The organism is Janthinobacterium sp. (genome assembly GCF_031995485.1).
Classification (GTDB): domain Bacteria; phylum Pseudomonadota; class Gammaproteobacteria; order Burkholderiales; family Burkholderiaceae_D; genus Janthinobacterium.
Map to the genome: position 1 here is coordinate 1 of NZ_DAMAGB010000038.1, position 57,201 is coordinate 57,201.

General features: G+C 62.7%; 50 protein-coding genes and 2 riboswitches. Of the genes, 17 read left to right on the plus strand and 33 right to left on the minus strand.

The features are described from left to right. Positions 1-40: 40 nt before the first annotated feature. Entirely contained in the window at positions 41-2,488 is a 2,448-nt protein-coding gene (ppsA, locus tag RTQ46_RS19185; protein ID WP_312439106.1) for a phosphoenolpyruvate synthase, read from the minus strand. Between the two features lie 148 nt (positions 2,489-2,636). Here ppsA and RTQ46_RS19190 point away from each other — a divergent pair, with 148 nt between their 5' ends. Continuing rightward, positions 2,637-3,485 (plus strand): pyruvate, water dikinase regulatory protein, encoded by an 849-nt coding sequence (locus RTQ46_RS19190; RefSeq protein ID WP_312439108.1) that lies wholly within the window; start codon positions 2,637-2,639, stop codon positions 3,483-3,485. Between the two features lie 10 nt (positions 3,486-3,495). On the opposite strand, the gene RTQ46_RS19195 is transcribed toward RTQ46_RS19190, so the two are convergent. From RTQ46_RS19195 to rpsB, 17 genes are all read right to left on the minus strand, one after another. After that, positions 3,496-4,701 carry an aminotransferase class V-fold PLP-dependent enzyme gene (locus RTQ46_RS19195; protein WP_312439109.1) on the minus strand — a complete coding sequence of 402 codons (1,206 nt, stop codon included), beginning with the start codon at positions 4,699-4,701 and terminating at the stop codon, positions 3,496-3,498. Positions 4,702-4,712: 11 nt separating this feature from the next. Then, complete coding sequence (locus tag RTQ46_RS19200) at positions 4,713-5,498, minus strand: RNA methyltransferase (protein WP_312439112.1); 786 nt, start codon at positions 5,496-5,498, stop codon at positions 4,713-4,715. Beyond that, positions 5,495-6,133: a ribonuclease HII gene (gene rnhB, locus RTQ46_RS19205; RefSeq protein ID WP_312439113.1), complete on the minus strand. Its 639-nt coding sequence runs from the start codon at positions 6,131-6,133 to the stop codon at positions 5,495-5,497. Before rnhB ends, RTQ46_RS19200 begins: the two co-directional genes overlap by 4 nt. A gap of 18 nt (positions 6,134-6,151) precedes the next feature. After that, a complete protein-coding gene (lpxB, locus tag RTQ46_RS19210; protein ID WP_312439115.1) occupies positions 6,152-7,315 on the minus strand; it encodes a lipid-A-disaccharide synthase in 1,164 nt (387 codons plus the stop codon). Next, positions 7,299-8,090 (minus strand): acyl-ACP--UDP-N-acetylglucosamine O-acyltransferase, encoded by a 792-nt coding sequence (lpxA, locus tag RTQ46_RS19215; protein WP_312439117.1) that lies wholly within the window; start codon positions 8,088-8,090, stop codon positions 7,299-7,301. Before lpxA ends, lpxB begins: the two co-directional genes overlap by 17 nt. A gap of 1 nt (position 8,091) precedes the next feature. Beyond that, a complete protein-coding gene (fabZ, locus tag RTQ46_RS19220) occupies positions 8,092-8,601 on the minus strand; it encodes a 3-hydroxyacyl-ACP dehydratase FabZ (protein WP_312439119.1) in 510 nt (169 codons plus the stop codon). Further along, positions 8,598-9,653: a UDP-3-O-(3-hydroxymyristoyl)glucosamine N-acyltransferase gene (gene lpxD / locus RTQ46_RS19225; RefSeq protein ID WP_312439121.1), complete on the minus strand. Its 1,056-nt coding sequence runs from the start codon at positions 9,651-9,653 to the stop codon at positions 8,598-8,600. Before lpxD ends, fabZ begins: the two co-directional genes overlap by 4 nt. A 73-nt stretch (positions 9,654-9,726) precedes the next feature. Beyond that, the gene (locus RTQ46_RS19230) at positions 9,727-10,245 is read right to left on the minus strand and encodes an OmpH family outer membrane protein (RefSeq protein ID WP_312439123.1); all 519 of its coding nucleotides are present in this window, start codon (positions 10,243-10,245) and stop codon (positions 9,727-9,729) included. Between the two features lie 49 nt (positions 10,246-10,294). Beyond that, positions 10,295-12,631 (minus strand): outer membrane protein assembly factor BamA, encoded by a 2,337-nt coding sequence (gene bamA, locus RTQ46_RS19235; protein WP_312439124.1) that lies wholly within the window; start codon positions 12,629-12,631, stop codon positions 10,295-10,297. A gap of 81 nt (positions 12,632-12,712) precedes the next feature. Then, on the minus strand, positions 12,713-14,095 hold the full coding sequence (rseP, locus tag RTQ46_RS19240; RefSeq protein WP_312439126.1) for an RIP metalloprotease RseP: 1,383 nt from the start codon (positions 14,093-14,095) through the stop codon (positions 12,713-12,715). Next, positions 14,092-15,276, minus strand: a complete 1,185-nt coding sequence (gene ispC / locus RTQ46_RS19245; protein WP_312439128.1) for a 1-deoxy-D-xylulose-5-phosphate reductoisomerase — start codon at positions 15,274-15,276, stop codon at positions 14,092-14,094. Before ispC ends, rseP begins: the two co-directional genes overlap by 4 nt. A gap of 13 nt (positions 15,277-15,289) precedes the next feature. Next, entirely contained in the window at positions 15,290-16,123 is an 834-nt protein-coding gene (locus RTQ46_RS19250) for a phosphatidate cytidylyltransferase (protein WP_312439130.1), read from the minus strand. Further along, on the minus strand, positions 16,123-16,890 hold the full coding sequence (gene uppS, locus RTQ46_RS19255; RefSeq protein ID WP_312439131.1) for a polyprenyl diphosphate synthase: 768 nt from the start codon (positions 16,888-16,890) through the stop codon (positions 16,123-16,125). The genes RTQ46_RS19250 and uppS overlap by 1 nt, the downstream gene beginning before the upstream one ends. Positions 16,891-16,989: 99 nt before the next feature. Then, positions 16,990-17,550, minus strand: coding sequence for a ribosome recycling factor (frr, locus tag RTQ46_RS19260; protein WP_312439132.1), 561 nt, complete (start codon positions 17,548-17,550; stop codon positions 16,990-16,992). A 180-nt stretch (positions 17,551-17,730) separates the two neighbouring features. Next, positions 17,731-18,447 (minus strand): UMP kinase, encoded by a 717-nt coding sequence (gene pyrH, locus RTQ46_RS19265; RefSeq protein WP_035818156.1) that lies wholly within the window; start codon positions 18,445-18,447, stop codon positions 17,731-17,733. Between the two features lie 146 nt (positions 18,448-18,593). Continuing rightward, positions 18,594-19,505, minus strand: a complete 912-nt coding sequence (tsf, locus tag RTQ46_RS19270) for a translation elongation factor Ts (RefSeq protein WP_312439138.1) — start codon at positions 19,503-19,505, stop codon at positions 18,594-18,596. Positions 19,506-19,660: 155 nt separating this feature from the next. Beyond that, a complete protein-coding gene (gene rpsB, locus RTQ46_RS19275) occupies positions 19,661-20,413 on the minus strand; it encodes a 30S ribosomal protein S2 (protein ID WP_065305960.1) in 753 nt (250 codons plus the stop codon). Positions 20,414-20,811: 398 nt separating this feature from the next. Here rpsB and map point away from each other — a divergent pair, with 398 nt between their 5' ends. From map to RTQ46_RS19295, 4 genes are all read left to right on the plus strand, one after another. Beyond that, positions 20,812-21,624, plus strand: a complete 813-nt coding sequence (gene map / locus RTQ46_RS19280; protein ID WP_312439144.1) for a type I methionyl aminopeptidase — start codon at positions 20,812-20,814, stop codon at positions 21,622-21,624. A 39-nt stretch (positions 21,625-21,663) separates the two neighbouring features. Further along, positions 21,664-24,231, plus strand: coding sequence for a [protein-PII] uridylyltransferase (locus RTQ46_RS19285; protein WP_312439145.1), 2,568 nt, complete (start codon positions 21,664-21,666; stop codon positions 24,229-24,231). A gap of 39 nt (positions 24,232-24,270) precedes the next feature. Continuing rightward, positions 24,271-25,020 (plus strand): pseudouridine synthase, encoded by a 750-nt coding sequence (locus tag RTQ46_RS19290; RefSeq protein ID WP_312439147.1) that lies wholly within the window; start codon positions 24,271-24,273, stop codon positions 25,018-25,020. 107 nt (positions 25,021-25,127) lie between these two features. Further along, on the plus strand, positions 25,128-25,892 hold the full coding sequence (locus RTQ46_RS19295) for a PilZ domain-containing protein (protein ID WP_312439148.1): 765 nt from the start codon (positions 25,128-25,130) through the stop codon (positions 25,890-25,892). A 99-nt stretch (positions 25,893-25,991) separates the two neighbouring features. Here RTQ46_RS19295 and def read toward each other — a convergent pair whose 3' ends face one another. From def to RTQ46_RS19325, 6 genes are all read right to left on the minus strand, one after another. Further along, complete coding sequence (gene def / locus RTQ46_RS19300) at positions 25,992-26,528, minus strand: peptide deformylase (RefSeq protein WP_312439150.1); 537 nt, start codon at positions 26,526-26,528, stop codon at positions 25,992-25,994. Continuing rightward, positions 26,525-27,433, minus strand: a complete 909-nt coding sequence (gene galU, locus RTQ46_RS19305) for a UTP--glucose-1-phosphate uridylyltransferase GalU (RefSeq protein WP_312439152.1) — start codon at positions 27,431-27,433, stop codon at positions 26,525-26,527. The genes def and galU overlap by 4 nt, the downstream gene beginning before the upstream one ends. 53 nt (positions 27,434-27,486) lie before the next feature. Further along, positions 27,487-29,829 (minus strand): NAD-dependent DNA ligase LigA, encoded by a 2,343-nt coding sequence (gene ligA, locus RTQ46_RS19310; protein ID WP_312439154.1) that lies wholly within the window; start codon positions 29,827-29,829, stop codon positions 27,487-27,489. Between the two features lie 13 nt (positions 29,830-29,842). After that, a complete protein-coding gene (locus RTQ46_RS19315) occupies positions 29,843-31,009 on the minus strand; it encodes a cell division protein ZipA C-terminal FtsZ-binding domain-containing protein (RefSeq protein WP_312439155.1) in 1,167 nt (388 codons plus the stop codon). Further along, a complete protein-coding gene (gene smc / locus RTQ46_RS19320) occupies positions 31,006-34,533 on the minus strand; it encodes a chromosome segregation protein SMC (RefSeq protein ID WP_312439157.1) in 3,528 nt (1,175 codons plus the stop codon). The genes RTQ46_RS19315 and smc overlap by 4 nt, the downstream gene beginning before the upstream one ends. A gap of 114 nt (positions 34,534-34,647) precedes the next feature. Then, complete coding sequence (locus RTQ46_RS19325) at positions 34,648-35,286, minus strand: phosphatase PAP2 family protein (RefSeq protein ID WP_312439159.1); 639 nt, start codon at positions 35,284-35,286, stop codon at positions 34,648-34,650. A 305-nt stretch (positions 35,287-35,591) separates the two neighbouring features. Between RTQ46_RS19325 and RTQ46_RS19330 the strand changes: the two genes are divergently transcribed. Beyond that, entirely contained in the window at positions 35,592-35,816 is a 225-nt protein-coding gene (locus RTQ46_RS19330; protein WP_312439161.1) for a hypothetical protein, read from the plus strand. A gap of 109 nt (positions 35,817-35,925) precedes the next feature. On the opposite strand, the gene RTQ46_RS19335 is transcribed toward RTQ46_RS19330, so the two are convergent. Continuing rightward, on the minus strand, positions 35,926-36,486 hold the full coding sequence (locus RTQ46_RS19335; protein ID WP_312439162.1) for an ATP-dependent Clp protease proteolytic subunit: 561 nt from the start codon (positions 36,484-36,486) through the stop codon (positions 35,926-35,928). 217 nt (positions 36,487-36,703) lie between these two features. Then, positions 36,704-36,790, plus strand: a riboswitch (glycine riboswitch). Between the two features lie 26 nt (positions 36,791-36,816). Beyond that, positions 36,817-36,924: riboswitch (glycine riboswitch) on the plus strand. 101 nt (positions 36,925-37,025) lie between these two features. Between RTQ46_RS19335 and gcvT the strand changes: the two genes are divergently transcribed. The 3 genes from gcvT (at position 37,026) to gcvP (ending at position 41,579) form a co-directional block, all read left to right on the plus strand. Next, positions 37,026-38,147, plus strand: coding sequence for a glycine cleavage system aminomethyltransferase GcvT (gene gcvT / locus RTQ46_RS19340; RefSeq protein WP_312439164.1), 1,122 nt, complete (start codon positions 37,026-37,028; stop codon positions 38,145-38,147). 70 nt (positions 38,148-38,217) lie between these two features. Further along, positions 38,218-38,598: a glycine cleavage system protein GcvH gene (gcvH, locus tag RTQ46_RS19345; protein WP_312439166.1), complete on the plus strand. Its 381-nt coding sequence runs from the start codon at positions 38,218-38,220 to the stop codon at positions 38,596-38,598. An 80-nt stretch (positions 38,599-38,678) separates the two neighbouring features. Beyond that, positions 38,679-41,579, plus strand: coding sequence for an aminomethyl-transferring glycine dehydrogenase (gene gcvP, locus RTQ46_RS19350; protein WP_312439168.1), 2,901 nt, complete (start codon positions 38,679-38,681; stop codon positions 41,577-41,579). A 78-nt stretch (positions 41,580-41,657) separates the two neighbouring features. Here gcvP and RTQ46_RS19355 read toward each other — a convergent pair whose 3' ends face one another. From RTQ46_RS19355 to RTQ46_RS19365, 3 genes are all read right to left on the minus strand, one after another. Continuing rightward, entirely contained in the window at positions 41,658-41,954 is a 297-nt protein-coding gene (locus RTQ46_RS19355; protein ID WP_312439169.1) for a hypothetical protein, read from the minus strand. A 157-nt stretch (positions 41,955-42,111) separates the two neighbouring features. Next, entirely contained in the window at positions 42,112-42,537 is a 426-nt protein-coding gene (locus RTQ46_RS19360) for a DoxX family protein (protein WP_312439171.1), read from the minus strand. Positions 42,538-42,571: 34 nt separating this feature from the next. Continuing rightward, complete coding sequence (locus RTQ46_RS19365; protein ID WP_312439173.1) at positions 42,572-42,847, minus strand: hypothetical protein; 276 nt, start codon at positions 42,845-42,847, stop codon at positions 42,572-42,574. A 107-nt stretch (positions 42,848-42,954) separates the two neighbouring features. Here RTQ46_RS19365 and RTQ46_RS19370 point away from each other — a divergent pair, with 107 nt between their 5' ends. Then, the gene (locus RTQ46_RS19370; protein ID WP_312439175.1) at positions 42,955-43,851 is read left to right on the plus strand and encodes a LysR family transcriptional regulator; all 897 of its coding nucleotides are present in this window, start codon (positions 42,955-42,957) and stop codon (positions 43,849-43,851) included. Here RTQ46_RS19370 and RTQ46_RS19375 read toward each other — a convergent pair. Both RTQ46_RS19375 and RTQ46_RS19380 read right to left on the minus strand, forming a co-directional pair. Beyond that, on the minus strand, positions 43,848-45,728 hold the full coding sequence (locus RTQ46_RS19375; RefSeq protein WP_312439177.1) for an AI-2E family transporter: 1,881 nt from the start codon (positions 45,726-45,728) through the stop codon (positions 43,848-43,850). The two genes, RTQ46_RS19370 and RTQ46_RS19375, sit on opposite strands and share 4 nt — an antisense overlap. A gap of 275 nt (positions 45,729-46,003) precedes the next feature. Next, a complete protein-coding gene (locus tag RTQ46_RS19380) occupies positions 46,004-46,162 on the minus strand; it encodes a hypothetical protein (protein WP_312439179.1) in 159 nt (52 codons plus the stop codon). A 157-nt stretch (positions 46,163-46,319) separates the two neighbouring features. On the opposite strand from RTQ46_RS19380, the gene RTQ46_RS19385 reads away from it, so the two are divergent. The 3 genes from RTQ46_RS19385 to RTQ46_RS19395 are packed head-to-tail and all read left to right on the plus strand — an operon-like array spanning position 46,320 to position 48,049. After that, positions 46,320-46,919, plus strand: coding sequence for a TetR family transcriptional regulator (locus tag RTQ46_RS19385; RefSeq protein ID WP_312439181.1), 600 nt, complete (start codon positions 46,320-46,322; stop codon positions 46,917-46,919). 8 nt (positions 46,920-46,927) lie between these two features. Beyond that, positions 46,928-47,434, plus strand: a complete 507-nt coding sequence (locus RTQ46_RS19390) for a hypothetical protein (RefSeq protein WP_312439182.1) — start codon at positions 46,928-46,930, stop codon at positions 47,432-47,434. Between the two features lie 27 nt (positions 47,435-47,461). Beyond that, complete coding sequence (locus RTQ46_RS19395) at positions 47,462-48,049, plus strand: hypothetical protein (RefSeq protein WP_312439183.1); 588 nt, start codon at positions 47,462-47,464, stop codon at positions 48,047-48,049. A 160-nt stretch (positions 48,050-48,209) separates the two neighbouring features. Here the strand turns inward: RTQ46_RS19395 and RTQ46_RS19400 are convergent, their stop codons facing one another. Then, positions 48,210-48,917 carry a hypothetical protein gene (locus RTQ46_RS19400; RefSeq protein ID WP_312439184.1) on the minus strand — a complete coding sequence of 236 codons (708 nt, stop codon included), beginning with the start codon at positions 48,915-48,917 and terminating at the stop codon, positions 48,210-48,212. 460 nt (positions 48,918-49,377) lie between these two features. On the opposite strand from RTQ46_RS19400, the gene RTQ46_RS19405 reads away from it, so the two are divergent. Genes RTQ46_RS19405 through RTQ46_RS19420 form a run of 4 tightly spaced genes read left to right on the plus strand, consistent with a single transcriptional unit; the run spans position 49,378 to position 53,672 of the window. Further along, on the plus strand, positions 49,378-50,079 hold the full coding sequence (locus RTQ46_RS19405) for a hypothetical protein (protein WP_312439185.1): 702 nt from the start codon (positions 49,378-49,380) through the stop codon (positions 50,077-50,079). A gap of 42 nt (positions 50,080-50,121) precedes the next feature. Continuing rightward, the gene (mgtA, locus tag RTQ46_RS19410) at positions 50,122-52,812 is read left to right on the plus strand and encodes a magnesium-translocating P-type ATPase (RefSeq protein WP_312439186.1); all 2,691 of its coding nucleotides are present in this window, start codon (positions 50,122-50,124) and stop codon (positions 52,810-52,812) included. A gap of 36 nt (positions 52,813-52,848) precedes the next feature. After that, a complete protein-coding gene (locus tag RTQ46_RS19415; protein WP_312439187.1) occupies positions 52,849-53,187 on the plus strand; it encodes a hypothetical protein in 339 nt (112 codons plus the stop codon). Continuing rightward, on the plus strand, positions 53,187-53,672 hold the full coding sequence (locus tag RTQ46_RS19420; RefSeq protein ID WP_312439189.1) for a ribonuclease HI family protein: 486 nt from the start codon (positions 53,187-53,189) through the stop codon (positions 53,670-53,672). Before RTQ46_RS19415 ends, RTQ46_RS19420 begins: the two co-directional genes overlap by 1 nt. Positions 53,673-53,699: 27 nt before the next feature. Here RTQ46_RS19420 and RTQ46_RS19425 read toward each other — a convergent pair whose 3' ends face one another. Both RTQ46_RS19425 and RTQ46_RS19430 read right to left on the minus strand, forming a co-directional pair. Continuing rightward, a complete protein-coding gene (locus RTQ46_RS19425) occupies positions 53,700-55,316 on the minus strand; it encodes a methyl-accepting chemotaxis protein (protein WP_312439191.1) in 1,617 nt (538 codons plus the stop codon). Between the two features lie 166 nt (positions 55,317-55,482). After that, a complete protein-coding gene (locus RTQ46_RS19430; RefSeq protein WP_312439193.1) occupies positions 55,483-57,081 on the minus strand; it encodes a methyl-accepting chemotaxis protein in 1,599 nt (532 codons plus the stop codon). Positions 57,082-57,201 lie beyond the last annotated feature (120 nt).

Below are 57,201 nucleotides of genomic sequence, written 5' to 3' on the forward strand. Positions count from 1 at the left end.
CATTGCCGGCAGCGGGTTTTTTATCGGGACAGTGAAAGGCTTACGCTTTCAGTGCCGCCAGTTTTTGCCAGGTGTCGATCACCGAGTCGGGATTGAGCGACATCGATTCGATGCCCTGCTCCATCAGCCAGACGGCGAAGTCAGGGTGATCCGAAGGACCCTGGCCGCAGATGCCGATGTACTTGCCGCGCGCCAGGCAGGCCTTGATGGCCAGCGACAGCAGCGCCTTGACGGCAGGGTCGCGCTCGTCGAAGTCGGCGGCCAGCAGTTCCATGCCGGAATCGCGGTCCAGGCCCAGGGTCAGCTGGGTCAGGTCGTTCGAGCCGATCGAGAAACCATCGAAATGGTCGAGGAACTGGTCGGCCAGGATGGCGTTCGACGGCACTTCGCACATCATGATGACGCGCAGTTCGTTCTCGCCGCGCTTCAGGCCGTTTTTCGCCAGCAGGTCGATCACTTTCTCGGCCTGGCCCAGCGTCCGCACGAACGGCACCATGATTTCCACGTTGGTCAGGCCCATGTCGTTGCGCACGCGCTTCATCGCTTCGCATTCCATGTTGAACGCTTCGGAGAAGTCGGCCGACAGGTAGCGCGCCGCACCGCGGAAGCCCAGCATCGGGTTTTCTTCGTCCGGCTCGTAGCGCGAACCGCCGATCAGCTTCTTGTACTCGTTCGACTTGAAGTCGGACAGGCGCACGATGACTTTTTTCGGCCAGAACGCGGCGGCGATGGTGGCAATGCCTTCGGCCAGCTTGTCGATGTAAAACGCTTTTGGCGATGCATGGCCGCGGGCCACCGATTCCACCGCTTTTTTCAGGTCGGCGTCGATATTCGGGTATTCCAGGATTGCGCGCGGATGCACACCAATATTGTTATTGATGATGAATTCCAGGCGGGCCAGGCCCACGCCGGCATTCGGCACCGACTGGAAGTCGAACGCCAGCTGCGGATTGCCCACGTTGAGCATGATCTTGGTGTCGAGCTTCGGCAGTTCGCCGCGCGACACTTCCGACACTTCCGTCTCCAGCAGGCCGTCGTAGATCTTGCCTTCGTCGCCTTCGGAGCACACCACGGTGACGAACGTGCCGTCTTTCAGCACGTCGGTGGCGTCGCCGCAACCGACCACGGCCGGCACGCCCAGCTCACGCGCGATGATCGCCGCGTGGCAGGTACGCCCGCCCCTGTTGGTGACGATCGCCGAGGCGCGCTTCATGACCGGTTCCCAGTTCGGGTCGGTCATGTCGGCTACCAGCACGTCGCCGGGCTGCACGCGTTCCATGTCGGCCGGGTCATGGATCACGCGCACGGGACCGGCGCCGATCTTCTGGCCGATTGCACGGCCCGAGGTCAATACAGTGCCGGTGCTTTTCAGCTTGAAGCGTTCCTGCACGTCGGTCGCCTTCTGCTGCGATTTCACGGTTTCAGGACGCGCCTGCAGGATATACAGTTTGCCGTCGCGGCCATCCTTGCCCCATTCGATGTCCATCGGACGGCCGTAATGGTTTTCGATGATGACGGCGTATTTCGCCAGTTCCACCACTTCGCTGTCGTTCAACGAATAACGGTTGCGCATTTCGACCGGCACGTCGACGGTTTTCACGGAACGGCCCGCTTTCGCTTCGTTCGTGAATTCCATCTTCAGCAGCTTGGAGCCGATATTGCGGCGGATCACAGGCGACTTGCCTTTTTCCAGCATCGGCTTGTGGACATAGAATTCGTCCGGATTGACGGCGCCCTGCACCACGGTCTCGCCCAGGCCATAGCTGGAGGTGACGAACACCACGTCCTTGAAGCCCGATTCGGTGTCGATGGTAAACATCACGCCGGCTGCGCCCAGGTCCGAGCGCACCATGCGCTGCACGCCGGCCGACAAGGCCACTTCAGCGTGCGTAAAACCCTTGTGCACGCGGTACGAGATGGCGCGGTCGTTGTACAGCGAGGCGAACACCTGTTTCATGGCGTCCAGTACGTTGTCGATGCCGACCACGTTCAAAAACGTTTCCTGCTGGCCCGCGAACGAGGCGTCCGGCAAGTCTTCCGCGGTAGCGGACGAGCGCACCGCAAACGACATTTCGGTATCGGAATCGGCCACCAGCCTGGCGTAGAAGGCATCGATCTCGGCGGCCAGGCGCGGCTGGAATGGCGTTTCGACGATCCATTGACGGATTTCGGCGCCGGCTTGCGCCAAGGAACGCACGTCGTCGATGTCCAGGCCTTCCAGGCGGTCGGCGATGCGCTGCGCCAGTGGCAGGCCACCGTTGGCGCTGTAGGCGAGGAAGTCGCGGAAGGCTTGCGCCGTGGTGGCGAAACCGCCAGGCACACGCACGCCGGCTTCGGCCAGCTGGCTGATCATCTCGCCCAGCGAAGCGTTCTTGCCGCCGACGGACTCGACATCGGTCATGCGCAAATGTTCGAACGAGGCGACGTAGACCGCGTTCTGGTCTGCTCCCTCAACTTGTTGCTGCTCCTGCAATGCTGCGTTGGTCATAATGACACCCTTACTGATTAGAAATCTTTAGGCGCGGCGCACAGACAGTCTTCTTGTTATTCTTGGCGTCGTGCAGCACAATCAATACCGTTCCAGCCATTTTACATTGTGCAGCGCAAATTGACGACGCACAACTTGACCGAAGATTATGACAATCGAACCACGCCAACCCCTGCCCTCCGCGGCCCGTACCGTTTTCTTCGTCTCCGACGGCACCGGCATTACCGCCGAAACGTTCGGCCATTCCGTGCTGTCGCAATTCGAACTGCGCTTTCGCCAGGTGCGCCTGCCGTTCATCGACACCATGGACAAGGCGTATGAGGCGGCGCGCAAGATCAACGAAGCGTTTATCGCCGATGGCCAGCGCCCGATTATCTTTTCGACGCTGGTGAAAACCGACCTGTCGGCCGTGATCCGCAAGTCCAGCGGCATGCACATGGACCTGATCCAGACCTTCGTCGCGCCGCTGGAGCAGGAACTGGGCGTGATGTCGACCCATACCATCGGCCGTTCGCACAATATCGTCGACAGCGAAGAATACAAAAACCGCATTGAGGCGATCAATTATTCGCTGGCGCACGACGATGGCCAGTCGCACAAGAACCTGTCGTCGGCAGACGTGATCCTGGTCGGCGTATCGCGCTCGGGCAAGACCCCGACCAGCCTGTATCTGGCCATGCAATACGGCATCAAGGCGGCCAACTATCCGCTGATTCCGGACGATTTCGAGCGCGACAAGCTGCCGTCGGCCTTGTACGAATTCAAGAATAAAATTTTTGGATTAAGCATTACGCCCGAACGTTTGTCGGAAATACGCAACGAAAGGCGCGCCGGCAGCAAGTATGCGGCAATTGAAAACTGCCGTTACGAAGTCAACGAGGCGGAAAAAATGATGAAACGCGAGGGCATCCGCTGGCTGTCGTCGACCACCAAGTCGATCGAAGAAATCTCGACGACGATCCTGCAGGAAATCAAGCCGAACCGCCGCGAATATTGAGTGTTCCGCATCAGCCTGCGGCAGCCTCGCTACCCAGGATGGCCAGCGCCGCCACCAGACGGTCCAGTTCCTCGGTGGTGGTGGTAATGGCCACTGTGGCGCGCACGACGTCGATGTCGCCGATATTGCGCTGCACGGTAAAGACGCCAAAGCGATTCAGCAAGGCCTGCTGCAGGGCGCGCGCTTCCATGCCGTCGACCGCAAACGCCACCAGCGCCGTGCCCCTTGCCGCGTCCAGTGGCGACAGCAGGCGTACGCCGGGCAGTTGCGCGGCGCGGCTGACCCAGTCATTGCGCAGCCAGGCCAGGCGCTCGCGCTTGGCAGCAGTGCCGCCCAGGCTTTCATGAAAATCTATCGCGGCCGGCGCCGCCAGGATGGCGGCTATCGGCGGCATGCCCATGTGCAGGCGGCTGCGAATATCGTCCAGCGGATAATCGTCGTCGCCAAAATGGGGCTCGATCTTGTGCAGCTGCGTGGCGCGGATATACACGACACCGAGTCCCGCTGGCGCGCCTATCCATTTGTGCAGATTGAAACCGGCGAAATCGACCTCCATCGCCTGCACGTCCACTTCGAGCTGGCCCAGCGCATGGGCGCTGTCGAGCAGCACGTCGATGCCGTGTGCGCGCGCCAGCGCCATGATTTCCTTGATCGGCAGCTGCTGGCCGTTGGCCGGCGTCACCTGCGACAGCAGCAGCAGCTTGGGGCTGACGGCGTCGCGCATGGCTTGCGCGTAGCGGGCGATGATCTCGTCGTCGCTGGCGGGCAGGCGCAATGTCACTTGCGTGCCGGTGACGCCACGGCGCTGCGCCAGCCAGCGCATGGCGGTGCGCATGGCAGGGTAATCGAGATTGCTCCACAACACGGTGTCGCCGGGCGCCAGGCCGTGGTATTGCGTGATCAGCACCTGCATCGATTCGGTGCCGCTGCGCGTCAGCAAAATCTCGTGCGGCTCGGCGTGGATCAGCGCGGCGATGCGGGCGCGCAGGATGTCGACGTGTTGATGCGTAAACGCGCCGCGCACGAAGGGACTGAGCTGCTCGTTGGTGTAACGCACAGCCTGCTCGAAGGCGGCCTGCACCGGTGACGCCATGGCGCCGAAATACCCGTGTTCGAGATTGACGATGTCGCCCGGCGGCGCGGGATACAGCGCGGCCACCTGGCGCCACCAGGCGTCGTCACGCACGGCACCATCAGCGAGCAAAGGGAAAGACATGACTGGCCCGTTCAGGATTGAGTTTGGCGCACCTGTTCGAAGAAGCAGACGGCGGCGCAGGCGGCCACGTTGAGCGACTCGATCTGGCCCAAGTGCGGGATCACCACCTGGTGCGTGGCCATCGACAGCAGATCGTCGGCCACGCCCTGCCCTTCATGGCCGAACAGCCAGGCCACCGGCTGGCGCAGGTCGAGGTCGTACAGGCGCTGCGTCGCATAACCGCTGGTGGCCAGCGTGGCGACCCGGGCGTTCGACACCAGCGCGGCCAGGTCGACGTTTTCAAAAATATCGAGCACGAAGTGCGCGCCCATCGCCGCGCGCAGCACTTTGGGCGACCAGCAGAACGCCGTGCCGGCGCTGCAGTAAACCTGGGTGATGCCGGCGGCCGCCGCGCTGCGCAGGACCGAGCCGACATTGCCCGGGTCCTGCAGGTTGTCGAGCAGCACCGCCGACACCGTCACCGGCGCCGTCACGGCGCGCTCGGGCGTCTCGATCAGGAACATCACGCCCACGCCATGTTCGACCTGGCTGACCGCGTTGTACAGCGCGTCCGGCAGGCCCAGCACATGGGCACGCCGGCTTTCCAGCTGGCCGACGATGTCCATCACTTCCGGATTGCGCAAGGCGCTTTCGCTGACGATGCACTGCTCGGGCAGGCCGCGCAGCTGCAGGTAAGACTGGCACAGATGCACGCCGTCGAGCAGGGTGCGGCCCGACTTGCGGCGCGCCTGCGAGCTGCCGGCCAGTTTCAGCAAATCCTTGTATTGCGCGTTGTCGCGCGAGGTAATCGTCTTCATGCGGCCAGCTCCTGGCCGCCAAACAGTTCGATCACATTGCGCACCGGTGCGAACGAACGGCGATGCACGGGCGAGGCGCCATGCAGGTGCAGGCGCTCGATATGCAGCTTGGTGCCGTAGCCCTTGTGCTGGTCGAAGCAGTATTCGGGATACTGCGCATGCAGCTGCACCAGCGCCGCGTCGCGCGCCGTTTTGGCCAGGATCGAGGCGGCCGAGATCGAATCGACCTTGTCGTCGCCGCCGATAATGGCCATGCCGCGGACCGGCATGACGGGGCAGCGGTTGCCGTCGATCAGGGCCAGGGTTGGAATGGTGGCCAGCGCTTCGACGGCGCGGCGCATGGCCAGCATCGACGCTTGCAGGATATTCAGGCGGTCGATTTCTTCTTCGGACGCTTCGGCGATCGCCCACGCCAGCGCCTTGGCGCGGATCTGCGGCGCCAGCAGGTCGCGCCTGGCCTCGGAGAGTTTTTTCGAGTCGCGCAGGCCGTCGATCGGCTGGTTCGGGTCGAGGATCACGGCGGCGGCGAACACGGGGCCGGCCAGCGGACCGCGCCCTGCCTCGTCGACGCCGCAGATGATTTCATCGAGCGAGAATGGCAAGTCGTCAAACAGGCCGGGATAAATATTTTTCACGTTGAATCTTCAGTTTGTTTATTTCTTGTTGGCGGCGATGACCTGCATCACCGCATTGGCGCTGTTGTGCGCGCTGTCGCGCAGCAGGCTGTGGTGCATGTCGGTAAAGCGCTGCACCAGGCGCAGGCGGCCCGGTATGTCGCTCAGCTGCTGCCACACGGCGTCGGCCAGCGCTTCAGGGCTGGCCGCGTTTTGCAGCAGCTCCGGCACCAGGTAGTCGCGCGCGAGGATATTGGGCAGGCCGATCCACGGCTGGTAGCCCATGTGGCGCATGATTTCCCACGAGGCCCGCATCATCTTGTAGGCGATCACCATCGGCTTTTTGTACAGCGCCACTTCCAGCGAGGCGGTACCCGACGCCACCAGCACCGCATCGGCGGCGCAAATCGCCGTGTGCGAACCGCCATCCGTCAGCATGATCTCGACGTCCTGCAGGCCGGCTTCTTTCACCAGTTGCAGGAAATACTGGCGCTGCTTGTCGCCGGCCATCGGCGCGACAAAGCGCAACGAACGGTCGCGCGCCAGCAGCAGCTTGCAGGCAGAGACAAACGCCACCGTATTGTATTTGAGTTCCCCCATGCGGCTGCCCGGCATCAGGGTCACCACATTGGCGTCTTCCGGCAAGCCCAGGGTGCGGCGCGCGGCAGCTTCGTCCGGCTGCAGCGGGATCATCTCGGCCAGCGGATGGCCGACATAGGTCACCGGCACGCCCGCCTTGCGGTAGATCTCTTCCTCGAACGGAAAGATCACCAGCATGTGCGAAACGGCCTTGATGATTTTCTTGATGCGTCCGCCGCGCCAGGCCCAGATCTGCGGTCCGATGTAATGCACGGTGGGGATGCCGGCCGCTTTCAGCTGCTGCTCCAGCCCCAGGTTGAAGCCCGGATAGTCGGCACCGATAAACACGGCTGGCCGCTCGGCGATCAGCTGGTCGCGCAGCGCGTTCTGGATGCCCTTGATTTCGCGGTAGCGGGGAATGATCTCGAACAGGCCGCGCACCGTCAGTTTTTCCAGCGGCCAGTCCGATACAAAACCTTCCTTTGCCATATGCTCGCCGCCGATGCCGTGGAAGCGCGCGCCGGGCAGCTGGGGCGCGAGACCGGACAGCAAGCGGCTGGCCAGCAGGTCGCCCGACACCTCGCCGGCAACGATGGCGACGGAGAGCTTATCGGACGATGCCACGCGAGGCCACGCCCAAAAATTCGCGCATGGCGCGGATATGTTCGGCCACCTCGGGCGAGGACGCCTGCTCTTCTTCGAATAGCGCCGCCTTCGATTCTTCCAGCGTCAGGTTCGAGCGGTAGATCAGTTTGTAGGCGGTGCGGATGCCGTTGATCTGCTCGCGCGTAAAGCCGCGGCGTTTCAGGCCTTCGATATTGACGCCATGCGCGGCCGCCGGATTACCGTTCAGCAGCACGAATGGCGGCACGTCCTGGGTCAGGCTGGTGCTCATGCCGACAAACGCATGCGGGCCGATCTTGCAGAACTGGTGCACGTTGGCAAAGCCGCTCATGATGACCCAGTCGCCGATTTCCACGTGGCCAGCCAATTGCGCATTGTTCGAGAAAATCGTGTGGCTACCGACCTTGCAGTCGTGCGCCAGGTGCACATAGGCCGAAATCCAGTTGTCGTTGCCCAGCTGGGTCACGCCGCCGCCCTGCACCGTGCCGGTGTTGAAGGTACAGAATTCGCGGATGGTGTTGCGGTCGCCGATTTCCAGGCGGGTCGCCTCGCCGGCCCATTTCTTGTCTTGCGGCTGGGCGCCGATCGACGAGAACTGGAACAGCTGGTTGTCCTTGCCGATGCTGGTATGGCCTTCGATCACGACATGCGGGCCGACCCTGGTGCCGGCATCGATGCGTACGTTCGGGCCGATGATGGTGTACGGACCCACTTCGACCGAGCTATCGAGCTCGGCCTTCGGATCGATGACCGCGGTGGAGTGGATGGCCGCCATCTTACTGACCCGCTGGCTGGCTCGTGGACTGGGCTGCGGACTGGCTTGCATCCTGCGCGCTGCGGATGGTGCACATCAGTTCCGCTTCCAGCGCCACTTTGCCGTCGACCGTGCCGATCGCCTTGTATTTCCAGATGCCGCGCGACACGCGCAGGATCTCGACGTCCATCTTCAGCTGGTCGCCCGGTTCGACCGGACGCTTGAAGCGCGCATTGTCGATGCCGACAAAGTACACCACCGAATTTTCGTCCGGTTTCACGCCCATCGTCAGGAACGACAGCAGCGCCGCCGTCTGTGCCAGCGCCTCGATCATCAAGACGCCCGGCATCACCGGCTTGTGCGGGAAGTGGCCCTGGAAGAATTCTTCGTTGACGGTCACGTTCTTGATGGCGGTGATGGTCTTGCCCGATTCCCAGGTCAGCACGCGATCCACCAGCAGCAGCGGATAGCGGTGCGGCAGCAGCGATTTGATGGCCAGGATGTCGAGGGTCTTGTTTTCAGTAGTCGTCATTTTTCGTCTTGCTTGGTCAGTGTTTTGATGGTTTTTTCCAGCGCGCGGATCTTTTCGCGCATGCTGGTGAGATTGCGCACGATGGCGGCGCTTTTTTCCCAGTCGGCGTTCTTCGCCAGCGGATAAAAGCCGGTGTACTGGCCCGGCTCGAGAATCGAGCGCGACACCATGCTGCCCGAGCCCACGTGGACCCGGTCGGCGATCGTCAGGTGGCCCAGCACCATGGCCGCGCCGCCGAAGGTGCAGTACTTGCCGATCACGGCGCTGCCGGCCACGCCGACGCAGCCGGCCATGGCCGTGTGCGCGCCGATATGGCAGTTGTGGCCGATCTGGATCTGGTTATCGAGCTTGACGCCGTCTTCGATGACGGTGTCGGCCAGCGCGCCGCGGTCGATGGTGGTATTGGCGCCGATATCGACATCGTCGCCGATCACTACCCTGCCCGTCTGCGGTATCTTGATATACACGCCGCCCTCGTTGGCAAAGCCGAAGCCGTCGGTACCGATCACGGCGCCCGAATGGATGATGCCGCGTTCGCCGATCACGCAGCGCGCATGGAAGGTGACGCTGGCGAACAGCTGCGTGTTTGCACCAATGACCGCCTCGCGGCCGATCACGCAGCCGGCGCCGATCATGCAGCCCGGGCCAATCACGGCGCCCGCCTCGATCACGGCGCGCGGCCCGACCGACGCGCTTGGGTCGACCTGTGCAGAAGGATCAACGATGGCGCTGGCGTGGATGCCGGGCGGCGCCTTGATCTCGGCCAGGGCGTAAAAATACTGCGCCGCGCGCGCGAAATACACATAGGGGTTCGGTGTGACGATGCGCGCGCCGGCGTATTCGGGGCCGATCAGCGCGTCGTCGGCCGGCGTGAGGATCAGCGCGGCAGCGCCGCTGGCGGCGGCCTGCGCGCGGAATTTGCTATTGCTGAGAAAGCTGATGTGCGAAGCGCCGGCGTCGGCCAGCGGTGCGATGCCTGTGACTTCCAGGTTGGCGTCGCCCGCCAGTTGTCCGCCGAAGCGTTCGACCAAATCTCCTAGTCGAGTGCCCATCTTTTACCTTTATAAATACCCTGCCAGCGTATCGTGCATGCTCACGGCACGCCACTGGCAGGTTTAAAAACTGTTACTTGTCCAGCGCCTTCAAGACCTTGTCGGTAATGTCGATGCGCGGGCTGGCCCACAGGGCTTCCTGCAGCACGATGTCATAGCCTTCGACATGCGCCATCTGCTGGATGATGGTGTTGGCTTTTTCCGCGATGGCGCTGCGCTCTTCGTTGGTGCGCTGGCTCAGGTCTTCGCGGAACTCGCGCTGGCGGCGCTGCAGTTCCTTGTCCAGTTCGAAAAACTCGCGCTGGCGCTTGGCCCGCTCGGTCTCGCTCAGGTTCGGCAAGTCTTTTTCCAGCGCTTCGTTGGCTACCTTGAAGCGGGCGCCCAGTTCCTGCACCGCCTTTTCGCGCGAGCGGAATTCTTCGGCCAGCCTGGCACTGGCCTGCTTGGCCAGCTTCGACTCGTTATAAATACGTTCGCTGCTGATCCAGGCGATTTTCGATTCCTGGGCCAGCGCCTGCACCGGCAACAGCGAACTCCAGCACAATGCGATGACGGCAAGGGACTTGGGCAGGATGGCGGATGCGGTATTCATGATACTCCATGGTCAAAAAGTGTAAGCTGGCGCGCCATGCGGATGCCGGTCAGAAACCGGTACCCATCTGGAACTGGAAGCGCTCCAGGCGGTCGGTCGGCTTGGCATTCAACGGCTTGGCATAGCTCAGCTTGAGCGGGCCGACCGGAGAAATCCAGCTGATCCCCAGACCAGCAGAATAGCGCAATTGCGAGATACGCATCTTTTCGCCTTCCTGGTAGACCTGGCCGCCGTCCAGGAAACCGAACCAGCGCAGGCTGCGGTCATTGCCCGAACCGGGGAATGGCATCTGCAGTTCGGCGTTGGCGATCAGGCGCGAGGCGCCGCCCAGCGCATCGTTGGTGCTTGGCTCGACCGCGCCCAGCGACGAGCTCAGGTAGCCGCGCACCGAACCGATGCCGCCGCCGTAGAAGTTCTTGAAGACCGGGTACACGTGGTTGCCGATACCGTGGCCGTAATCGAGCTCGCCCTTCAGGGCCAGCGTGACCTTGCTGAACAGCGGACGGAAATACTGGTGCTCATAAATGGCGCGGAAGTATTTCTGGTCGCCGATCAGATCGGCCTCGAGATTGACGCGCTGGTAGCGGCCGATCGACGGCGTCAAGGCGCTGTCGCGGCTGTCACGCTGCCAGGCTGCCGTCAGCGGGATCGAGTTGGTGGTGGCCGAACCGATGCCGTCGGACGGGCCGCCGTTGTCGATCACGTACTGGCGGAAGCGCAGCGGACTGGTCGAGTCGGTTTCGATCTGCGAACGCTCGGCGCCGATGCCGAAGAAGATGGTGTCGACTTCCGAGAACGGCACGCCGTAGCTGACGCGGCCGCCGGTCTGCTTGATCTTGTAGCTGCCGATGTTCAGCGCCGGCGGTTCGGTGGTGCGCAGGTAGATCTCGAAGCTGCGCGAGATGCCGTCATCCGTGTAGTACGGATTGGTCTGCGAAAACGCGATGGTGCGGCTGTAATGGCTGGTATTGAGTTCGATGCCGACCGTGTTGCCGCTACCGGCAAAGTTGGCCTGCGAGATCGACGCCGACAGCGTGAATTTTTCCGATTGCGAGAACGCGCCGCCGATCAGGAAGTTGCCGGTCGGTTTTTCCACCACCGTCACGTTGACGTCGACCTGGTCGCTCGTGCCCTGCGCTTCAGGCGTATCGATGGTCACGTCCTTGAAGTAGCCCAGGCGGTCGACGCGGTCGCGCGACAGCTTGATCTTGTTGCTGTCGTACCAGGACGATTCGAACTGGCGGAATTCGCGGCGGATCACTTCATCGCGCGTGGTGGTATTGCCGGCGATATTCATGTGGCGCACGTAGACGCGCTTGCCCGGATCGATGAAGAAGGTGAAACCCACTTCATGCTTCTCGCGGTTGATCTCCGGATTGGCGTTGACGTTGGCGAAGGCATAGCCGAAGGTCGCCAGGCGGTCCTGGATACGCTTGTTGGTGGCAGTCAGGCGTGCGCCCGAATAGATTTCGCCTTCGCGCATCAGGTTCAGCGCTTTGAGTTCCTCTTCGCGGCCGAACATCTCGCCTTCGAACTTGGTGCCGGCGATCTTGTACTTTTCACCCTCGGTGATATTGATCGTCAGGTAGATGTCTTTTTTATCGGGCGTGATCGACACTTGCGTGGAGTCGACCTGCATCTCGATATAGCCGCGGTCCAGGTAGTAGGACTTGAGCGACTCGATGTCGCCGGTCAGCTTGGTCTTCGAATACTGGTCGGCCTTGGTGTACCAGCTGAACCAGCCGCCCGTATTGAGGGCCAGCTGCTCGCGCAGTTCCTTGTCCGTAAAGGCCTTGTTGCCGACGATATTGATCTGCTTGATGCGGGCCACGTCACCCTCGTCGACGGCAAACACCACGTTGACGCGGTTGCGCTCGATCGGCGTGACGGTGGTGGTGATCTTCACGCCATACAGGCCGTGCGACAGATACTGGCGCTTGAGTTCCTGTTCGGCGCGGTCGACCGACGCCTTGTCGAAAATCTTCGCCTCGCCGACGCCGATTTCCTTGAGTGCCTTGACCAGCACGTCTTTTTCAAATTCCTTGGTGCCCGTGAACTCCACCGTGGCAATCGCCGGACGCTCCTCGACCAGCACCACCAGCACGTCGCCATCGACTTCCAGGCGCACGTCCTTGAAGAAGCCCGTCGCATACAGGGCCTTGATGGTGGCGGCGCTCTTCTCGTCGGAAAAGGTCTCGCCGACCCGCACCGGCAGGTAGCTGAACACGGTGCCCGCTTCGGTGCGCTGGATGCCTTCGACCCGGATGTCCTTGACAGTAAAAGGAGCGGCGGCGAAGGCGTGGCCGGAACAGAAGGCCATGACGGCAGCGCCGATCAGGCTGCGACGAAAGGAAGGCAAGGCAAAACGAGCAGAATGTAATTTCATTGGCTAATCAATGGATAAATCGGTGGACAACATACACAAAAGATTGCTTGTGCGACTCACGCAATGGCAGGAACAATGGCATTAGTTGAGCAGCCGCAGCACGTCATTGAAGACGGCAAGCACCATCAAGGTCAGCAACAGACCGAGCCCCAGGCGCTGGGCAATCTCGCCTACGCGTTCCGGCAAGGGGCGTCCGGTCAAAACTTCCAGCGAATAATACAGCAAATGCCCGCCATCCAGAACAGGAATGGGTAGCAAATTCATCACGCCCAGACTGATACTGATGAAGGCGATGAAGCTCAGGTAGCTCACCAGGCCCACGCGCGCCGTCTGGCCCGCGTAGTCGGCAATGGTAATCGGCCCCGTCACATTCTTCAGCGATACTTCGCCGGTCAGCATCTTGCCCAGCATTTTCAGGCTCATGATGCTGGTGTCCCAGACCTTGACGGCACCCTTGCCGACGGCGGCAAACGGACCGGATGCGACGACGATCATATCTGGCGTCAAAGCAATCTCGGCCTTGATCTTACCAACTGTTACAGCTCCCTGGCCACTCGCTTGACCACCGTTGGCGCCCTTGGCTGCCTCGGCGTCCGGCGTGACCGGCACGGTGAGGTCCTGGCCGTGGCGGCGCAGCAGCACCTGCAGCGTCTTGCCGGGCGAGCGCATCAGCGTTTCGATCACCGCGATGCCGTCCGTCATCGGCTGGGCGTCGATGGCGAGGATCAGGTCGCCCGACTGCAGGCCGGCGCGCTCGGCGGCGCCACCCGGCATGATCTTGCCCAGCACGGGTGCGGGGCGCGCCAGCACGATGCCGAGCTTGCCCAGCACATCGCCTTCCATGTCCAGCGCGGCCAGGCTGGCCGCCGGTATGGTCGCCTGCTGCACGCCGCGGTCCGGACGGCGCACTTCGATGCGCGCGGCCTGCTTGTCGAGCGCGGCCTGCATCAGCTCCCAGCGCAATTCGGTCCAGCTGGCCACCGGCCGGCCGTTGACGGCCTGCACCGTGTCGCCGCTGCGCAGTCCTGCCAGATACGCACTGCTCTGTTCGGCCACCGGGCCGATGCGGCTGGACGGCTCTTCGATGCCATGCATGAACAGGCCCGCGTACAGCACGATGGCAACCAGGAAATTGGCCAGCGGACCGGCGGCGATAATGGCCATGCGGCGCCATACGCTCTGGCGCGTGAATTCGCGCGCCAGGTCGGCCTCCGCCAGCACGCCGGTATCGGGATCGCGGCTGTCGAGCATTTTCACGTAGCCGCCCAGCGGCAGCGCGGAAATCGCCCATTCGGTCTGGTCCTTGCCGAACTTGCGCGAATACACGACTTTGCCCATGCCGACGGAAAAGCGCAGCACTTTCACGCCGCACAGGCGCGCCACCAGATAGTGGCCCAGCTCGTGCAGCGTGACCAGCGAGCCCAGCGCGACAATAAACGCCAGCAAGGTTGTGATAAGCGTCATGCGGCCAGGCTGCCGGCGATATGGGCCTGCGCGCAGGCGCGCGCCAGGCGGTCCTGTTCCAGCACGGTCTCGATGCTTGACGCCGCGCCATGCGGCACCGTGTCGATCACGTGCGCCACCACCTTGTCGATATCGCGGAAGCCGATGCGCAGGTCGAGGAAGGCCTGCACCGCCACTTCATTGGCCGCGTTCAGCAGGGCCGGCGCGGTGCCGCCCGCGCGCAGCGCATCGTAGGCCAGCTGCAGGCACGGGAAGCGCAGCATGTCGGCCCGTTCGAACTGCAGGCAGGCGACCTGTGCCAGGTCCAGCTGCGCCACGCCCGAGGCGATGCGCTCGGGCCAGGCCAGCGCATTGGCGATCGGCGTGCGCATGTCCGGGTTGCCCAGCTGGGCCAGCACGGAACCGTCGACATACGACACCATCGAATGGATCACGCTCTGCGGATGGATCAGCACCTCGATCTGGTCGGCCGGCGCACCAAACAGCCAGTGCGCCTCGATCACTTCCAGGCCCTTGTTCATCATGGTGGCCGAATCGACCGAAATCTTGCGCCCCATCACCCATTTCGGATGCTTGCACGCCTGGTCGGGCGTTACGCTGTCCAGCGACTCGACGTCGCGCGTCAGGAACGGCCCGCCGGACGCGGTCAGCACGATCTTCGCCACGCCGGACGCCTGCGGCACGCGGCCGTAATTGTGCGGCAGGCACTGGAAGATCGCATTGTGCTCGCTGTCGATCGGCAGCAGGACGGCGCCGTTTTCCTGCACCGCATCCATGAACAGCTGGCCCGACATCACCAGCGCTTCCTTGTTGGCCAATAACACCTTCTTGCCGGCGCGGGCCGCCGCCAGGGTCGGCGCCAGGCCGGCTGCGCCAACGATGGCCGCCATGACGCTCGTTACTTGCGGCGCGCTGGCAATCGCGCACAGCGCCTCGACGCCGTAATCGACTTCGGTGGCCACGCCCAGCTCGCGCAACAGTCGGCTCAGTTCCTGCGCCGCTTCCGGCGTGCCGACGACGGCGCGCTGCGGACGGAACTGCTGGCACTGGGCGGCCAGTTCGGCCACCTTGCCGTGGGCCGACAGCGCATACACGCTGTACTGTTCGGGATGACGCGCGAGCACGTCCAGCGTGGAGACGCCGATCGAACCGGTCGCTCCAAGTATGGTGATGTATTGCATTGAAAGGTTTTCCTTATAGCCAGCTGCCTACCAGCGCGGCAAATGGCAAGACGGGGATCAGCGCATCGATGCGGTCGAGCACGCCGCCGTGGCCAGGCAGCAGGTTGCTGCTGTCCTTGATGCCGGCGCGGCGCTTGAGCTGGGATTCGAACAGGTCGCCGACGATGCTCGCCGCCACCAGCACCAGCAGGACCAGCAAGGTCATCGGCCAGCCGCGGCGCAGCTGCAGTTGCACCGCAAACGTGTCCTGCAGCCAGGGCGCCGAGGGCGCGGCAAAGATGGTGATGGCGGCGATGACCAGCACGGCGATGCAGCCGCCGATCGCGCCTTCCCACGATTTGCCGGGCGAGATGCTGGGCGCCAGCTTGCGCTTGCCGAAAGCCTTGCCGGAAAAATAGGCGCCGATATCGGCGATCCACACCAGCGCCATCACCGACAGCAGGTACAACGGACTGTGCATGAACAGCGCCACGATGGCGACAAAGCAGCCGACGATGGTCACCGCGTACACCAGGCTGAGCAAGGTATTGCCCAGGCCCTCGGGCGGCGGCAAGCCAGTGGCCAGCGAGGGCACGAAGCGGATCAGCCAGATGGCCACGCACAGCGCATACCAGAAGTTGAGCTGGGCCATGCCATTGCTGAAAAAGAAGGTATAGGCAAATGCGGCCGTCCAGACGGCGGCAATCAGCAGCGCTTGGCGGCTTTTGAAGATACGAAAGCTTTCCCACACGGCAGCGCCGAAGAACGCCGTGGCGATCACGGCGAAGGCAGGGAAATAATCAAGATACAGAACCGGCAGCAAGACCGCCAACAAGACCAGGGCGGTGATTATCCGTGTTTTCAGCATCAGTTTGTCTTTTCGGTTAGTTGCGCGCTGGTACGGCCAAAGCGCCGTTCGCGTTGCTGGTAAGACGCGATGGCCGCGTCGAGGCTGTCGACATTGAAGTCGGGCCAAAACGTTTCAGTGAAAAACAGTTCAGTGTACGCCAGTTGCCACAGCAGGAAATTGGAAATGCGCTGTTCGCCGCCGGTGCGGATGAACAGGTCGGGTTCGGGGGCATAGGCCATGGCCAGGTGCGGCGCCAGTTCCTCTTCGGTATAGGCATGCCCGGCAGCGACACCGTTGGCAACGGACTCGGCTGTCATTTGATTAACTGCCTGCATGATGTCCCAGCGCCCGCCATAGTTGGCGCATATGGTCACGGTCAGGCGGCTGTTGCCGGCCGTCTTGCGCTCGGCGTTGGCCACCAGCTCCTGCAACTGCGTGTTGAAGCGCGACATGTCACCCACCACCTTCAGGCGGATATCGTTGGCGTGCATGCGCACCACTTCGCGTTCGAGCATGGTGACGAACAGGCGCATCAGCATCGACACTTCTTCTTCGGGGCGGCGCCAGTTTTCGGAACTGAAAGCAAACAGGGTCAGGTATTCGATGCCACGGTCAAGGCAGGCCTCGACCACGCCGCGCACGGCTTCGGCGCCTTTGACGTGGCCAGCCACGCGAGGCAGAAAGCGTTTGGTTGCCCAACGGCCGTTGCCATCCATAATGATTGCCAGATGGCGTGGCACGCAGCCCACGTCGGGTACCGCCGTTGTCGAACTCGAATAGATCATGAAAACAATAATACCAAATGAAAAGATCGCTATTATGCGCCAAATGGCACTGCCCGGGATAGCGTAGCCGTCCCGGGCAGTGCGTCAAGTGACTGAAGACTAGACTGTCAGCACTTCTTTTTCTTTATCGACCACCATCTTGTCGATGTCGGCGATAAACTTGTCCGTCAGTTTCTGCACTTCGTCGGACGAGCGGCGCTCGTCGTCTTCGGAGCAGGCCTTGTCCTTGACCAGTTTTTTCAGCGACTCGTTGGCGTCGCGGCGGATATTGCGCACGGCAATTTTCGCGTCTTCCGCTTCGCTCTTGACCAGCTTGACCATCTCCTTGCGGCGCTCTTCGGTCAGCGGCGGGGTCGGTACGCGGATCATGTCGCCCTGCGCCGACGGGTTCAGGCCCAGGTCGGCATCACGGATGGCTTTCTCGATGGTGGTGGCCATCTTCTTTTCATACGGCTGCACACCGATGGTGCGCGCGTCGACCAGGGTCACGTTGGCAACCTGGGTCAGCGCCGTCGGCGAACCGTAGTACTCGACCATCACGTGGTCCAGGATACCCGTGTGGGCGCGGCCGGTACGCACCTTGGCCAGGTCGGCCTTCAGTGTTTCCAGCGACTTGGCCATGCGTTCCTGGGTGTTCTTTTTAACGTCAGCTAAGGACATAAGCCCTCCTTTATATCTTGATAATAATGAATATTTCTATTTCGCTTGCAGGTATAAATGGTAACGCAGCCGGGAGTGTCGAAAACCGCTCAGGGCAAGGCGCGGCGCCGAAGACCGTACTGACAGTACGGCGAGGCGCTGCAACGCAGCCATGGGCGGTTTGCCGGCGCTCCGTTTCCCTTATACGTGAACCAGGGTTCCTTCGTCTTCGCCCATGATGACACGCATCAGTGCGCCTGGTTTCGTGATCGAAAACACCTTGATCGGCAGTTTCTGGTCGCGGCACAGGGCAAACGCGGTGGCGTCCATCACTTGCAGGTGCTTGGCGATGGCGTCGTCGAACGTAATCGTGTGAAACAGCGTGGCGTTCGGGTCCTTCTGCGGGTCGGCCGTGTAGACGCCGTCGACCTTGGTGGCTTTCAGGACGATTTCGGCGCTGATCTCGGCACCGCGCAGGGCGGCGGCCGTGTCGGTGGTGAAGAACGGATTGCCGGTGCCGGCGGCAAACACGACGACCTTGCCTTCTTCCAGGTATTGCAGAGCTTTCGGGCGCACATACGGCTCGACTACCTGCTCGATGCCGATCGCGGACATGACGCGCGCGGTGATGCCGACATGGCGCATGGCATCGGCCAGCGCAAGCGCATTCATCACGGTGGCGAGCATGCCCATGTAGTCGGCGGTGGCGCGGTCCATGCCTTGCGCACCAGGTGCGACGCCGCGGAAGATATTGCCGCCGCCAATCACGATGGCCAGTTCCACGCCCAGTTTTGCCACCTCGGCCACATCGGCGACCATGCGCTCGATCGTGGCGCGATTGATGCCGTAGGGATCATCGCCCATCAGGGCTTCACCGGACAACTTCAGAAGGACACGCTTGTAGGCTGGTTTTGACATGAGCTGGGGCTCCATAAATGAGGTTATTCGAGTATGACATGGCACAGCGCCTGGCAGCGCCGGATAGGCGCGCCGGCTGCCATGCGGCCGCCCGGCAGGCTGGGCTGCGGGCGGACCAAAAAAACGGGCCTCTCGGCCCGCTTTGATTACGCTCCCTGGGAGGCAGCCATCTGTGCTGCGACTTCTGCTGCGAAGTCGTCTTGTTTCTTCTCGATGCCCTCGCCCACCACGTACATGGCGAACGACTTGACGGTGGTGTCAGCAGCTTTCAGCATTTGCTCGATCGACAGCTTGTCGTTTTTCACGAAAGCCTGGTTCAGCAGCGATACTTCTTTCAGGTACTTCTGTACCGAGCCTTCCAGGCGCTTGGCCAGGATTTCCGGCGATTGCGCTGGCTTGCCTTCGGCGGCCGCTTTGGCTGCGTCTTCTTCGGCTTTCAGTTTTGCAACCGAACGCTCTTTTTCGATCAGTTCCGCAGGCACCTGGTCGGACGACAGCGATACCGGTTTCATCGCAGCGATGTGCATCGCCACGTCTTTGCCAACTTGCTCATCGGCGCCGTCGAATTCGACGATCACGCCAATGCGCGAGCTGTGCACGTACGACGCCAGCTTGCCGCTGGTTTCGAAGCGCTGGAAGCGGCGGATGGTCATGTTTTCGCCGATTTTGCCGATCAGGGCAGCGCGCACGTCTTCCAGGGTCTTGCCATCGAGTGGCAGGGCCAGCAGGGCAGCAACGTCAGCCGGGTTGTGTTCCGCAACCAGGCGGGCGGCATTGTTTGCCAGCGCCAGGAAGTCGTCGTTTTTCGCAACGAAGTCGGTTTCCGAGTTCACTTCGACCAGCGCGCCTACGCCGTTGGCGATGTAGGTTGCCACCACGCCTTCGGCGGTGATGCGTGCCGATGCTTTCGATGCCTTGCCGCCCAGTTTGACGCGCAGGATCTCTTCCGCACGCGCCATGTCGCCTTCGGCTTCGGTCAGTGCTTTTTTGCATTCCATCATTGGTGCGTCGGTCTTGCCGCGCAGTTCGCCTACCATCGCTGCTGTAATCGCTGCCATGTGTTTCTCCTGATTCGGTGAGTCGATAGCCGCGGCGCAGGTCTTGCCTCGCCAGCCGGCACTATCGGTTTTTGTTAAAAAAAAGGGGGAGCTGCTGCCACCCCTTTTCCGTTACTGCTGTGCTTTACAAACCGCTGCCCTGGGACAGCGTGGCATCAAGCCTGTTCGTTGACTTCGACGAATTCGTCGCCAGCAGCGGCTTTAACCATTTCAACTACTTCGTTACCGGCAGCTGCACGGCCTTCGATGATTGCATCAGCAACACCGCGAGCGTACAACATGATGGCTTTCGACGAGTCATCGTTACCTGGGATAACGAAGTTCACGCCTTCTGGCGAGTGGTTGGTATCGACCACGCCGATGACCGGGATGCCCAGTTTTGCGGCTTCGGTGATCGCGCCTTTATGGTAGCCAACGTCAACGACGAAGATTGCGTCAGGAACGCCGCCCATGTCCTTGATGCCGCCGATCGATTTTTGCAGCTTGATCATTTCGCGCGAGAACATCAGCGCTTCTTTTTTCGACAGCTTTTCGATCGAACCATCTTCGATCATCGCTTCCATGTCCTTCAGGCGCTTGATCGAGGTCTTGATCGTCTTGAAGTTGGTCAGCATGCCGCCCAACCAGCGTTGATCAACGAAAGGCACGCCAGCGCGTTGTGCTTCAGCAGCGATGATTTCGCGAGCTTGACGCTTGGTGCCAACCATCAGGATGGTGCCACGGTTTGCAGCCAGTTGACGCACGTGCTTCATTGCGTCCTGGTACATCGCCATGGTTTTTTCCAGGTTGATGATGTGGATCTTGTTGCGGTGGCCGAAGATGAACGGTGCCATTTTTGGATTCCAAAAACGGGTTTGGTGACCAAAGTGGACACCGGCTTCCAGCATTTCGCGCATTGTTACGGACATTATTAACTCCAGGGTTGGGTCTGGAATCCGATCAGTCACCATACAGGCACCCTTGTCGACCGGATTCGCGTGTTTATGTAAATTAAATTCAGCCCAGCTGCAGGCTGTTTCTTGCATTGCCAGAAAGAGAATTCAAGCAACCCGGGATTCTACACTGAAACGGCGCCCGCATCAAGTCAAACTTGCCTGTGCGGCGCAGACTGGCGCCCGGGGATAGCCTGGGGCGCTCACAGTGTTGCCACAGGGCCGCAAGGCGGCGAAGCGCCCCCGTCTCGTTTATAATTTCAACCTATCTGCAGCCGCCGCAGCCCTCGGGGAGCACTTCCAGCCACCCTCTTGCGGCAACGTTGCCGCGCGCTGCGCTTCCCACAGAACATTTTTCAGATTGCGAACCACCCATGTCCACCATCCGCATCAATACCGCCGCCGACATCGAAGGCATGCGCGTCGCCGGCAAGCTGGGCGCAGAAGTGCTCGACTACATCACGCCCTTCGTCAAGGTCGGCGTCACCACGGGCGAACTCGACCGCCTGTGCCACGAATACATGGTCAATGTACAAGGCTCCATCCCTGCCCCGCTCAACTACTGCCCGCCCGGCTACACGCCGTATCCGAAAGCCATCTGCACGTCCGTCAACGACGTCATCTGTCACGGCATTCCCGGCGACAAGGTGCTGAAAAGCGGCGATTCGGTCAACCTCGACATCACCGTCATCAAGGATGGCTACCACGGCGACAACAGCCGCATGTTCCTGGTCGGCACGCCGACCATCCTGGCCAAGCGCCTGGCGGAAATCACCTATGAATGCATGTGGCTGGGCATCGACCAGATCAAGCCGGGCGCACACCTGGGCGATATCGGCCATGCGATCCAGCAGCATGCCGAAAAAGCCGGCTACAGCGTGGTGCGCGAATTTTGCGGCCACGGCATCGGCAAGGTGTTCCATGAAGAGCCGCAAGTGCTGCACTACGGCAAGCCTGGTACGCTGGAACGCCTGGAAGCGGGCATGATCTTCACGGTCGAGCCGATGATCAATGCGGGCCGCCGCGAGATCCGCGAAATGAACGATGGCTGGACCATCAAGACCCGCGATCGCAGCCTGTCGGCGCAATGGGAACACACGGTGCTGGTGACGGAAAGCGGCTATGAAATCCTGACCGTGTCGCCGCAGATGCCGCCACCGCCGGCCTTTATCCAGCAAAAAGCCTGATTTTCCACCAGCAGCCGCAGCAGCCACCCCAGGGCACCGATGAAAAAGCATGTACGCGAAGAGCTCAAGCAGCAACTGAAAGCCGACCGCCAGGTCGTCATTGCCGCCTTCCAGGCCGATGGCAAGCCCGAAAAGCTGCTGCGCAACCTGCGCCAGAGCGTCGATGGCGTGCTGGCGCGCGCCTGGGAAGCCGCCGCGCTGCCCGCCGGCACGGCGCTGGTCGGGGTGGGCGGCTATGGCCGCGGCGAACTGTTTCCGTATTCCGATATCGACCTCTTGATCCTCCTGGAACAGGCGCCCGACGCGCCGACCACGGAAAAGCTGGAGGAGCTGGTGCAGCTGCTGTGGGACCTGGGACTGGAAATCGGCCACAGCATCCGCACCATCGACGAATGCCTGAGCGAATCGAAGGCCGACATCACGGTGCAGACCAGCCTGCTCGAAGCGCGCCTGGTATGCGGCAACGAGGCCTTGTTCACGCAGCTGCAGCAGCGCTATGCGGCGGCGATGGACCCGCAGGCCTTCTTCCAGGCCAAGACGGCGGAAATGCGCCAGCGCCACGCCAAGTACGAAGACACGGCGTTCAGCCTGGAGCCGAACTGCAAGGAAAGCCCGGGCGGCCTGCGCGACCTGCAGGTCATTTTATGGGTCGCCAAGGCGGCCGGGCTGGCCAACTCCTGGCGCACCCTGGCCACCAGCGGCCTGATCACGCTGACGGAAGCGCGCCAGCTGATGGAAAAGGAACGTGCCTTCAAGGATATCCGCGTGCGCCTGCACCTGCATGCCGGACGGCGCGAAGACCGGCTGGTATTCGATGTGCAGACGGCGATCGCCGAATCGCTGGGCCTGCACGCCACCGGCAGCGGGCCGCACATGCGCCGCGCCAGCGAGTTCCTGATGCAGCGCTATTACTGGGCCGCCAAGACGGTCACCCAGCTCAATACCATCCTGCTGCAAAATATCGAGGCGCGGCTGTTCCCGCAGGACGATGTGCCGGTCGCCATCAATCCCCGCTTCAATGAAGTCAACAGCCTGATCGACATCAGCGCCGACGATACGTTCGAACAATACCCATCGGCGATGCTGGAAATTTTTGTCCTGATGACCGAACGCCCGGCCCTGAAGGGCATGACCTCGCGCGCCACCCGCGCGCTGTGGCATGCGCGCTTCAAGATCGACGCGCAATTCCGCCAGGATCCGCTCAACCGCGCACTGTTCCTGCGCATCATGAAGGCGCCCGTCGGCATCATCCACGCGCTGCGCCGCATGAACGAGATGAGCATTCTCGGGCGCTACCTGCCGAATTTCCGCCGCATCGTCGGCCAGATGCAGCACGACCTGTTCCACGTCTACACGGTGGACCAGCATATCCTGATGGTGGTGCGCAACATGCGCCGCTTCACGATGAGCGAACACGCGCACGAATATCCGTACTGCAGCCAGCTGATGGCCGATTTTTCGCAACCGTGGCTGCTGTACGTGGCGGCGCTGTTCCACGATATCGCCAAGGGCCGCGGCGGCGACCATTCCAAGCTCGGCGTGGCCGACGCCACCCAGTTCTGCGAAGAGCACGGCATGTCGGCGGAAGAGACGGAACTGGTGGCCTTCCTGGTGGAAAACCATCTGTCCATGTCGCACGTGGCGCAAAAGCAGGACATGTCCGACCCCGAGGTGATCGAGGCGTTTGCCAGGGTCGTCGGCGACGAACGCCACCTGACCGGGCTGTATCTGCTGACGGTGGCCGACATCCGCGGCACCAGCCCGAAGGTGTGGAATGCCTGGAAGGGCAAGCTGCTCGAAGACCTGTACAAGGTGACGCTGCGCGTGCTGGGCGGCGAGCCCCATTCGGCCGACCGCGAACTGAAGAACCGCCAGCAGGAAGCACTGTCCACCTTGCGCCTGTACGGCTTGCCGCCGGATGCCCACGTCAAATTGTGGCAGCAGCTCGACGTGGCGTATTTCCTGCGCCACGACGCGTCCGACATCGCCTGGCAGACGCGCTCGCTGTACGACAAGCTCGACAGCAAACTGCCAGTGGTAAAATGCCGCCTCGCGCCGATCGGCGAAGGCCTGCAGGTGGCCGTGTATGTGCCCGACCAGCCCGATCTGTTCGCGCGCATCTGCAGCTATTTCGACCGCAAGAATTTCAGCATTCTCGACGCCAAGATCCACACCACGAAGAACGGCTATGCGCTCGACACCTTCCTGGTGACGGAACAGAGTTTTGCCAAGAGCTACCGCGACATCATCAGCCTGATCGAGCATGAACTGGGCGAGCTGCTGCTGTCGCAGGCGCCGCTGCCGCCGCCCGGCAAGGGACGATTGTCGCGCTTGTCGCGCACCTTTCCGTTCCAGCCGACGGTCGACCTGCGGCCCGACGAGCGGGGCCAGTACTACCTGCTGTCGGTGGCCGCCAACGACCGCACGGGCCTGCTGTATTCGATTGCCAACGTGCTGACCAAATACCGCATCAATTTGCACACGGCCAAGATCATGACCCTGGGCGAGCGGGTGGAAGATGTGTTCCTGGTCGATGGCCCGGCCCTCAACAATGCCCGCAACCAGATTTTGCTGGAAACCGATTTACTCGATGCGCTGAAGGTCTGACCTTCCGCGCACCGCTCTACCCTTGACGAAACAAAGACCATGACCGAAGAATTATTACGCCTGTCCAAACGCATGTCCGAACTGGGCCTGTGCTCCCGCCGCGAAGCCGATGAATGGATCGCCCGTGGCTGGGTGCGCGTGGACGGCAAGGTGGTATCCGAGCTGGGCAGCAAGGTGTATCCGAGCCAGCGCGTCACCGTGGAGCGCCAGGCCGCCGCCGAGCAGTCGAAGCGCGTGACGGTACTGATCAACAAGCCGGTCGGCTATGTCAGCGGCCAGGCCGAAGACGGCTACACCCCTGCCGTGGCGCTGATCAAGGCCGAGAACCGCTGGGCGGAAGACAAGAGCCCGGAACAGTTCCATCCAACCCAGCTGCGCAGCCTGGTGGCGGCCGGACGCCTCGACATCGATTCCGTCGGCCTGCTGGTGCTGACCCAGGATGGCCGCGTGGCCAAGCAGCTGATCGGCCACGATACCGATGTCGACAAGGAATACCTGGTGCGCGTGCAATACACCAAGGGCGACAAGCTGCCCGACACCGAACTGCGCAAGCTCAATCATGGCCTGTGGCTGGACGGCAAGCCGCTGCTGCCGGCCAAGGTACGCTGGCAGAACGACGACCAGCTCAGTTTTACGCTGCGCGAAGGCAAGAAGCGCCAGATCCGCCGCATGTGCGAGATGGTCGGCCTGCGTGTGCTGGGCCTGAAACGCGTGCGCATCGGCAAGGTCAAGCTGGGCGACCTGCCGACCGGGCAATGGCGCTACCTCACTGCCGACGAACAATTCTGATCGGCTCAGCCATAAAAGATGCAATATCTGCAAGAGCAATATTTACTTAGTAAATATTGCCGTATGCCTATACACTATTGCCCAACAGAACATAAGAGATAGCCGTTGTGAACGATCCCATTCCCAATCCCCTGCGCAAAGGTGCGCCCAGCCTGGCCGATGTCGCCGAACCGATGGCGCCGGGCACCAAGCCGCACCATATGAGCGATCCGTGGGATATCGGGGAAACCCTGTGCAGCCTGGCCGATACTGGCGACGCGATTTCCATCTACGCCAACGGCAGCGACGACGCCATCCTGGCGCGCGTGCTGTCGGTCGATGACGAGCTGCCGCAATTCGTGCTGGAACTGAACGAAGGCCAGATCCTGCCGCCCGGCAGCGCCACCTTCGTGTCGTGGGTACAGAACGCCAAGCTGCAATTTACCATCAACGGCGAATGGGAAGCCTATCCCGACCGGCCCAATGTCTACCTGACCAACTTCCCCAGCCACTGCCTGGTGCTGGAACGGCGCGAATCGGCCCGCCTGGAAACGCCGCTGGGCGTGTATTACCTGGCCGCGTTCGTGCTCGAAGGCCGGCCATATGAATTGCAGCTGTATGATTTTTCTGCCGGCGGCATCGGCATGCGCGCCCATCCGCGCGATACGGTCGGTTTGTATGTCGGGCGCAAGCTGTCGCGCGTGCGGCTGGAACTCGGTCCCAACAAGGTCATGATCGCCGACCTGGAAATCCGCCTGTCGCGCACCTTCCGCTCGTTTTTGCTGGGCGAACAGGTACAGATCGGCTGCCGCTTCCTGAACCTGAGCGACGCGATGCGCAATGAGCTGGTGGCGTTGCTCGATGCGCTGGGGAGCGGGCGCAAGGTGCGCTGAAATTTGATTAAAATTTACGCCAAAGTCTAAAGTACCGGGGTCGGACCCTCAGGGTCCGACCCCGGCCTTTGCTTTTGGGGTAAAAAATGGCGCTAACGATCAGTCGTCGTCGCTGGGATCAAGGTCGGGAAACATCACCTCGGCAAACCCGAACTGCGTAAAGTCGACGATCCGCATCGGATACAGGATGCCGTGCAGATGGTCGACTTCATGCTGCACCACGCGCGCGTGGAAGCCGTCGCAGTCGCGGCTGATGGCTTTGCCGAACTGGTCCACTCCTTCATAGTGCAGCTCGCTCCAGCGCGGCACGCTGCCGCGCAGGCCGGGCACCGACAGACAGCCTTCGAAGCCTTCTTCCTTGCGTTCCGACAGAGGCGTCAACACCGGGTTGATCAACACCGTTTCCGGCACCTGCGGCGCATCGGGATAGCGCAGATTCTGCTTGAAGCCGTAGATCACCACCTGCAGGTTGACGCCGATCTGCGGCGCCGCCAGCCCTGCGCCATTGGCGGCGTGCATGGTGTCGAACATGTCGGCGATCAGGGCGTGCAGCTCGGGCGTATCGAAATCACGTATGGGCTCGGCCATCCGCAGCAAGCGCGGATCGCCCATCTTCAGAATTGCGCGTACGGTCATTTTGCTTCCGACTGTGCGTTCTCGCGGTTTTCCTGCATCTGATCGAGATAGGCGCGGAAAGCGGCGCCCGTTTCAGGATGCTTGAGACCCATGGCGGTGGTCGCTTTCAGGTAACCCAGTTTCGAGCCGCAATCGTAGCGCTGGCCCGAATAGCGGTAGGCCAGCACGCGTTCTTCGCGCATCAGCGCCGCGATGCCGTCGGTCAGCTGGATTTCGCCGCCGGCGCCGGTGCCGATTTTTTCCAGGTGTTCAAAAATGCGGCTGCTCAGCACGTAGCGGCCGACCACGGCCAGAGTCGAAGGCGCTTCTTCCGGCGACGGTTTTTCCACGATGGCCGACACCAGTTCCAGGTCAGGCTGGTAGTTCTTGGCGCTGACGATACCGTACTGCTTGGTCTCGGCGCGCGGCACGTCCTGCACGGCCAGCAGCGAACAGTTTTCGTACTGGAACACATCGGTCATCTGCGCCAGCACCGGGCGCACGCCTTCTTCCACATCCATGAAATCGTCGGCCAGCAGGACGGCAAACGGCTCGTCGCCCACCACCGGACGCGCGCACAGCACCGCATGGCCCAGGCCCAGCGGTGCCGACTGGCGGATGTAGATGCAGTTGATGTGTTTCGGGATCACGTTCTGCACCATCTCGAGCAGCTGGCGCTTGCCGGCCGCTTCCAGTTCCGTTTCCAGCTCATAGGCGGTGTCGAAATGGTCTTCGATGGCGCGCTTGTTGCGGCCGGTGATAAAGATCATTTCCGTGATGCCCGCCGCTACCGCTTCTTCGACCGCATACTGGATCAGTGGCTTGTCGACGATAGGCAACATTTCTTTTGGTTGTGCTTTAGTGGCAGGCAAAAAACGGCTGCCGAGACCCGCGACGGGGAAAACTGCTTTTCTGATTTTTTTCATGGTTTTCTACACAAATTGGATAAGTAAAAGGCCCTGTGACATCACATTGACGGTCACTGCGCCAGCAAGGCCAGCAGCGCAGCTTCATCGAGCAGTGCCACACTCAATTCCTGCGCCTTGGCCAGCTTGCTGCCCGCATCGCTGCCAGCAACCACATAACTGGTTTTCTTCGACACCGAGCCGCTGACCTTGCCACCGGCCGCTTCGATCAGCGCCGCCGCTTCCTCGCGGCTCATGGTGGGCAAGGTACCTGTCAGCACAAAAGTCTTGCCCTCGAACTTGCCGCCAGCTGTTGGCAGTTGTGGTAATTCTGCCAGCAATTTCTCGCGCAGGCCGTTCAATTGACCCAAGGCCGCCACATTGCCCTCGACCTGCAGCCAGGACGCCAGCGCCTCGGCCACGCCAGCGGGCAAGCCGGCCTGGAAACCGCCGCCCTGCCCGGCCAGGCTGGCCAGCGTGACACCGCGCTCGACCAGTTGCCGGCTGCGCGCCAGCGTCAGCTTCGGAATCCCGACGGCGGCCAGCAAGGTGGCCACGTCGAGCGCATCGCGCAGCTTGGCGCTCGGCGCATGTTCGCCCTGCGGCGCCACGCCCGCGTCCAGCAGCGCCTGCAGCGCCTGCTGGTTTTTCTCTTCCGCAAAAAAATCGGCAATCGACTCGGCCACCGTGCCGCCGATGTCGGGCAGCACGCGCAGCAGGGCGGCGGGCGCATGGCGCACCCGCTCCAGGCTACCCAGCCATTCGGCCAGCGTCTTGGCGGTGGACTCGCCCACATGGCGGATGCCGAGCGCAAACAGGAAGCGCTCAAGCGGCGGACGCTTGCTCGCTTCGATGCCGGCCAGCAGGTTTTCCGCCCACTTGGTGGGAATCTTGCCCTGCTGTACGGTTTCCGGCGTGACGCCATCGCGCTCGTCGGCACGCACCTTCATTTCCAGCAACTTTTCCAGGCTCAGCTTGTACAGGTCGGCCAGGCTGTGCACATAGCCCAGTTCGACCAGGGTATCGATATAACGTTCACCGAGACCGTCGATATCCATCATGCGCCGGCCCGCGAAGTGGCGGAACGCCTCCTTGCGCTGGGCCGAGCAGAACAGGCCGCCCGAGCAGCGCGCCACGGCCTCGCCCTCTTCGCGCACCACGTGCGAGCCGCAGACGGGACAGGTATCGCGCATGACGAACGCTACCGTGCCTGCGGGACGCTTGTCCGGCACCATCGCCAGCACCTCCGGAATCACGTCGCCGGCGCGGCGCACGATGACGGTGTCGCCAATACGAATATCCTTGCGCTGCACCTCGCCTTCATTGTGCAGGGTGGCGTTGGTAACCGTCACGCCGCCCACCGAGACGGGCGCCAGGCGCGCCACCGGCGTCATGGCGCCCGTGCGTCCCACCTGGATATCGATGCCCTGCACCACCGTCAGCGCTTCTTCGGCCGGGAATTTATGCGCCAGCGCAAAGCGCGGCGCGCGCGACACGAAGCCGAGTTCCTGCTGGTCTTCGGTCGAATCGACCTTGTAGACCACGCCATCGATCTCGTACGGCAGGTCCGGCCGGGCCGCGCCGATCTCGTTGAAATAGGCAAACAGGCCCTGCGCGCCCTGCACCACGCGGCGCTCCTTCGACACGGGAATGCCCAGCTTCTGGTACCAGTCCAGCAAGGCCGAGTGCGAGGCCGGCATGGCGGCACCGTCCAGCGCACCGATGCCGTAGGCATAGAAACGCAGCTTGCGCCGCGCCGTGATGCGCGAATCGAGCTGGCGCAGGCTGCCGGCGGCCGCGTTGCGCGGATTGGCGAATTCTTTCTGGCCCGCTTCCCTCTGGCGTTCGTTCAGGCGTGCAAAGTCGCTCTTGAACATCATCACTTCGCCGCGCACGTCGAGCAAAGCGGGAACGTTATCGCCATGCAGGCGCAGCGGAATGCCGGCAATCGTGCGGATATTGGCTGTCACGTCTTCGCCGGTGGCGCCGTCGCCGCGCGTGGCGGCTTGCACGAACAGGCCGTTTTCGTAGCGCAGGTTGATTGCCAGGCCGTCGAATTTCACTTCGGCTGCATAGCTGACTTCGCCAGCATCGAGGCCCAGGCCTTCGCGCACGCGGCGGTCGAAATTGACGATATCGTCTTCGGAAAAACCATTGTTCAGCGACAGCATCGGCACCGTGTGCGTGACCTGGTCGAATTGCGGCAGGGGCGCCGCGCCCACGCGCAAGGTGGGCGAGTCGGGCGCGCGCAATTCGGGATGCGCCGCTTCCAGTTGCTGCAGTTCGGCAAACAGCTGGTCGTAGACGGCGTCGGGAATGGTGGGATTGTCGAGCACGTGGTAAGCGTGCAGATGTTTGTTCAGCTCAAGCGTGAGCGCCAGCACGCGCTGGCCCGCCTCGATGGTGGTCTCGGTCATGGTTGCCTGCTTCTCAGCTGAACAGGCGCAGGGCGCGGGTGGAGCCGGCCGGAATGTCCGCCGCTTCCATTTCCTGGTAAAACTCCTGTACCTGGCCGGCGATCTCGGCCAGGGCCGCGTCCGACAGCGCCTGGTTGTAGTCGTCGACGATGGTCGCGTCCAGGCGGCCCACCAGCGAGCGGGCGCAGGCCACCATGGCGCCGAAACCGTCGCGCGCAGGCGCCACGCACGGCACGTCAAGCAGCAGGGTCAGGCGCGGCGTGGTTTCCTCGGCCAGGGTGACGTTGGTCGACAGCGAGAACAGATGGCCGCCTTCGCCGTCCGGCATCACGAAACGGCCGTCGGGACGCACATCGAAACCCTGTTTTTCCAGCGCCACGAGCAGGGTGGAAATCGCCCATGGCGCGCCGTTGGTGTGCAGGTTGACGCCCAGCTGGGCGTCGTGGCCGGCCACGAAGCGGTGCAGGTTGCGCGCTTCGGCCATCACTTCCATCATGTCCGGCACTTCCGGCTCGGCGCCGATCTCGTCGGCGACCACGCGCAGGCGCGTGACCAGTTCCGAGTATTCCAGTTCATTCAGCGCCGTGGTGCGGCTGGCCAGCTGCACCCCGCCCTGCATTTTCGTGTACACGCCGCCGTGCGTGATCGGCTCCCAGTCGCCGTTGACATGCAGGCCGATGAAGTGCACCGGCTTGTTGCCCACCAGGCGCAGGGTTTGCAGCACTGGCAGGATTTTTTCGCCGCGCACGGGCGCTTCGAGCGACAGCGGCAGCAGGCAATCGATCAGCGGATCGACCAGGCTGGTGGCCAGTTCGCTGGCGGCGCTGGTTTCCTGCGATGGCGTCGGCACGGCGTCCATGCCGTAAGCGGTGTCGCCCTGGCCCACTTCATCGGCAAACACGGCCGGATGGGACGGCGCGGCGCCGAACGACGGTTCGGTCTTGGCCTGCGGCACCGGCGTGGAATCGAAACGCGGTTCCTGGCGCAGCACGGGCTCCGCCGGCGCGCCAGGTGCTGCGGCCGGCGCTTCGCCTTCACGCATCAGCACGTCATCATGGTCATTCGAAAAGGCGCGCTCGACGCTTTTCTTGGCTTTGTATTCCTGCCACTTGTTGTAGGAAAACACGGCGACGATAAAGACGCCGCCGGCGCCGAACAAGGTAATTTGAAGGTCTGTCATGCTGCTTGTGCCTCGGTAGCAAAATTTGCGGCGGACTCCATGTCCACCGCCACGATGCGCGATACGCCCTGCTCCTGCATCGTCACACCGATCAATTGATGGGCCATTTCCATCGCAATCTTGTTATGCGAAATGAAAAGGAATTGGGTCTGGTCGGACATGCGCTTGACCATGCGGCAAAAACGTTCCGTGTTCGAATCGTCCAGCGGCGCGTCGACCTCGTCGAGCAGGCAGAACGGCGCCGGGTTCAGGCGGAACATGGAAAACACCAGTGCGGTCGCGGTCAGCGCTTTCTCTCCACCGGACAACAGGTGGATGGTGGCATTCTTCTTGCCGGGCGGTTGCGCCATTACTTGTACACCGGAATCGAGAATTTCGTCGCCCGTCATGGTCAGCCTGGCTTGCCCGCCGCCGAACAGGATGGGGAACAGCTCGGAAAAGTGATGGTTGACCTTGTCGAACGTGTCTTGCAGCAAGTCGCGCGTTTCCTTGTCGATCTTGTGGATCGCGTCTTCCAGCGTGTTGATCGCCTCCGTCAGGTCGGCGTTCTGGGCGTCGAGGAAATTCTTGCGCTCGGACGCCTGCGCCAGCTCGTCCAAGGCGGCCAGGTTGACGGCGCCCAGCGCCGCAATCGCATTGGTCAGGCGCGTCACTTCGCCCTGCAGGTAGGACGGACGCATGTCCGGGTGCAACTTTTCGCTCAAGGCCGCCTCGTCGGCGCCGGACTCCAGCAGTTGCTGGGCGAACTGTTCCTGGTTCAGGCGCGCGGCCTGTTCCTTGAGCTGCATTTCCATGATCTTGTCGCGCTGCGGCTGCAGGCTGCGCTCGGACTGCGTGCGCGCGTCTTCCGACAGGCGCAGCTGCTGCGTGATCTGGTCCAGCTCGTGGCGCGCGTCGGCCAGCGCTTTTTCCTGCGTGGTGCGGCGCTCGAGCAGATCCTGCAGGCCGTCGTTGGCCGCGCCGCTTTCCAGGTTGGCCAGTTCCAGCTGGCCTGCCTGCAGGCTGGCCGTGACCTGCTGCGCCTGGGTGCTGGCGGTGGCGATATTGCGGCGCAATTCCTCGATGCGCGTGCGCTGCGAGCGTTCCGCGTATTCCGTGTCCTTGGCATTGCGTTCGAGGTCGCGCAGGGCTTCGCGCGCCTCGGCCAGGCGCTGTTCCTTCAGCAGGAAATCCGTGTGGCCGTCTTCGTGCGCTTCCTGCAGGTTGCCCAGTTCCATGTCGAGCTGCTCGAATTTCTCCTCCGATTCCAGCTTGATCTGCATCTGCTCGGCTTCCTGCGCGGCGATTTCCGCCAGGTCCGCGCCGATCTGCGTGCTGCGCTGGTTGAAGCGCGCCTCGACCTCGGACAATTTCACCACGTCCAGCTGCAAGGTATGCACGGAGGAAGTCAGTTGCTGGATGCGCAGGCGCAGGTCCGACAGCTGCCGCGTCAGAGCGGCCACCGCCGCATCGGCGCGTACCGAGCGGGCGCGCGCCTCTTCGGCCAGCAGTTGCTGGGCACGCAATTGCTTGCCGATATTGTCGATTTCCTGCTGGCGGCCCAGCATGCCTTCCTGCTCGGAGTCGGCCGCATAAAAGCGCACGCTGCCGGCCGTGATCACGTGACCCGCGCGGGTGACGAAATAGCCGCCCGGCGGCAGCTTGCCGCGTTCAAGCAACGCCTCGGCCGCGTCTTCCACCACATAGGCGTTGTACAGCCAGTCCTGCAGCAGGCCGCGCAGGCCCGGATCGTTCAGTTTCAGCAGGTTCAAAAACGGTTTCAGGCCGGGCACATCAGGTTGCAGCAGGGGCGGTACGGTGGACGGCGCATACAGGGCCAGCTTGGCTGGCGGCGCGTCGGCAAAAAAGGCCTTGGCCCAGTCGATATTCGACAGCTGCAGGGCCGACGTGCGCTCGCGCAGGATCGACTCCATCGCCGCTTCCCAGCCCGCTTCGATCTGCAGTTTTTGCCACAGGCGCGGCAAGCTGTCGAGTTCGTGCTTTTTCAGCCAGGGCTGGACCTTGCCCTGCGTCTGCACGCGTTCCTGCAATTGCTTCAGCGCCGACAGGCGCGCTTCGAGCTGCGCGTTGGCGGCGGTTTCGGCATTGACCTGCGCCTGCGCCTCGCTGCGCTCCTGCTCCAGCTTCGGCTGCTGCTCCAGCGCTTCTTCCAGGTAGAAGCCCTGCTCTTCGAGCGCCTGCTGCTTTTCTTCCAGCTGCAGTTTCAGGTTTTCCAGGTGGCTGCTGTCGGGCAGGCTCAAGCTGTTTTTTTCCTGCTGCAGGCGCTCGCGGCGCGACAGCAGGCTGTTGAGGATATTCGAGGCATTGCGCTGGTGCGCCGATTCCAGCTCGATCTGCTGCTGCGCCTGCATGATCTTCGCGCGCGATTCCGTGCTCCTGTGCTGGGCCGCGCGCCAGGCGGCGTCCAGCTCGGGCAACTGCTCGCCCTTCTGCTCGGCCATCATCTGCGACTGCTCGACCTTGGCAGCCAGCTCCTCCAGATGGAATTCCGCTTCCTCGATCTGTTCCTGGTATTCGCTGCCCTGCTGGGTCCACTGGTCGCGCTGGGCAGTGAGAGTGGCCAGCTGCGCCTGCAGGCGGGCGCGCGACTCGATCACGAACTTGATCTGCGCTTCCAGGCTGCCGATCTCGGCATTGGTCTGGTACAGATGGCCCTGCGCCGTATGCAGGCGGTCGCCGACGGCAAAGTGGGCCTGGCGCATCTGCTCCAGGGTCAGCTCGACATTGCGCAGCTTGGCCGTCTGCTCTTCCAGGTCGGTCTGCGCCTGTTCCACTTCGCGGAAAAACCGCGTCTGTTCGTTCTGCGCCTCGTTCTTGCGCAGCAGCCACAGCAGTTTCTGCTTTTCTTCCTGGTCCGCCTGCAGCGCGTGGAAACGGGTGGCCACGGCCGCCTGCGCTTCGAGTTTTTCCAGGTTGGCGTTCAGTTCGCGCAGGATGTCTTCCACGCGCAGCAGGTTTTCGCGCGTGTCCTGCAAGCGGTTTTCCGTCTCGCGCCGGCGTTCCTTGTACTTCGACACGCCGGCCGCTTCTTCGAGGAACACGCGCAGCTCTTCCGGGCGCGATTCGATGATGCGTGAAATCATGCCCTGGCCGATAATCGCGTAGGCGCGCGGACCCAGGCCGGTACCGAGGAAAATATCCTGGATATCGCGCCGGCGCACGGGCTGGCTATTGATGTAATAGGTGGAGGTGCCGTCGCGCGTCAGCGTGCGCTTGACCGCGATCTCGGCGTACTGGCCCCACTGGCCCGAAGCCTTGCCGTCATTGTTGTCGAACACCAGTTCGACCGAGGCGCGCCCGGCAGGCTTGCGGTGGGTGGAACCGTTGAAAATCACGTCCTGCATCGACTCGCCGCGCAACTCGGACGCCTTCGATTCGCCCAGCACCCAGCGCACGGCGTCGATGATGTTCGACTTGCCGCAGCCATTCGGCCCGACCACGCCCACGAGCTGGCCCGGCACCTGGAAATTGGTGGGATCGACGAAAGACTTAAATCCCGACAACTTGATGGAAGAGAGACGCACGTGTTCGAGAATTCCTGCCTATGCTGGCGGTTAAAATGCGGGACGTAAAAAAAGTGGCCCATCATACCATTTGTTGCCGATTCTCTGGCCAAAAAACCGTCTGCGGCGCCGTGCTCACCGGTGGGCATGCCCGTCTGGCGCCAGCTTCCAGTCGGCGCGCGAAAATATGCGCTCATGGCCCGAGAGGCGCAGCGCGATTTTCTGCAGCCAGTCTTCGGTCGGCATCGGCTCGGCCTTGAAGGTGATCAGCACCATCAAGGCCAGGCAGGCCAGCACCAGCGCATGGCTGACGGCGATCTGCGCGGCGCCGCGCGCATGCCACATGAAACCGAGCGCCACGGCCAAACCGAGCACACAGCCGCTGACCGCTTCGGACACGCTGTGTGCATGCACCACCACGCGCGAGATCGACACCAGCACGGCATAGGCCACGCCCACCACCACGCCCGCATGGCGCCAGCTGCGCGGCGCGCGCTGCAATATCACGTACATCAGCACGGGGAAGACGGCGCCGGCGCGCATGGCGTGTCCGCTGAAACCGGTAAAATCGAGCGTGCTGCTGCCGATGCCCCAGCCGATGAAGGCCAGCTTCGACAGCACTACCGCCAGCAGGCCGCCGCCGTACCACAGGCTCCAGCTCAGCACCAGGCGCCACTGCTTCGACACCAGCAGCCACAAGGCAATGGCCACGCCGGCCGGCCCCAGCACAGCCATGTCGGCCGTAAAAGAAATTCCGTTCCACCAATTCATCATCACTGCGCTCATTATGATCAGGCTGCACTATGCCACGACTGGCCCGTGCGCCACGGTGCTTTTTGATCCGTCCGGGCCACTATTACATCCGATTACATGTCGACCATATATTTCCAACAAGAAAGCAGGCGAAATCCTACACGGCGTCAAGTGCTGTTCCGATGGTCGAGTTATCGCTTGCCGCGCATCATGACGTACCGGGACACATCAGCCAGGGGGAGCCACTATCCACCATGGCGCCTCTTTACCGATGCGTTCCGGCGAATGACTGGTGAACTTTTTCCATTTCTATCAAAGGAAACATCATGAACTCGAACCAAAAAAGCGATCAAGGCAACAAACAGTCCGGCAGCGGCAGCAAGCAGTCGGGCAGCGGCAAACAGGGTGGCACCCATGAGCAGCACGTGGAAGCTGGCCGCCAAAGCCACAAGAATGACGACAACAAGCAGTCGGGCAGCAGCGACAGCAAACAGTCGAGCAGCAGCGGCGGCAGCAAGCAGTCGAGCTCGTCCGGCAAAGGCAGCAAGTAGCATCGCAAGGTGAGGCACGATGACTGTCCTGCTGGCGCAACGCCAGGGACAGCATGAAAACAGGGCCCGCACCGGCAACGGTACGGGCCCTGTTTTCATGCACCTTGCCTCAGATATTGGTCAGCCGCTTGCCCTTGGGGATCTCGAAATCGCGGATCGCTTCGACCAGTCCGACTTCCAGCGCCTGCTCGGCCGTCAGGTGCAGGTCGGAATACGCGTGCACCATCCACTGGTCTTCGGTCAGCGCCACGTGGCTGCGCAGGATGCGCTCGGTGCGCTGGTCATCGGCGCGCAAGCCTTCCACGATGATACTGAGAGCGTCGGGCCGCGCACCGGGCGAGGCGGTGGCATGCGACTTGTGGACCATGAAGCGCGCGGTATCGCTGGCGTAGCGCTGCTGGCCCGCCAGGAACAGCGTGACGGCAATCGAGGCCACCGCGCCGGTGTTGTAGGTCACCAGCCGGATCGGCAGCTTGCTTAAAAAATTGTACAGGCAGATGCCGTCGCTGACGTAGCCGCCGTTCGACTGGATCAGGATATGGGCCGTAGTCAGCTTGTCTTCGGTCATGTCGGCCACGGCGTCGAAGACGCGGCGCACCATGTCGCTGTTGACGTCGCCGGACAGGGTGAACCAGCCGTGCTGCTCCAGGTTGTTTTGAGTGTCTGTCATGGTAAAAGCTCGCTAGTAAACCTGGCTGCCAGCATAGCAAATTTCCGCCCTCGCCGTCGTCCTCCTGAATCCGCCCGCCACGGGATGAAACAGGGTCTTACGCCCAGGAAATATCAGCGCTGGCGCCCTGTCGTGCACCCTGCCCTGCGCCCCATTCTGGTGCGTCTGTGCACCATGTTTACAGATTGACAGAAACCCCCTGCTGGCATATATTCCCACCACTTGATCGGGAGAGGGCAAACTCGCGTTGCCGCCGAAGGGGCACTACCCAAAAACTCTCAGGCAAAAGGACCGATCAGGCGAGGCGCAACGATGGCAATGGCCATGCTGCGGCTCAACTCTGGAGAGCGATCGCGGCGCAAGCCGGCGGTCCACCGAAGGGGCGCACGGAGCTTTTTTCTCCGTAATCTCTCAGGTACCAAGGACAGGGGGGTGAATGTTCACGCTGGACAGCCGTATCGGCTTGCCAGGCATGTGCGCTGTTAACTGTACTGCTTGTACTGTTACCTCCCCCCTTTCACCTTCGTCCCGAGGAATCAATGACGCTCAACGCCACCCCACTCAACAACGCCCATCGCGCCCTTGGCGCCCGCATGGTCGATTTCGGCGGCTGGGACATGCCGGTCAACTACGGTTCGCAAATCGAAGAGCACAACGCGGTGCGCGGCGACGCCGGCATGTTCGACGTGTCGCACATGTGCGTGGTCGATATCGAAGGCCCGAACGTGCGCGCGTTTTTGCGCGGCCTGCTGGCCAACAACGTCGACAAGCTGCAGGTATCGGGCAAGGCGCTGTACTCGTGCATGCTGAACCCTGAAGGCACCGTCATCGATGACCTGATCGTCTACTTCTTCAACGAAAACTGGTTCCGCCTGGTGGTCAACGCCGGCACCGCCGACAAAGACGTGGCGTGGATGCAGCAGCAAAACACCGCCACCAACAGCGGCCTGACGATCACCGAGCGCCGCAGCGCGAACGCGCCGATGGCGCTGGTCGCCGTGCAGGGCCCGAACGCGCGCGCAAAAGTATGGCAGGTGTTGCCGCAGACGCAAGCCGCGTCCGAAGCAATCAAGCCGTTCAACGCCGTCATCGTCCAGGACACGCCATTTGGCGAAGTGATGCTGGCGCGTACCGGCTATACGGGCGAAGACGGTTTTGAAATTGGCGTGGCGGCGCCCCAGGTCGAAGCGCTGTGGAACGCGCTGGCCGCGGCGGGCGTCAAGCCGGCCGGCCTCGGTGCGCGCGACACGCTGCGCCTGGAAGCGGGCATGAACCTGTACGGCCAGGACATGGACGAAACCGTCAACCCGCTCGACGCCGGCCTGGCCTGGACCATCGACCTGGTCAGCGAGCGTGACTTTGTCGGCAAGGCGGCACTGCTGGCAAAAGGCCAGAACGCGCAATTCGTGGGCCTGATCCTGCGCGAAAAAGGCGGCGTGCTGCGCGCGCACCAGAAAGTCATCGTCGCCGGCAGCGACCAGGCAGGGGAAATCACCAGCGGCACCTTCAGCCCGTCGATGCAGGAAGCGATCGCGCTGGCGCGCGTGCCGAACGGCGTCAATGTCGGCGACACAGTGCACGTGGAAATCCGCGGCAAGCAGCTGGCCGCCTCGGTAGTCAAGCTGCCTTTCGTGCGTAACGGTAAAATCCTGGTTGCGTAAGCGACTAGAGGCGCCCGCGAGACCGATCAAACATAATCAACAATCAAACATTTACCATCTGGAGCCACACATGAACATTCCTGCAGACCTGAAGTACACCGCCTCCCACGAATGGGTACGCCTGGAAGCGGACGGCACGGTCACCGTCGGCATCACCGAGTACGCACAGGATGCACTGGGCGACATCGTGTTCGTCGAACTGCCTGACGTCGGCGCCGCCTTCACCGCCGGCGACGACGCCGCCGTGGTGGAATCGGTCAAGGCCGCCAGCGACATCTATGCGCCGGTGTCGGGCGAAGTCACCGCCGTCAACGACGACGTGGTCAACGCGCCGGAATCGATCAACGCCGACGCCTACGCCAACTGGCTGTTCAAGATCAAGCCGGCCGACGTCGCATCGCTGGACGGCCTGCTCGACGCTGCCGCCTATGGCGCCGCCACCGGCGAGTAATCGCGTTTGAAGCACGGGCCGCATCAGCGGCCCGTCTGTTTTCCCCTCCCCGTTTTTTCAGTCTCTTTGGCCTCTATACCATGACCCGCACCAGCCTGACCCAACTCGAAGCACGCGATGCCTTCATCGCCCGCCATATCGGCCCCTCCCCTTCCGAACAGGAAGCCATGCTGTCCACGCTGGGCTATGCCTCGCGCGCTGCGCTGATCGACGCGCTGGTGCCGGCCAATATCCGCAACCAGGGCGCGCTGCCATTGGGCGCGTATTCGCAGCCGATGCCGGAACAGGAAGCGCTGTCGCGCCTGAAAGCCATCGCCGGCAAGAACCAGGTCCTGAAATCGGTGATCGGCCAGGGCTACTACAACACGTTCACGCCGGGCGTGGTGCTGCGCAATATCTTTGAAAACCCGGCCTGGTACACGGCATACACGCCGTACCAGCCAGAGATTTCGCAGGGCCGCCTGGAAGCCATCCTGAACTTCCAGCAAGTGATCACGGATCTCACCGGCATGGGCATCTCGAACGCCTCGATGCTGGACGAAGGCACGGCCGCCGCCGAAGCGATGACGCTGATCCAGCGCGTCGGCAAATCGAAGTCCAGCGTGCTGTACGTCGCCAATGACGTGCTGCCGCAAACGCTGGAAGTGGTGCAGACGCGCGCCCAGCCGATCGGCATCGAGGTGCGCACCTTCGATCCGGCCGACATCGAGTCGCTGGACGACTGCTTCGGCGTGCTGCTGCAATACCCTGGCGTCAACGGCGTGGTGCGCGACTACCGCGCCGGCGTCGAAAAACTGCATGCCAATGGCGCGATGGTGATCGTCGCCGCCGACCTGCTGGCGCTGACCATGCTCACGCCGCCAGGCGAATGGGGCGCGGACGTAGTCGTCGGCAACAGCCAGCGCTTCGGCGTGCCGCTCGGCTTCGGCGGCCCGCACGCCGGCTACCTGTCCACGCGCGACGCATTCAAGCGCAATATGTCGGGCCGCCTGGTGGGCGTGACCGTCGATGCGCAAGGCAACAAGGCCTATCGCCTGGCGCTGCAAACGCGCGAACAGCATATCCGCCGCGAAAAAGCCACCTCGAACATCTGTACCGCGCAAGTGCTGCTGGCGGTGATGGCCTCGATGTACGCCGTCTACCACGGCCCGGTCGGCCTGCTGCAGATCGCCAAACGCGTGCACCGCTTCACGGGCGTGCTGGCCGCCAACCTGGCCACGCTGGGCCACAAGGTCGTCAACGACACCTATTTCGACACCCTGACGATTCGCGTTGACAATGCAGAACAGCTGCACGCCACCGCGATCGCCAACGGCGTCAACCTGCGCAAGATCGACGCCAATCACGTGGGCGTGTCGCTCGATGAAACCACCACCCGCGACGATATCGCGCTGCTGTGGACCGTGTTCGCGCACGGCGTGTCCAATGCCCCTGCGGCACCGGAGCTGGACGCGGTCGAAGCGGCGGTGGAAAGCGCGCTGCCGGCCAACCTGGCGCGTGAAAGCGCCTACCTGACCCACCCGGTCTTCAACAGCTATCACTCGGAACACGAAATGCTGCGCTACCTGCGCAGCCTGGCCGACAAGGACCTGGCGCTGGACCGCACCATGATCCCGCTCGGTTCGTGCACCATGAAGCTGAACGCCACCTCCGAAATGATTCCGGTCACCTGGCCGGAATTTTCCAACATCCACCCGTTCGCGCCCGATGCGCAAACCGTGGGCTACCGCGAAATGATTGCGCAGCTCGAGGAGATGCTGTGCGCGCTGACCGGCTACGCGGCCGTGTCGCTGCAGCCGAACGCCGGCTCGCAGGGCGAATACGCGGGTCTGCTGGTGATCAAGGCGTATCATGAATCGCGCGGCGAAGGCCACCGCAATATCTGCCTGATCCCGTCGTCGGCGCACGGCACCAACCCGGCCTCGGCCAATATGGTCGGCATGCAGGTGGTCGTCACCAGCTGCGACGCGAATGGCAACGTCGACCTGGCGGACCTGAAGGCCAAGGCCGAAAAACACAGCGCCAACCTGGCCTGCGTGATGGTCACCTACCCGTCCACCCACGGCGTGTTCGAAGAAGGCATCCAGGAACTGTGCGAGATCATCCACTCGCACGGCGGCCAGGTGTATATCGACGGCGCCAACATGAACGCGCTGGTCGGCGTGGCCGCACCGGGCTCGTTTGGCGGCGACGTCTCGCACCTGAACCTGCATAAAACCTTCTGCATCCCGCACGGCGGTGGCGGACCGGGCGTGGGCCCGATCGGTGTCGGCGCCCACCTGGCAAAATTCCTGCCGAACCAGCGTTCCAGTGGCTACGAGCGTGACGCGGCCGGCATCGGCGCCGTCAGCGCCGCGCCATTCGGCTCGGCCAGCATCCTGCCGATCTCGTGGATGTATATCGCGATGATGGGCGCCGAAGGCCTGACGGCCGCCACCGAGACGGCGATCCTGGCGGCCAACTACATCGCGCGCCGCCTGTCGCCGCACTACCCGGTGCTGTACTCTGGCCACGACGGCCTGGTCGCCCACGAGTGCATCCTCGACCTGCGTCCGATCACCGACGCCACCGGCATCAGCAATGAAGACGTGGCCAAGCGGCTGATGGACTTCGGCTTCCATGCGCCGACCATGAGCTTCCCGGTGCCGGGCACCCTGATGATCGAGCCGACCGAAAGCGAATCGAAAGCCGAAATCGACCGCTTCATCGACGCCATGATCGCCATCCGCGAAGAGATCGCCAAGGTCGCCAGCGGTGAATTCGACCATGATGACAATCCTTTGAAAAATGCACCGCACACGGCGCAGGTCCTGATGTCGGACGACTGGAACCGCAAGTACAGCCGCAGCGTGGCTGCGTATCCGGTGGCATCGCTGCGCGAGCGCAAGTACTGGCCGCCAGTGGGCCGCGCCGACAACGTCTACGGCGACCGCAACCTGTTCTGCGGCTGCGCGCCGATCAGCTCGTACGAAGAAGAGTAAGGCGTGGCGTAAACGGAAAGCGCCCGTCCTGACGGGCGCCTCCATCCACACAGGGGCAGGCCATGCGGCCTGCCTTTTTTATTGCCCGTCGGGTCTGGTCCAGATGACCTCGAGCGCCGCGCCAAAGCGCGGCGTATTGACCGGTTCCATCAGGTGCACCGCATCGACCCGGTCATGGCTGGTGTAGATGCGCACGCAGCGTTCGGCGCTGTGCCAGTTGTACACCAGCCGGCCCAGATCCCAGTCATCGTAGTCGCGCGGTTTGCCGAGCAGCTCGAAGATATCCTCCACCGGCCGCTGCGCCAGGCCCTTCGCGCCACGGAAGTAGATCTCCGCCACTTCGGCGCTCGCCTCTTCCGGATAGTTGCCTGTCATCTGCCACCTCTTTTTTTAAGCCCCACGCCGGGCCAACAATGTGTCGGATTACGCGGCGTTGCCGCTAATCCGACCTGCGATACGACCATCGGCCGCATGCCGGATTAACAGCCGCCCAGACGTAGCGTCATCCGGCATCGCCACCGCAGCCATCCCTCTAGTTAAACCGCCCATTGACACCACCGACGCTGTAGCGCCCCGCGCCCAGCAAGGCGATGCCGATAGCGGTAAAGAAATACATGCCTTGCAGTTCCAGCGCCCAGCCACCGGTGTCGTTGAGCGTGAAGAACTGGCTGGTATGGACCAGCAGGATGGCGACCACCATGTTGATCGCCACCACCAGCGCGGCCGGACGGGTAAACAGGCCGAACAGGATGAACAGCGGCGCGATGACTTCGCCCACATACACCCCGTAGCCGAACACCGCCGGCAAGCCGGCCTTGGCCAGCATGTCGGCGACAAAGCCGATGCCGTTGCTCATTTTGGAAATGCCGTGAAACAGCAGCGTGGCGGCCAGGATCAGGCGCAGCACCAGTTTGCCCAGGTCGTCGGTATGGCGCACATTCGTCGTAGTGGTTTGCATGGCAGGCTTTCGTGTCAGTGGATTGGTAAAAAAATCATCGTGGAATCGCGTGCTGGTCGAGTTGCAAACTCAACCATTGCAGAAAATCGCCAGCCATGGCGCCCGGCAGGCGATGGCCGCCTTCATGTTCCTGATAGCCGAGCGGCACGCCCAGGCCATCGAGTACCTGTTTCGCGTGGCGGGCAAAGTGGATGCCCAGGATCTGCTCCTGCACGCCGTGGCTGGCATATGCCTGCATGGCGGCATCCCGCAGGCGGGAGCCCAGGCCGGTGGCCGGCTCGACGAGCGTGCCGTTCAGTGTGTCAGTCATGCTGGTGTCCGATAAGCGCATGAGATGGAAGACGGCATCATAGCGCTGTTTATCGGGTTGATAAACAGGCGCCCAGGCATTAGACTATTTCCATTTGATTGACAATCATGGCCATTGACCTGCTCGCCGCAATGAAAACCTATGCCGCCGTGGTAGACGGCGGCAGCTTTGCCGTCGCCGCAGACAAGCTGGGCGTGTCGCGCGCGATGGTGTCGAAGCAGATCCAGAAGCTGGAAGAGCACCTGGGCACGCGGCTGATGCACCGCACCACGCGGCGCCTGAGCGTGACCGAAACGGGACGCGCGTTTTACGAACGCAGCGTGCAGATCCTCGGCGACGTCGACGAGGCCGAACATGTGGCCGGCGACATGACGCGCATGCCGCAAGGCGTGCTGCGCATCTCGATTCCGCTGTCGTACGGCCAGCACCGGCTGGCCGGCATCATCGGCGGCTACAGCCAGGCCTATCCGCAGGTACAACTCGATATCGCGCTGTCGGACCGCAAGGTGGACTTGGTCGAAGACGGCTTCGACCTGGCGATCCGTATCGGCGCCCAGCCGCAGCAGGATTTGATTGCGCGCAAACTCGCCGGCGTGCACAGCGTGGTGTGCGCCGCGCCCGCCTACCTGGCGCGCTGGGGCGCGCCGTCGATTCCGGCCGATCTCTCGCGGCACGCCTGCCTGGCCTATACCCTGAGCGCTACCGGCAGCGACTGGCGCCTGCAGCAGGTCGGCGGCACGGGCGACACCATCACGGTGCCGGTGGCCGGCCCAATCCGCGCCGACAATGGCGACATCATCCGCCTGGCCGCCCTGTCCGGCGCCGGCATCGTGTTCCAGCCGCACTTCATCGTCGGCGCCGACCTGGCCGCCGGCAGGCTGGTACACCTGCTGCCGGCCTGGCGGTCGGCGGAGCTGGGCGTGTACGCCGTCTACCCGAGCCGCAAACATTTGTCGGCCAAGGTGCGCACGTTTGTCGACTTTTTGGTGGCGGCGCTGGCTTAGCGCTTGCTTGCCTTCGCCGCAGCGGGCTTTTCCGGCGTGACGAAGGCCAGGCCTTCCTCGAACGAGCGCAGCACGATATCGACCGACTGCTCGACCGCCGCCTGGTGCGCCGGCGACAGGTTATTCCGATAGCGGATGGTGACCAGCGTGGCGTCGGGAAGATACTCGCGCAGTTCGCCGGCCAGCGTGCGCCATTCGTCGAGCGCCGCTTCCTCGGGATACATGATGAATGCGGTGCCGACCAGGCCGCCCTTTTCGGTGACCGGCTCGGGCTGCGGCTCGCCCAGCACGATGCTGCGCACGTCGCTGCACACTTCGCGCAGCGCCAGCACCAGCAGTTCGGTACGGAACGCGTCGCGCTCGTTGGCAAACCCCGCGCACAGGATCACCGAATGCAGCGGCACGTCCAGCGATCCCTGGAACGTGCCCAGCCGCTCTTCCCGCGCATGGCGCAGGTGCGCGCCGATATTGGCTTCCGCCAGCGACACCTTGCGCCGGCGCCATGAGCCGTAGCGGCTGCCGTTGGCATCCTGCGCCAGCGTATCGGCCAGCATGATGACCGTGCTGCGAATGCGGTCCTGCTGCGACTGGTCGATCAGGCCCAGCGCGCGGTCGTTCATTGCCATGTCCAGGCCCGGCAGCAGCACATGATCGCAGTAGCGCGCAAAGCTGTTGCGGCGCAGGTAGGCATGCGCATGCTCGATGATGGCGGTGGAACTGCCGGCCAGCACGCGGTGATAGAAACGCTCGGCGTCATTGACGCTGGGGGTATCGGCAAACAGGATGGTGATCGCTTCGAGCGCGCGGATATGGCGCCCCGCCACCACCAGGCACAGGGTCAGCGGGGTGGAGATCAGCAGGCCGGCTGGCCCCCACATGGTGCCCCAGAACAGCGCCGAGACGATCACGGCCAGCGGAGACAGGCCGGAGCTGTGGCCATACACCTTCGGTTCGACGATATTGGCGACGATGACTTCGAGCACGGCAAACATGGCCATGCAGGACAGCGCCAGCGTCCAGCCCGGATCGATCGCCGCGACAAACAGGGTGATGGCGGCGCCGGCCACCAGCGCGCCCACATAGGGCACGAAGCGCAGCAGGCCGCTGAGCGAACCCCACAGCAGCGCGTGCGGCACCTGCAGCAGCCATAGTCCCAGCGACACGGTCAGCGCAAAGATGATGTTGACGACCAGCTGCGAAAAGAAAAACCGCGACACGCCTTCGGCCGCATGCACCAGGGTGCGCATGGTGCGGCTGACATCGCCCTGCCCCGCCAGGCGCACGGCGCGTTCGCGCAGCGACTCGTGCTCCAGCAGGATAAACACCAGCAGCACGAACACCAGCCCCGCTTCGCCGACCGGCCCGGAGATGACGGACACAAAGCGCGCCACCGTGTCGCGCGCGGCCGGCACCGGCGTGCGGATTTCGACCGGTATCGGCTGCATGGCATTGCGCGGCAAGCCGGCCGCCGGCGCATGGGCCGTGCCCTTGGCCAGCGGCGAGACGGCGTTCAGCTCGGCGGCCAGGCGCACGAAAGGCCGTTCGGTCAATTCCTGTATCCGCTCGATCTTGGTGTGGATGGCCGAACGGTAATGCGGCAATTCTTTCGTGACAGACACCAGCTGCAGCGCCAGCACGGCGCCCACCGCCGCCACCGAGGCGCCGACCAGCAGCAGCGACACCACGGTCGAGGTCAGAAAACCCAGTCCCCAGCGGTTGAAGACCCGGATCAGCGGCGAGATGACCAGGCTCAGTATCAATGCCAGCACCAGCGGCTCGAGCACCGGACGGCCAAAATACAGCAGTCCCAGCGCACAGGTGATGGTGACTGCGGAACTCATCGCGGGCCGTGACAGCACGGAGTCTTTTAATGCCATGTTCGATCATCCATTGTAGGTAGTGAGCAGGCTGTGCGCGCCGCATTGGCCAGCAAATTGGTCAGTACGACGGCAGCGAATTGCTCAGCGCAGCGGCGCCGCACGAATGGTAGCAGGCCCGCTCCCGGCCGTGTGCGCAAACATGGCAGAGTCGGCGGCAGGTGTGATCTTTTTGGTCCCTCCACGCCGGATGGCATCGACAGCGTCCACGGCAAACGCCCGCTGCAGCGGGCATGGTGGACAGGCATGGCAGGCGTGGCAGCCTGCCGGCGTGCTTACAGCGCCAGCATCGCCGCGCCGGGCACGGCGAGCGCACCGGCCGCGACACCGAGCAGCACCACGTCGCGCCGCTCGCCGCGCGCGCGGCTGGTGCTCCAGGCTGCAAACAGCAGGGCCACCGCAATACCGCTGAGCAAAATTCCGAATTGCATCATGTCCGTTCTCCTTGATGTAGATTGATTAAAATTATAGCTACCTACCGGTAGGCAGTAAGTGTACAATAAAATTGACTGCAGTGGGCCGACTGGTATCATGGCAAGCCGCTGCCCGGCCAACCGCACGCCCCTACACCAATCCTGATCTGCCTATTTCATGAAGAAACGCTCGGCCTCGGCCGATAACATCTGCGCCGTCGCCGTCGTGCATTTTTCCGAACATGGCTACGACGCCTCCTCGCTGTCCGATATCGCCGAGCTGGCCGGCATGCGCAAGGCCTCGCTGTATTCCCACTTCAGCGGCAAGGATGCGCTGTTCCTGGACGTGTTCGACGACGCGCTGGCGCAAGAACAGGCGTTCATGGACCGCTGCTTTGCCGATGAAGCAAACCAGTTCGCCCGCGGCGGCCAGCAGGCCGGCTCGCTGTACTGCGACCGCATGGCCGAACGCTATGCCGGGTCGGCCCACCTGCGCTTTCTGCTGCGCACGGCTTACCTGCCGCCAGCCACGCTGCGCGTGCAGGTCGGCGCCGGCTTCGAAGCGCTGCTGGTGCAGCTGCTGCAGCACTATGTGGCCAGCCTGGAACGCCTCGCGCCCGCCCTGCCCCCGGAGCGCATCGAACTATATGCGCAGGCCTATCTGGGCATCGTCGACAGCCTGCACGTCGAGCTGATCTATGCTGGCGGAGCCGCGCTGCAGCAGCGCCATGCGGCGCTATGGCAGATTTTGTCCGACTCACTGTCCTTAACTATCTGAAAGTTTTCATGAAATACAGCCTGCCTGCCCTTCTGCTTTTCAGCACTTTTACTGTCCAGGCAGCACCGTCGCAGACCGACCGTGCGCAACTGGAGCAAGTGGTGGAAACCTTCCGCCTGTCCCTGATCAACAAGGACAAGGCCAGTTTCATGAAGCTGCTGTTTAGTGAAACCATCCCGTGGATCGGCGTGGTCAAGGACAAGAGCATGACCATGATCGAGGACGAAGGCGGCAAGGTGAACAAGATTACGCCAGGCGCCAGCCCTGTCAAATTCATCGATTCCATCGTCAGCGACAAGGTAGCGGTGGAAGAAAAATTCGACAATGTGCGCATCGATAGCGACGGCGATATTGCGCAGGTGTATTTCGATTACAGCTTCAACCGCGGCGACTACCGCTCCAACTGGGGCCAGGAAGCGTGGCAGCTGGTGCGCACCACGCAAGGCTGGAAAATCAACTCGGTGATCTGGTCGATGGAATTCAACCCGGAAAAGCCGCCGAAAAAAGCGCCATGAGTCAGGATGGCAAACAAGGAGCATCACATGGCAAAGCGTATCGCATGGAAGCAAGGCGACCTGGTCAGCCTCAAGCTGCGTGAGGATCTCTATGCAGTAGCACAGATGGTCAGGAACTCGGTCATGCGCTTTTACGCTGCCAGCAACGCCACCGGCGACTGGAACGGCCTGGTGACCGATACCACACCGGTGCTTTTCAGCGGCTTTGTCGGGAAAATCGTGCTGCGACAGCTTGCGGTCGAACAATTCCAGTCCGGCAGTCCGCTGATTGTCGGCGAGCACGAGCGCTATTGGTTGAGGCCTGTTGTCAATTTTGAGGGAGGCTTCCCGTTTCGTGGCGCCGACCTGGTCGATCTGGGGGCTGGCTGCGCCCTCGACTACAGCGTGATACCTGCGCTGGAAGAAGAACTGACGCTGCCCGCAAGCCGCGACCTGATCGAACGGCATGAGCTGACCAATATGTGGGGCGATGCGGACCTGAGCGACAGGCTGTGCCGCTATTTCGATACCGGCGTCAATCGCGACGATCTGAAGTTCGAGGTCTTTCCCGGTCTGTGGCCGGATCGTGAAAGCCTGCGTCCGCTGACCCGGCGCTTGCCGGTTCCACTGAGATAAACCTGGACAGCCTGGTGCCGGCGCCGCCATTGATCCTGCAGCCAAACGACAGGCCGCCTTCCATGTCCGGCTTCAGGCTATTTTGGAGCCGGCTGCAGGATAGCGCTGCGCCAGCCCGGCAAAATACCGGGCGCCGCCAAATAATTTACGCTGCGACGCATCACGTCGCGCACCTTGCCGTATCGCCGCCCGGCATATCGAGTCGCGCCGTATCAAGTGTGTAGACGACCGACTTCATCGTAGCGTGCACGATCTGGAACAGGGTGCTGTCCCAGCGCGACTTGCTGAAGTGGGAAGTACGGTCGAGGTAGCCCGGAGTGCTGGTGATGGCGTCGACAGCCAGTGTTGTTCCGGCCTTGTCGACGACACGCGTTTGCCACGCCTCGCCGATGGCCGGCCCCAGGCACCGGTAGACTTCGACGCGCCATTGCTTGTCCGGCGACGAGCGCCATAATTTGCGTACCGGTATATCGAGTGCGAAGCCGCAGTCGCGCACACTGCGTGCCGCCTGCTTGATGATCTCGGTATCGGCACGTGCGTCAGTGGCCAGCCGCAGCAGCACCGTGGTCAGTTCCTCCAGCATGCGCTCTTGCTGTTCGGCCGCGGAACTTGCCATCCAGGCGCCGATATCGAAGTCTTCCACGTAGTAGCGGGTGCAGTCCAGTACCTGGCTGCACTGGGTCTCATCGGCCGGTTTTTCACCAAACATGACGGACAGCAGCGATGAGCCATCAAGGACTACACCGGCCGGCAAGAAATGCATCAGCAGCTGGCGCACATGATGCGCCCGTTGATGAAAAGCACAGCCTGGCTGCCAGGCTTTGCCGAGCGGTGTTTCGATTACCCTGATCTCCTTGAGTCGTGCCATTTCACTCCTGTATTTCCTGGGCCGGCCTAGCCTGCATTCGCGCCTGGCATGATAATTCCTGCAATTATAACAACCGCAACCTCGGGCAACCCCAGCCGTCACCAGGGCCCACAGTCCGTCCCACATTACGCTTCGGTAATGTAGCCCATCTTCGCTTGACCTTGCCGTCATGCACTTCTATCATGCGTCCATTATTCATTTTACGGAGTCCCACGTGGGTACTTGTTCCAGTGACAGTAGTCGATCTTGTATCGACAATTAATCCCGGCAAGCACGCGACTTCTCCGCCGCGCCTTGCCGAGCAAGGTGCGGTCCGCAACAGGTTTTCCTGCTGCGCACTTCCTCCCTGACCATTGATTGTCCTGACGGACGGCCATTGAGCCCGACCGTGGGTGCGGCTTGCTGCCGCCCTCCCGGCAACAAGTCTCGCCTGATCTCCCTGCACCCACAGGAGTCGGTGATGATCTGGTATCAAACTTTACAACGCAGCTTGCAAGGCAAGTCGCAACTGCCTGCACTCGCGCTGGGCCTGCTGCTGGCCGCGCCCGACGCACCGGCCGGCCGCCCCCTGACGGTGGACGACGCCGGCATTGCCGACTTCGGCAGCTGCCAGCTGGAAAGCTGGATCGAGACCAGCGGCGGCAAGTCCGCCACTTGGGCCATGCCAGCCTGCAATCTCACGGGCAACTGGGAACTGGCGCTCGGCGCCGCCTCCCTGCCAGTGGAACAGGGCCGCCGCGGAGCCACGGTACTGCAAGGCAAGACGGCGCTGCGCCCTTTGAGCGACAACGGCTGGGGCGCCGGACTGGTGCTGGCGCGCCAGGCGGGCGCGCAGGCGGCCACCAGCATCAACCTGCCCGTCAGCCTGGCCTGGCAAGGGCAAGACATTTTATTGCACGCCAACCTGGGCGCCGTTCGCGCACAAGGCGCACGCACGGCCGCGAGCTGGGGCCTGGCGCTGGAGCGGCAGCTCGGGGAACGCACCGGCATCAGCCTGGAGCGCTTCGGCCAGCGTGGAGACAGCCCCACCACCTCCGTGGGCGTGCGCCGCGCCATCGTGCCGGGCCACCTGCAGATCGACGGCAGCTGGGGCCGCAAGGCTGGCCAGCCAGGCGCCATCTGGTCGCTGGGCCTGGCCTGGAACGGCGCACTGCTGCAGTAGATACCCACACATCGTATTCACCCTAGCCTGAAAGGAAGAGCCATGACCCTCTTCACCCGCCTGTTCGAATCGTTCCTGCGCAAGCGCCATACGGCCAGCCATTTCCGCCGCCGCGCCATGCCACTGGCAAACAGCACCGCCCGGACCGTAGCTGTGCCCGACCACCTGGCGCGCCAGCTGCTGGCCGCCGCCAGCGAAGACCTGGCTGCCGCCTTCAGCCGTCTCGGCACGCGCGACACGGGATTGCGCCAGGACGAGGCGCACGCCATCCTGGAGCGCACCGGCCCCAACGAGGTCGAGCACGAAAAGCCGCTGACCTGGTACCAGCACCTGTGGCTGTGCTACAAGAATCCGTTCAACCTGCTGCTGACGGTGCTGGCGGTGGTGTCTTACCTGACCGAGGACGCCAAGGCCACCATCGTCATCGGCAGCATGGTAATCCTGTCGACGCTGTTGCGCTTCGTGCAGGAAGGCCGCTCGAACCGCGCCGCCGAACGCCTCAAAGCCATGGTCGGCAATACCGCCACCGTGCTGCGCGATGGCGCGCAAGTGGAGCTGCCGATCCGGCAGCTGGCCGAAGGCGACCTGATCGTGCTGTCGGCTGGCGACATGATCCCCGCCGACTGCCGCCTGCTTGTCGCCAAGGACCTGTTTGTCAGCCAGTCGGCGATGACGGGCGAATCCTTGCCGGTCGAAAAAATGGCCGAGCTGGCCGATGGCCAGAATAAAAATCCGATGGACCTGGCCAATCTGCTGTTCATGGGCACCAATGTGATTTCCGGTGCGGCCACGGCGCTGGTGCTGGCCACCGGCAACCGCACCTATTTCGGCGCGATCGCCACGCGCGTCACCGCCACCGAGCGCACCCCGACCGCATTTGAAGCCGGCGTCAACAGCGTCAGCTGGCTCTTGATCCGCTTTGCGCTGGTGATGGCGCCGCTGGTGTTCCTGATCAATGGCTGGACCAAGGGCGACTGGATGGAAGCGTTCCTGTTCGCCTTGTCAGTGGCAGTCGGGCTGACGCCGGAAATGCTGCCGATGATCGTCACCAGCACCCTGGCCAAGGGCGCCGTGAAACTGGCGAAAAAGAAAGTGGTGGTCAAACGGCTCGATGCGATCCAGAACTTCGGCGCGATGGACGTGCTGTGCACCGACAAGACGGGTACCCTGACGCAGGACAAGATCGTGCTCGAGCGCCATACCGACGTGTTCGGCCAGCCATCGGACGAGGTGCTGCGCTTTGCCTACCTGAACAGCCACTACCAGACCGGCCTGAAAAACCTGCTGGACCGCGCCGTGCTCGACCATGTGCAGCTGCAGACGGAAATGCAGCTGGAACGCGACTACGTGAAAGTCGATGAAATCCCGTTCGACTTCGTGCGCCGCCGCATGTCGGTGGTGGTGTCCGAACGCAACGACCACCACGAGCTGATCTGCAAGGGTGCGGTCGAGGAAATGCTGGCCGCCTGCAGTCATCTGCGCCTGGACGGCGTCGATGTGCCGCTCGACACTCTTCTTCTCGACAAGGTGCTGGCCACCACTCACGGCCTGAACGCGGAAGGCCTGCGCGTGGTGGCCGTGGGCGTCAAGGAAGTGCCGCCGCACAAGACCGTATATGGCGTGGCCGACGAAACAGCGCTCACGCTGATCGGCTATGTGGCGTTCCTCGATCCGCCGAAAGAATCCACGGCGCCGGCGCTGCGCGCACTGAAGGAACATGGCGTGACGGTGAAAGTGCTGACCGGCGACAACCACCTGGTGACGGCCAAGATCTGCCGCGAAGTGGGCCTGGCGGTGCACGGCATCTTGCAGGGACCGGAACTGGACGAGATGGACGATGCGCAGGTGGCGCAGGCAGCCGAAAGCCATACCGTGTTTGCCAAGCTGAGCCCGCTGCACAAGGAGCGCCTGGTACGCGCGCTGCGCGGCAATGGCCATATCGTCGGCTTCATGGGCGACGGCATCAACGACGCGCCGGCGCTGCGCGCGGCCGATATCGGCATTTCGGTCGACTCGGCCGTCGATATCGCCAAGGAAGCGGCCGACATTATCCTGCTGGAAAAAAGCCTGATGGTGCTGGAAGAAGGCGTACTGGAGGGCCGCCGCACCTTCAGCAATATGCTCAAATATATCCGCATGACGGCCAGCTCGAACTTCGGCAATGTATTTTCCGTGCTGGTGGCCAGCGCCTTTTTGCCGTTTTTGCCGATGCTGCCGCTGCATCTGCTGGTGCAGAACCTGCTGTACGACGTGTCGCAGATCGCGATTCCGTTCGATAACGTGGATGCCGAACTGATCCAGCAGCCGTTGAGCTGGAACCCGCGCGATATCGGCCGCTTCATGGTATTTTTCGGCCCCCTGAGCTCGATCTTCGACATCAGCACGTTTGTGTTGATGTGGCATGTGTTCGGCGCGAATACGCCGGCGCACCAGACGCTGTTCCAGTCGGGCTGGTTTGTCGTGGGCCTGCTGACGCAGACCCTGATCGTGCACCTGATCCGCACGCCCAAGCTGCCGTTCATCGACAGCATTGCCTCGGTGCCGCTGCTGGTGGCCACCACGGCCATCATGGCGGTGGGCGTGTTCCTGCCGATGGGACCGCTGGCCAGCTACTTCAAGCTGCAGGCCTTGCCACTGGCTTATTTTCCGTGGCTGCTGGCCATCCTGGTCGCGTATACGGTGCTGACGACGCTGATGAAACGCGTTTATCTGCGCAAATTCGGCTGGCAATAGTATGATGTGCCGCTTGCAACCATCCTGAAAGCGCGCATGAGCGGCACACCTACTTCCAAGCGGCCCCAGGCCATCCTGATGTCGGCCCTGGTGTTTCCGGGCACCGGACATTTCGTGCTGGGCCGCAAGGCGCGCGGCGCGCTGTTTGCCGTGCCATCGCTGGTGGCCCTGCTGCTGGTGATCAATAACATCATGGAGCGGACCGGGCAGATCATGGACCAGGTCAACAGCGGCGCGCTGCCGCTCGACGTGCAGCTGATCACGGAAAAAGTGGCGGCCCTGTCCGCCAATGACGGCCCCGGCATGCAGATTGCAGTCGGCGTGCTGGTCGCGTGCTGGATTGCCGCGCTGGTCGATATTCTGTTCATCAAATAATGGTTTCAGGCGCATCGGCGCGCAAGGCGCAGCTGCGGCGCGAGCTGCATGCGGCCAAGCGCCAGGATGATGGCGGGCCGCTGGCCTGGCGCGGCTGGTTCGACGGTTCGGCCCACCCGAACCCGGGCCGGCTGGGCATCGGCGCCCTGCTGCTGGGACCGCATGGCGAGCGCATCGAGATCAGCGAGCCGGCCGGTGACGGCGACAGCAGCGACGCCGAATATGCGGCGCTGACGGCCCTGCTGCAGGCAGCGCTGCTGGTGAAGCCGGCGCAGCTGCTGCTGCATGGCGACAGCCAGGTGGTGATCCATGATGTGCTGGGCACTGCCGTGGTCAAAGGCCTGGCAGCGGAGCGCGCTGCCGTGCTGGCGCTGATGGAGCAATTGCCGCAGGTAAGCTTGCGCTGGGTGCCGCGCCATCGCAATGGCGAGGCGGATCGCTTGTCGCAGATGGCGATTACCGTTGCGGTGGGCAGGTCGGATTAGCGCTCGGCGCGTAATCCGACAACATTGTTAACGCTGACCGAGGTGTTGTCGGATTACGGCCTGCGGCCTGATCCGACCTACCCGACCTGCCTCAATGCCATGCAGCTTGAACACACTGACCACCTCGGCCAACCGGTGCGCCTGGTTCTGCATCGATTCTGCCGCCGCAGCCGCCTCTTCCACCAGCGCGGCATTCTGCTGCGTCACCGCATCCATCTGGCCAATCGCCCGGTTGATCTCGTCGATGCCTACGCTCTGCTCGCTGCTGGCGGCCGTGATTTCGGTAATGATGTCGCTCACGCGCTGCACGCTGGACACGATATCGTTCATGGTGGACCCCGCTTCAGCGACCAGCTTGCTGCCCGCATTGACCTGCTCGACCGAGGCGCCGATCAGCGTCTTGATTTCTTTCGCCGCCGATGCCGAGCGCTGCGCCAGGCTGCGCACTTCGGACGCCACCACCGCGAAGCCACGGCCCTGCTCGCCCGCGCGCGCCGCTTCCACGGCCGCATTCAGGGCCAGGATATTGGTCTGGAAAGCGATGCCGTCGATCACGGCAATGATGTCGACGATCTTGTTCGACGAGGCATTGATCGACTCCATCGTGCCCACCACCTGCGCCACCACGGCGCCGCCCTTGACGGCCACCTGCGAAGCCGAGGCGGCCAGCTGGTTGGCCTGGCGGGCATTATCGGCATTCTGCTTGACAGTCGAGGTCAGCTCTTCCATCGACGAGGCCGTCTCTTCCAGCGAGCCTGCCTGCTGTTCGGTGCGGCTCGACAAATCCTGGTTGCCGGCCGCAATTTCGGTCGACGAGGTGGCGATGCTGTCGGTGCCGCTGCGCACTTCGCCAACGATGCGCAGCAGGCTGGCGTTCATGTCTTTCAGTGCCAGCAGCAATTGTCCCGTTTCATCCATGGCGCTGGCGTCGATCTGCGCCGTCAGGTCGCCATCGGCCACGCGGCGCGCCACGCTGACGGCCGTGCGCAGCGGATGGACGATGCTGATCGTCAGCAGCCAGGCGCACAGGCCGCCAAAGGCCAGCGCCAATACGGCCAGGCCCAGCAGCAGGTTGCGGCTGGTCACCGCCATCGTGTCGATCTCGTGCGCGGTGGCGTCGATGCTGGCGCGCTGGTGCAGCAGCAGGTCCAGCACATGTTTCTGGTACTTGGCCGAGCCGGGCACAAAGGTGTTTTCAAAGACCGCTTTTGCCTCGTCCAGCTGGCCGGCCGTCTTGAGTTTGTTGATCTGGTCGCGCGAGCTCAGGTAGACCTTGCGCATCTCGCTGACCTGGCGAAAGATCTCTTTTTCTTCGTCACTGGTCAGCAGGGCTTCGATCTTCTTCTGCAGCTCGCCCGACGCGGCCGACGACGCTTTCGCTTCGTCCGCGAAATACGGGCCGAGCGAGGTGTCGCTGCTGCGCGCAATCGCGGTGGTGCGGCGGATGCCGCTGTCGATCTTGCCATACCAGTCTGAAATATAGCGTTCCTTGGCCAGCGGCTGCTCCATCATTGCGCGCGTATCCGCGGCCACATCGTGCAGGCGCCACACGCTGATGCCGGTAATAAGAATGGAAAACAACAAAATGCCCGCAAAACCCAGGCCCAGCCGCACACCGATACTGACATTTCTTAATAAATTCATATGATTATCCTGGCGATGACGCAGATTGCGTCTGAGAAGCACGGTAAAAGAAAAGATGGGGGAGATCAAGCAGTGAATGGAGGTTGTTGCAGTCAGACAGTAGGTCGGATTAGCCCGAAGGGCGTAATCCGACAACGGTGTTGGCACTGACCGTGGTGGTGTCGGATTACGCGCGAGCGCTAATCCGACCTGCCCGGCCTGCCCGGCCTGCCTCGACGCCATCGAGCTTGAACACGCTGACGATCTGCGCCAGGCTGTGGGCCTGGTTCTGCATCGATTCGGCCGCTGCCGCCGCCTCTTCCACCAGCGCGGCATTCTGCTGCGTTACCGCATCCATCTGGCCAATCGCCCGGTTGATTTCGTCGATGCCAGCGCTCTGCTCGCTGCTGGCGGCCGTGATTTCGCTGATGATGTCGCTCACGCGCTGCACGCTGGACACGATATCGTTCATGGTGGACCCCGCTTCAGCGACCAGCTTGCTGCCCGCATTGACCTGCTCGACCGAGGCGCCGATCAGCGTCTTGATTTCTTTCGCCGCCGATGCCGAGCGCTGCGCCAGGCTGCGCACTTCGGACGCCACCACCGCGAAGCCACGGCCCTGCTCGCCCGCGCGCGCCGCTTCCACGGCCGCATTCAGGGCCAGGATATTGGTCTGGAAAGCGATGCCGTCGATCACGGCAATGATGTCGACGATCTTGTTCGACGAGGCATTGATCGACTCCATCGTGCCCACCACCTGCGCCACCACGGCGCCGCCCTTGACGGCCACCTGCGAAGCCGAGGCGGCCAGCTGGTTGGCCTGGCGGGCATTATCGGCATTCTGCTTGACAGTCGAGGTCAGCTCTTCCATCGACGAGGCCGTCTCTTCCAGCGAGCCGGCCTGCTGTTCGGTACGGCTCGACAGGTCCTGGTTGCCAGCCGCAATTTCGGTGGACGAGGTGGCAATGCTGTCGGTGCCGCCGCGCACTTCGGCAACGATGGTCAACAGGCTGCCGTTCATGTCTTTCAGTGCCAGCAGCAACTGCCCTGTTTCATCTGTGGCGCTGGCGTCGATCTGCGCCGTCAGGTCGCCGTCAGCCACGCGGCGCGCCACGCTCACCGCCATGCGCAGCGGACGGACGATGCCGGCCGTCAGCAGCCAGGCGCAGAGCACGCCGAACACCAGCGCCAGCGCGGCCAGTCCCAGCAGCAGGTTGCGGCTGGTCGTGGCCACCGCATCGATATCGCGTGCGGTGGCGTCGATGGTGGCGCGCTGGTGCTCCAGCAGGTCGAACACCATCTTCTGGTACTTTGCCGCAGCGGGAACAAAGGTCTTCTCGAACACTGCGTTGGCGGCGTCGGCCTGGCCTTCGCCCTTGAGCTTGTAGACCTGGTCGCGCGAGCCCAGGTAGACCTTGCGCTGCTCCAGCAAGGCGGCAAACATGGTTTTTTCTTCTGGCTGGTCGATCAGCGCCTCGATTTTCTTTTGCAGTTCGGCCGAGCTGGCCGACGACACTTTCGATTCCTCGGCGAAATACGCGCTCAGGCTGGTGTCGGAGCTGCGGGCGATCGCGATGGTGCGGCGCACGGCGCTGTCGATGCGGCTGTACCAGTCCGAGATATGGCGTTCCTTGGCCAGCGGCTGCTGCATCATGGCGCGCGTATCGGACGCCACGTCGTGCAGGCGCCAGACGCTGATGCCGGTGATCAGCATCGAAAACAGCAGGATGATGGCAAAGCCGATGCCGAGGCGTACACCGATGCTGACGTTTCTTAATATATTCATGGAACTGTCCTGGAAGCTGAAACCTGAGGCGCAACAGGCACATTGCGTAGTGGCGGTCGGGGGGGAATTGGGGCCTGCGACGAAAAGAGGCGCACGGTTTGCAAGCAAACCGTGCGCCGG

What these genes read in the sequence shown, in the direction of transcription:
- ppsA (WP_312439106.1), bottom strand. Translation starts at nt 2,488, where the DNA reads ATGACCAACGCAGCATTGCAGGAGCAGCAACAAGTTGAGGGAGCAGAC.
- RTQ46_RS19190 (WP_312439108.1), top strand. Translation starts at nt 2,637, where the DNA reads ATGACAATCGAACCACGCCAACCCCTGCCCTCCGCGGCCCGTACCGTT.
- RTQ46_RS19195 (WP_312439109.1), bottom strand. Translation starts at nt 4,701, where the DNA reads ATGTCTTTCCCTTTGCTCGCTGATGGTGCCGTGCGTGACGACGCCTGG.
- RTQ46_RS19200 (WP_312439112.1), bottom strand. Translation starts at nt 5,498, where the DNA reads ATGAAGACGATTACCTCGCGCGACAACGCGCAATACAAGGATTTGCTG.
- lpxA (WP_312439117.1), bottom strand. Translation starts at nt 8,090, where the DNA reads ATGGCGGCCATCCACTCCACCGCGGTCATCGATCCGAAGGCCGAGCTC.
- fabZ (WP_312439119.1), bottom strand. Translation starts at nt 8,601, where the DNA reads ATGACGACTACTGAAAACAAGACCCTCGACATCCTGGCCATCAAATCG.
- lpxD (WP_312439121.1), bottom strand. Translation starts at nt 9,653, where the DNA reads ATGGGCACTCGACTAGGAGATTTGGTCGAACGCTTCGGCGGACAACTG.
- RTQ46_RS19230 (WP_312439123.1), bottom strand. Translation starts at nt 10,245, where the DNA reads ATGAATACCGCATCCGCCATCCTGCCCAAGTCCCTTGCCGTCATCGCA.
- bamA (WP_312439124.1), bottom strand. Translation starts at nt 12,631, where the DNA reads ATGAAATTACATTCTGCTCGTTTTGCCTTGCCTTCCTTTCGTCGCAGC.
- rseP (WP_312439126.1), bottom strand. Translation starts at nt 14,095, where the DNA reads ATGACGCTTATCACAACCTTGCTGGCGTTTATTGTCGCGCTGGGCTCG.
- ispC (WP_312439128.1), bottom strand. Translation starts at nt 15,276, where the DNA reads ATGCAATACATCACCATACTTGGAGCGACCGGTTCGATCGGCGTCTCC.
- RTQ46_RS19250 (WP_312439130.1), bottom strand. Translation starts at nt 16,123, where the DNA reads ATGCTGAAAACACGGATAATCACCGCCCTGGTCTTGTTGGCGGTCTTG.
- uppS (WP_312439131.1), bottom strand. Translation starts at nt 16,890, where the DNA reads ATGATCTATTCGAGTTCGACAACGGCGGTACCCGACGTGGGCTGCGTG.
- frr (WP_312439132.1), bottom strand. Translation starts at nt 17,550, where the DNA reads ATGTCCTTAGCTGACGTTAAAAAGAACACCCAGGAACGCATGGCCAAG.
- pyrH (WP_035818156.1), bottom strand. Translation starts at nt 18,447, where the DNA reads ATGTCAAAACCAGCCTACAAGCGTGTCCTTCTGAAGTTGTCCGGTGAA.
- tsf (WP_312439138.1), bottom strand. Translation starts at nt 19,505, where the DNA reads ATGGCAGCGATTACAGCAGCGATGGTAGGCGAACTGCGCGGCAAGACC.
- rpsB (WP_065305960.1), bottom strand. Translation starts at nt 20,413, where the DNA reads ATGTCCGTAACAATGCGCGAAATGCTGGAAGCCGGTGTCCACTTTGGT.
- map (WP_312439144.1), top strand. Translation starts at nt 20,812, where the DNA reads ATGTCCACCATCCGCATCAATACCGCCGCCGACATCGAAGGCATGCGC.
- RTQ46_RS19285 (WP_312439145.1), top strand. Translation starts at nt 21,664, where the DNA reads ATGAAAAAGCATGTACGCGAAGAGCTCAAGCAGCAACTGAAAGCCGAC.
- RTQ46_RS19290 (WP_312439147.1), top strand. Translation starts at nt 24,271, where the DNA reads ATGACCGAAGAATTATTACGCCTGTCCAAACGCATGTCCGAACTGGGC.
- def (WP_312439150.1), bottom strand. Translation starts at nt 26,528, where the DNA reads ATGACCGTACGCGCAATTCTGAAGATGGGCGATCCGCGCTTGCTGCGG.
- galU (WP_312439152.1), bottom strand. Translation starts at nt 27,433, where the DNA reads ATGAAAAAAATCAGAAAAGCAGTTTTCCCCGTCGCGGGTCTCGGCAGC.
- ligA (WP_312439154.1), bottom strand. Translation starts at nt 29,829, where the DNA reads ATGACCGAGACCACCATCGAGGCGGGCCAGCGCGTGCTGGCGCTCACG.
- RTQ46_RS19315 (WP_312439155.1), bottom strand. Translation starts at nt 31,009, where the DNA reads ATGACAGACCTTCAAATTACCTTGTTCGGCGCCGGCGGCGTCTTTATC.
- RTQ46_RS19325 (WP_312439159.1), bottom strand. Translation starts at nt 35,286, where the DNA reads ATGATGAATTGGTGGAACGGAATTTCTTTTACGGCCGACATGGCTGTG.
- RTQ46_RS19330 (WP_312439161.1), top strand. Translation starts at nt 35,592, where the DNA reads ATGAACTCGAACCAAAAAAGCGATCAAGGCAACAAACAGTCCGGCAGC.
- RTQ46_RS19335 (WP_312439162.1), bottom strand. Translation starts at nt 36,486, where the DNA reads ATGACAGACACTCAAAACAACCTGGAGCAGCACGGCTGGTTCACCCTG.
- gcvT (WP_312439164.1), top strand. Translation starts at nt 37,026, where the DNA reads ATGACGCTCAACGCCACCCCACTCAACAACGCCCATCGCGCCCTTGGC.
- gcvH (WP_312439166.1), top strand. Translation starts at nt 38,218, where the DNA reads ATGAACATTCCTGCAGACCTGAAGTACACCGCCTCCCACGAATGGGTA.
- gcvP (WP_312439168.1), top strand. Translation starts at nt 38,679, where the DNA reads ATGACCCGCACCAGCCTGACCCAACTCGAAGCACGCGATGCCTTCATC.
- RTQ46_RS19355 (WP_312439169.1), bottom strand. Translation starts at nt 41,954, where the DNA reads ATGACAGGCAACTATCCGGAAGAGGCGAGCGCCGAAGTGGCGGAGATC.
- RTQ46_RS19360 (WP_312439171.1), bottom strand. Translation starts at nt 42,537, where the DNA reads ATGCAAACCACTACGACGAATGTGCGCCATACCGACGACCTGGGCAAA.
- RTQ46_RS19365 (WP_312439173.1), bottom strand. Translation starts at nt 42,847, where the DNA reads ATGACTGACACACTGAACGGCACGCTCGTCGAGCCGGCCACCGGCCTG.
- RTQ46_RS19370 (WP_312439175.1), top strand. Translation starts at nt 42,955, where the DNA reads ATGGCCATTGACCTGCTCGCCGCAATGAAAACCTATGCCGCCGTGGTA.
- RTQ46_RS19375 (WP_312439177.1), bottom strand. Translation starts at nt 45,728, where the DNA reads ATGGCATTAAAAGACTCCGTGCTGTCACGGCCCGCGATGAGTTCCGCA.
- RTQ46_RS19380 (WP_312439179.1), bottom strand. Translation starts at nt 46,162, where the DNA reads ATGATGCAATTCGGAATTTTGCTCAGCGGTATTGCGGTGGCCCTGCTG.
- RTQ46_RS19385 (WP_312439181.1), top strand. Translation starts at nt 46,320, where the DNA reads ATGAAGAAACGCTCGGCCTCGGCCGATAACATCTGCGCCGTCGCCGTC.
- RTQ46_RS19390 (WP_312439182.1), top strand. Translation starts at nt 46,928, where the DNA reads ATGAAATACAGCCTGCCTGCCCTTCTGCTTTTCAGCACTTTTACTGTC.
- RTQ46_RS19395 (WP_312439183.1), top strand. Translation starts at nt 47,462, where the DNA reads ATGGCAAAGCGTATCGCATGGAAGCAAGGCGACCTGGTCAGCCTCAAG.
- RTQ46_RS19400 (WP_312439184.1), bottom strand. Translation starts at nt 48,917, where the DNA reads ATGGCACGACTCAAGGAGATCAGGGTAATCGAAACACCGCTCGGCAAA.
- RTQ46_RS19405 (WP_312439185.1), top strand. Translation starts at nt 49,378, where the DNA reads ATGATCTGGTATCAAACTTTACAACGCAGCTTGCAAGGCAAGTCGCAA.
- mgtA (WP_312439186.1), top strand. Translation starts at nt 50,122, where the DNA reads ATGACCCTCTTCACCCGCCTGTTCGAATCGTTCCTGCGCAAGCGCCAT.
- RTQ46_RS19415 (WP_312439187.1), top strand. Translation starts at nt 52,849, where the DNA reads ATGAGCGGCACACCTACTTCCAAGCGGCCCCAGGCCATCCTGATGTCG.
- RTQ46_RS19420 (WP_312439189.1), top strand. Translation starts at nt 53,187, where the DNA reads ATGGTTTCAGGCGCATCGGCGCGCAAGGCGCAGCTGCGGCGCGAGCTG.
- RTQ46_RS19425 (WP_312439191.1), bottom strand. Translation starts at nt 55,316, where the DNA reads ATGAATTTATTAAGAAATGTCAGTATCGGTGTGCGGCTGGGCCTGGGT.
- RTQ46_RS19430 (WP_312439193.1), bottom strand. Translation starts at nt 57,081, where the DNA reads ATGAATATATTAAGAAACGTCAGCATCGGTGTACGCCTCGGCATCGGC.